The following is a 57671-nucleotide window of genomic DNA, read 5'->3' as shown; positions in this document are numbered from 1 at the left end:
AGATACTGAAATCCAGCAGTTTTGTCAGCTAAATTACGGCGTCAGCTTTCCCGTTCTGGCTAAAGTACAAGTGAATGGCCCCGAAGCCGAGCCATTGTTTGACTACTTGAAAGATCAGGCCAGAGGCCTACTGAAAACTCGTGCGATAAAATGGAACTTTACCAAGTTTTTGATTAATGATCGTGGTCAGGTTGTGAAACGTTATGCGCCACGTACCAAGCCCTCAGCCATCGCACAGAGCGTAGAGGAGTTACTGGATCAGTAATAAACGGCCTCGACTTGATCCAGCGTAAAAGCTAACGCTCTCAGTTTGCTATACTGCCTTGATATCAACTCATTGGACCCGCTCATGAAAGTAACCGTTTACAGTGCAAAAAAATACGACCAGCAAGCTTTTAGTCGCTGGACTTCCAGCCAGCTGGATTTTCACTATCTGGACATGAGACTCAGCAGCGACAGTGTACAGCTGGCCGCTGGAAGCGATGCAATATGCACCTTCGTCAATGATGATCTATCCGCTACGGTGCTGCAGCAGTTATCAGAGAATGGCATCCGTATGATCGCGCTGCGCTGCGCTGGTTTTAATAATGTCGATCTGGAAGCTGCAAAGTCACTCGGTATCCGGGTCGCCCGAGTACCCGCCTACTCCCCTGAAGCAGTCGCAGAGCATACCGTTGGCATGATGTTGACCTTAAATCGCAAACTACACAAAGCTTACAATCGGGTGCGGGATGATAATTTTTCGCTCGATGGTTTATTAGGTTTCAATATGCATGGCAAAACCGTCGGATTAATTGGAACCGGACGGATTGGTAAAGCAACCGCCCGAATTTTAATGGGTTTTGGCTGCACACTGTTCTGCCATGATTTATACCCAGACGACGAACTACAACAACTTGGTGTGCATTATGTCACTTTGGCTGAATTGTATGCAAAGTCCGATATTATTAGTTTGCATTGCCCACTAACTCCGGAAACACACTATTTGATCAACCCTGAAAGCTTGGTGCAAATGAAAAACAATGTCATGTTGATCAACACCAGCCGTGGTGGCTTACTGGATAGCAAAGCAGTCATCAATGCCTTAAAGTCTCGCAAGATTGGTTATTTAGGTTTGGATGTGTACGAGCAAGAAGCTGATTTATTCTTTGAAAATCTATCGGAAATGGTGATTGATGATGATGTCTTTAAGCGCTTATTGACCTTTCCAAATGTATTAATCACCGGTCATCAGGCTTTTTTCACCGAAGAGGCGATGCAACAAATCAGTCAGGTGACCAGTGATAACTTAGTGGCTTTCGCAGCTGGTAAAGCCAGTGGCAATGAACTGTGTTAAAAATTTTTCAATGAGAACAATGCAAAAACCGGGTAGCTGGAGATACTTACTTCACCAGCCACCCGGCTCTCAGATTAAGTGCTCTGTTCTAATTACAAATGATCTTCAAATAACTTAAAGATACGGCGATACTCATCCAGCCAGCTGCTTGGCTGACGAAAGCCATGCGGTTCGACCGGGTAAATCGCTGTTTCAAAGTGGACGATTTCTTGCTCTATTAACCGTTGCACCAAGCGAACCACGTCTTGGAAAAACACATTATCATCCACCATAGGTGCATTGATCAACAGTGGTTTGGTTAAGCCTTGGGTGAAATAAATTGGTGAGCTGCGCTCGTAGGCAATAGGATCGATATCCGGTGTATTCAGAATATTCGAGGTGTAAGGGTGGTTGTAATAAGCCCAATCACTGACCGGACGAAGTGCAGCACCGGCTTGAAACAGATCTGGCTCTTTAAACAATGCCATAAAGGTCATAAAGCCGCCGTAAGAACCACCATAAGTGCCAACCCGCTCACGATCAACATTCACATGCTCTACCATCCAGTTGACACCATCGACCAAGTCTTCAATTTCTGGTGTACCCATTTGGCGGTATATAGCGGTACGCCAATCACGGCCATAACCTTTTGAAGCACGGTAATCCATATCCAATACCACATAGCCGTGCTGAGTCAGCAGGTTGTGAAATAAGAACTCACGGAAATAGCCAGACCAGCCGAGGTCGCTATTTTGCAAATAACCGGCGCCATGGTTAAAAATAACCGCGCGCTTTGGTTCGCCATCCTGATGGTTTTCTGGCAGATACAACTTTGAGAAGATCGGCGCATCGCCATGACTGGAAGGCACGGGTACAATTTTCGGAGCTTGTAGTGGCAGTGCTTTAAACGCTTCGGAAATAGTATCCGTTAATTGAACTACATCCGCGCCCGGAGTTGCGTTAGTTGCATACAACTCAACAGGCTTCAGGTTATTTGAATAACGCAGCAGTAGTTGTTGTTCATTCGGCGACAACACAAAATCAGTTGAGCCAGGTAATGAAGTGACTTGTTGCAGTTGATTATTCGCTAATTCCAGTCGAAACACATCGTACTGACCGGGGTGATTACGATTACCTTTGAAATAGATAAAACGATCATCGGAGGTCAGTACTGGGTTAGCCACTTCAAACGTGCCGCTGGTCAACTGCTGCGGTCGACGCTGGCGCAGTGACTTGCTGTACAGATGGGCATAGCCACTTTCTTCCGATAAAAAGTACAATGTTTCACTCTGGTTCAGCCAGCCAAAATCATTGAAGGCATAATTCACCCAGGCTGAATCGTGCAAGCGATGCTGGGGAACAAGCTTTTTACCATCAAAATCAACCGTTGCTAACCAGCGATCTTTATTATCAAAGGCTTTAAGCATAATAGCCACTTGCTGGCCATTCGGGTGCCAGCGCATCGCGCTCTGCGTCCAGTACCAATCGGTCATCAGGCCAATATCCCGGATCACTTTCTCACTACGATAGCGCTCCCCCCGGGCTCTGGCATTTTCTGCTTTGACGTCTTTGAGTACATCTTCATTGTACCCCGGCAAGCTACTGTAACTGAGCGTATGCTGACTACCATCAGACAAATCTACTAAGATAAGCTGTTGTGGTAACGGTTTAAAATCATGTACCCGACGCCGTACCGATTCTGTCACAATATCTCCTGTTGGGGAGATGTAGTTTGGCATAATGTCTTTATCGCTCGATGCCTGTTGCTCGCGAATGGCAACCAACAAATAATTGGCATTCGGTGCCAAACTGGCATCGACAATGTGTTTATTTTTACCTACATACACGGATTGAGGTGGCATGGCTGGGTTTTGTTGCTTCAACGCTTCCGTTGCTTCATGTCGCTCCAGCTGGTTACGATGCTGCAATGCAACATAATCAATCAATTTATGCTGTTCACGTGCCATGTAACTATCGGGGATGCTGGGTGCTTCTGGCGCATCATCCGTGCGAATACTTAACAACTGCTCGGTCAGGCCAGTATTGACATCAACCGCAAAATAACTCCAGCCTGACCGATACGCTAAGCGACCATCGGCAAGAAATTGCGGATGGCTCTGGCGATCATCAGAGCGTGTCAATTGCGTTAATTCATTGGTTTGCAGATTGCGGGCAAACAAGTTGCCTTGGAACAGGTATGCCATAACAGCACCATCCGCCGAATACACTGCATTTTCTGCACCGATGGTATGCAACTCTGCAAGGGGAACCAAGCGGCCATTGTCCTGAGTATCGGCATCAACAGCTCGCACGAACCAGTCACGGATCTCACTGCCTTCGCGTTTACGCTGATAATAAATATGTTGGTTATCAGCTGACCAGAACGCCGATTCAGGCTGACGGCCTAACCAGTCCGGGTCCGACATGATTTTTTCCATGGTCAGACGAATACTAGGATCACTGGCGTACACTTGTTCCAGTTGAACCGTTTCAATGCTATAAGTTGCAGCTTCTTTCTTAGCCCAGATGGGGAACGAACAAAGGCTCACTCCAACCAGAGCAACAGCGAGGAACGATGGTCTGAATAATTTCATAGTGGCACTTATTATTGGTTGTTAGAAGACAGCCATTTATACAAAGCCTGAGCCAAGCTTGCAAGTAGACTCGATTAATCCAACAACAAACAAGTTCAAATGAGTGAATTGTTCTCAAAATCGCGCCAACTCACACGAGTCAGCACGTTCTGATGGTCATCACATGGTCTGGTATAAGCAGGTGTGGTTACCTGAGGGGTAACTGGCTTATGCAGCCAGTTTCTTGGTTAATTCGTCGATACGGTTCTTTGCTGCAGTGAATGCTTTCTCCGCAGACTCTTCTCCCATATTCAGTCCTTCCGCGTAAATAAAATACTGCTCTGTCAAACCAATGAACTTGAAAAATTGCTCTAGATAAGGAGTTTGGTTATCTGCATTGGTTCCCTGATAGAAGCCACCTCGTGTTGCAAAAATAAACACCGGTTTATTATCCAGTAATCCTACCGAGCCATTTTCAGTGTATTTAAAGGTTAATCCCGCTCTGGCAATACGGTCAAACAAAGCTTTCAACTGAGACGGCACCCCAAAATTATACATAGGCACGCCCAGTACGATAGCATCCGCTTGCTTAACCCGCTCAATCAATTGATCGGAGTGACTTGCTAATGCCTGCTGTTCAGGGGTCCGATCCTCAACTGGTGTCATCCAAGCCGCTATTTCAGGCATATCCAAATGCGGCAATGGTTGCTGCTGCAAGTCAATTCGGTCCAGGCGAACATCAGGAGCCAGGTTTTTAGTAAACTCAGCGATTAACTGACTTGATTGGCCATTTTTGCCACTGATTGAGCTTTCGATAACTAATACATTTTTCATGATCATCTCCTCTTTAATTATTCATTCATAATACAACACAAAAACAGAATGAAAATCAGATTAAATTGCAGAAACCGTTCTAAAAAATAATATAAACCTAAATTCAAATTGGCTACGTATAAAGTGCAGCTCTATCCCGAAGTAAAATTCTTTTTGAAACCAGGACAGACAAATGTTGTTGAACTCACAGCCAATTCAAGGGCATTATGGTAGCTCCAAACTTAAGAGCGATACCATTCAGCCAATGAACGATGAAAGCACCACCAATACCAGAACGGGTCAGTGGGAGGATGCACTGAGCTATGTTGCAGTCAATCAAGATAAAGCGGCTTATGCAGAATTATTTTCTTATTTTGCACCCCGGCTTAAAGCCTTTGGCATGAAAATGTTTGGCAATGAACAGCAAGCTCTTGAGATGGTTCAGGACACCATGTTGAACGTATGGCGTAAAGCACGGTTGTTTGATCCTACTCGTGGTTGTGCTTCAACCTGGATATTTACTATCGCTCGTAATGTTCGTTTTGATATGTTGCGGAAAAAGCAAAGCCGTAAAGATGATATTAGTGCGGATGATTTATGGTACGACGGTAACTATCCTGAACAAGAAGATTCAGGCAGTCACAATTGGGATACCTTGTTGATGGCTGAGAAAGTAGCACCACACTTTGCACGTTTGCCTGAAGCTCAGCGTCAGGTGATGACCAAAGTGTATTTAGAAGAAAAGTCACATCAGGAAGTTTCGGATGAATTGGCCATCCCACTGGGAACCGTTAAATCCCGTATTCGCTTGGCATTGGATCGTTTAAGAGAGGCACTCGATGACACACGCAGTTAAACATCATCCGGGAATTCCATTACTGGAACAATACGTTGAAGGCACCTTAGAAGCTGATGTTGCACTAGCCGTGGCTGCGCACATCGATCTTTGCCCTCACTGTCAGCAACTTTGTCAGGATTTGGCCGTTGAGCAAGGAACTCAACTGCAATTGATGGAGCCGATGGATACCAATACTTCGGAACCAGATTGGCAAGCCATGATGGATAGCATAATTGCTGAATCACCGGACACCGCAGAGCTGCCAAAGCAACACAAGGGCCCAGTAACCGTGCACTGGAAAGACAAAACTTTTCAGGTACCCAGAGCCTTGGCCCGATTGGTTGAACAACAAACCAAATGGACTCAGTTAGGAAGTATTGCTAACAACAAATTACCGGCTGGTGATAAACGTCATGTGTCGCTACTCTACATCGACAAAGACACGGCTATTCCTCAACACACGCACTTAGGTATAGAAATTACTCTTGTACTTAGTGGTGCTATTGTTGATGAGCAAGGTCAGTATGGCGTGGGGGATATTCTGATCAATACACCAGATGACACTCACACTCCACGAACCTTACCCGATCAGGATTGTTTGTGTTTATCAGTATTAAGTGCTCCACTTAAGTTTAATAAGGGGTTCACCCGTTTGTTGAACCCACTGCAGCACTTCTTTTACTAAGTATGTCTACGCGCTACCTGATGCACTCAGGTAGCGCAAACAGCCTATCTACATCGTGCTATAAGGCTAGCTGATGAGTGCCATCCCGCCCTTTAAATTATACAGTTGCTCAAAACCAGCTCTTGCCAATACCTGACACGCCATCAAGCTTCTATTTCCACTGCGGCACACCAACAGCATCGCGTTGTGCTGGGTGATTAAACCATGGCTTAGTGCATGGCAAAGTTTAGATAGAGGAATTTCCAGTACCTGATGGCTGCCTGGTAAATAAGGCGCTAACGCACCTGCACTCTGCTCATGCGGTTCACGCACATCAATCACCTGAGCATCAGGGAAGCGTTGAAAAAATGACGGTAGCCGTGCTGGTTCAATCACTTCTTTGGCATCGGTAGGAGCCACTTCGACCAAGCCACATAAATGCTGCGGTAAGGCTTGTAGCTCAATGGACTCTTTATCGAGCTGTTGTTGCCAATCCTGCTGTACGGCTTGCTCGTCCAGTACTGCCTGCAGTAAAGGTTGCTCCTCTCGAAGCAAGGTGAGCGTGCTAAAAAAGCGTTGGGCATAATCATGGCTGGACAACAGCAGTAGCTCTGGTGCTATGCACTGTTGCAAGGTTTTAATACTACTTATCAGAGCCTGACTGTCACCACCTGCTAAATCTGTGCGGCCTACCCCACCTGGTAAGATAAGATCGCCAACAAAGACAACTAAGGCCTGATCTTGCGGTGATACTTTTGTGGCTGATAATAAGTAGCTGACACCGTCTGAGCTATGACCTGGCGTCGCTATTCGTCTCAAGCGGTAACCACCAAAATCCAGAGTCGATTGCGCTGTCGGCCACCCTAACCGATCGGTCGCGGGTAATGCACTCATATTGAGCAGTGTGCATAGCTCAAGCCGGGCTGACTGGTGATCTTGATGCTGATGCGTGTCGAGTACCGCCACCAATTGCAATTGCTGCCCCTGAATCATGGCATGGAGACGGCTGAGTAACGGCAAAACGGGATCAATCACCACAGCTTGGCTGGTTTCAGGGCAAACAATCACATAACTGCACATCGCTTCGTGTTTTAGCTGGGTGATCCCCTTGGTATGCCACTCCAGTGTCGGTGTCGCATCCGTCAATACCAAACTATGTTTTTGAACGATATCGGCCAATTCCAAAATACGCTGGCAAGCCTGCTGACATTCCTCTGCCATCATCGCAGGGCCAAACGACAAACGAATGGAGCCTTGCGAGCGCCAAGGCTCAAGCCCCATCGCATCAAGCACAAAACTGCTGGGTACTTTTGAGCTGCACGCAGAGCCTGAGCTCACTCGTATACCTGCAGCATCAAACAAGTCCATAATGTCTTTGCTGTAAAAACCGGGTACCGAGAAATTAATGGTTGTAGGCACGCAATAAGGCGCATCACTATTGAGCTCCAGCGCAGGAAAGACCTGCCGAAGAGCAGCCAATAAATCTTCTCGAAACTGCCATAGCTTCGCTATCGGTTGAAATACAGAATCGTCATGCTTTAATAATTCAGCAAGAATGGCATGCAAACCGGCAATACCAGGCAAGTTCTCCGTGCCAGAACGCAAGCCACTTTCCTGCCCACCACCAACAATCATCGGCTGATAAAAAGCATCGGCACGCACGTATAAAAAACCAATCCCTTTTGGCGCATACAGCTTATGGCCACTAAAAGGCGCATAATCAATAGTGGTGCTCGACAGATCCAACTGCATTTTGCCTAGAGCCTGCACACAATCGACCAACCAAGGTACTTCTGTATTTACCTCACGAATAGATGATTCCAGCTGCAATAAATCTTGCTGCACTCCCGTTTCATTATTGGCGGCCATGGTGCAAATGATAGCGGCCTGCGCGCCATGCCGGCGGATAAAATCAACATCCAACAGCCCGTGACGATCAACTGGGATCGCTTGTAGGGTCGCATGCAACTCTAACAATTGATTCCAGTGCTGCAAGCTTTCTGGTACTGCCTTGTGCTCCGTCGCACCATACAGCAGTAACGTAGCAGGACCGCTTTTTCCTTGATGTTTAGCCTGCAATAAAGCAGACAATACAGCAGTCTGGATCCCTTCAGTCGCACCAGAAGTGAAAACAATATCTCCATGACCAGCACCTATGATCTGACGAGCCATCTGTCGGGTCGCTTCCAATTCAACCTTAGCCTTAATACCAGTAGCATGCGCACTGCTTGGATTACCAAAGCAACTGTACATATGATGGATAACAGCCTCCGCAGCACAGGGCAGCACTGGTGTGGTGGCATTGTTATCAAGGTAGACTTCCGGTCGAACTAACACTGGGCTTGGTTTCATAGCAGCTCAACTACATATAACTAAAAAGAATATATTATTCCTTTAGATGATACTTAGCTTTCAGGCTGCCGACAAGAGCTAAGCATTCGCATCTGCATAAAAAAAACCGCCAAGGCGGTTTTTTTAACACATCGATGACTCAATGACGTTTTACTCAATCAAATCTTTGGGAATGCTGTTGCGTAGCCCTGCCCATACTTTGCCACTTTCCCAACCATACTTACGGACCAGAGCAACCACATCATCATGTCGTCCTGCCTCAGCATAACTGCTTAAATCGCTGTAATAACGGCGGGCTAGCTCGCGAGCCTCAGCACTGGAGAAATAAAAGCGAGCAATTTTGGTATAAAGGCCCCGAAAACCATTTAGGATCAGCACATAAATAGCATTGGAGGAATTCAGTGCTAACTCATGATTCAGGTGGTAATCAAAGTCTGCAAAAGCGGCGGCGGTATCTGGCAGAGCATCAGCACCGGCAAAAGCAGCCATTGCTTGCTCGCGATGCGTTTTGATAGCACCACGAATGTATATCGCACTAATATTGGTACGGGCAGATAGCAACTGATCAACCAAATCTGGCATTCTGTCTTGATCCAGTCGCGCCAGCGTTTCCAGTATATTGAGCCCGGAAGTTTCCCAAAAGTTATTCACCTTGGTTGGCTTGCCATGCTGAATGGTCAACCAGCCATCGCGAGCAAGCCGCTGCAGTACTTCGCGTAGCGTCGTTCGGGTGACACCGATCAGTTCGGACAACTCCCGCTCAGCCGGTAAAATGGAACCGGGGGCAAATTTCCCATTCCAAATGGAGTCAACAATGTATTCTTCTGCAAAACCAGCAGGGCTTTGTGCTTTGATTAGATTGGTCATCCAGTGAGGTCCATTTTACAGAGGTTAATAATTAGTGGGGACTGATTGTACCAGAGAAATGTTACTTCACAAGTATTGCAACAAATTTGCCAGCCAATAGCAGCCAGAGTTGTAACTACCTGATCGATCGAATACAGTAACTGCCTCATGTATCAACTTAAACTATACCGGGTGAATGATGTTGGAGTGGCTGAAAAAAAGTTCTAAGCAGCGTTGGTCGTGGCTGGTGCTGTTTCTGACCACCTTTTTGCTAGAGTTGGCTGCACTTTACTTTCAATACGGTCTCGATTTAGAGCCCTGCATTCAATGCGTTTATATTCGTGCCGCCGTCGCTGGTATTATGCTGGCAGCTCTGCTCGCTCTCATCGCCCCAGCAAGTAGTCTAGTGCGCTGGCTTGCTCTGCTTGGCTGGTTAGCGAGTAGTGTTTATGGTTTTATCGCTGCGCAGCGACTGGTGGATATTGAGCAATTGATTGCCGATGGTGGTTTTTATTCTTGCCAACTGTTTGCCGAGTTTCCGAGCTGGCTACCGCTTGATCAATGGCTACCAGCGGTGTTTGACCCTACGGGGCCGTGCGGTGAAATTGATTGGTCCTTTGCCGGCGCATCAATGGCGGCGTGGATGCAATGGATTTTTATTGCTTATGGGCTGGTCGCAATCTTGGTGTTATTGAGTCAATGGGTCCGGATTAATCCGAACCCATACCATGGCTGATTACTCAACAATCGCCAACAACTCTACATCGAACACTAAAGCACTGAATGGGGGAATGGCATGACCTGCTCCCCGCTCGCCATAGGCTAGCTCGTGAGGCACGTATAAGCGGTACTTTGCGCCTACAGGCATCATTTGTAGGGCCTCAGTCCAGCCAGCAATGACGCCTGATACCGGGAACTCAGCAGGTTCACCACGCTGATAAGAGCTATCAAACACAGTGCCATCAATCAAAGTACCGTGATAATGCGTACGAACGGTAGAACTCACGGAAGGTTTAGCTCCTTCACCGGCCGTCAATACTTCAAACTGCAAGCCTGATTCGGTGACCGTAACTTCAGCACGCTTGGCATTTTCTGCCAAAAACTCATCGCCTTTTTGAGCTTCTACTTTGGCATTTTCTGCTTGAGCCTGCTGCATACGCTGGCTAATTTCAGTAAAAGCGGCACGAATTAACTCTTCCGATACGGCAGGTTCTTCGCCTTGATACGCGGCGGTTAACCCTGCAGCAACGGCGGTAATATCCAGCCCGTCAAAAGGATTGTCAGCCAGTTGCTGACCCATTTGTAAACCAATACCATAGCTGGCATGTTGCTCAAGACTTGTATATTCAGACATAAAACTCACTTTGTGATTGGCGCTGCCAGAGCAGCAGTGAGGCACTATAGTACCCTAAAGCAAAGCGACTGTCAGGCCGGTAATTGCTGCAATTGTTGCCATAAGCTTTGAACCAACTGCTGATCCTGCTCGCTTAGCTCACCCTGGTCAATCGCCTGAGATAAGCTGACATTGACCTGCGCCAACAGTTCAGGTTTAGCAAAAGGCTCCGCCGCAACCTGTAAAGTCCCTACCGCTAAATCGAAATGACCGCGTAAATAGCCGGCCGCAAATAATTCATCGTCTGTTGCCGTTGGGATCATCTGATCCAAGTAATCCGACACCTCAGCAACAAACGCTACCGACTGATCCATTTGCACTCCTATTCACCTAATCGATACATCACGTAATCATTGTACCCGGTTAGTACCGGAAGTAAGCCTTGCAGTTCTTGATCCAAACGTGGGTCGCCAGTATCAGCCAGTAATGGCCGTCCGGCTAATTGTTGTAATTTGGTTTTGGTGGCAATCAGCCAGATATGTTCTCGGCCAATAGCTCGGATCACCGCCGGGGACAACTGCTGATTGCCTCGACCAAACACATGGCCCTGACCACCAATCAACGTGATGATCAAACGGCTTGGATAGTCCTGCACCAATTCGAGCAACTGACTAGCTGTCACATCCTTGGCGATCAGCTCGCCATTTTCCACCACATCGACACCAAGAAGCGTATTGTCCAACCCGAGTTCAGCCATTACAGCCGCCACGGTCGAGCCAGAGCCCATTACATATCGAACGTCATCTTCCATTTGGCTGGCAACCCATGCAGCCAGATCATCCAACACCAGCTCTTCGGATTCCTTGCCGCCCATTTTTACGCTTTGCACGTACTGCAATGCGGCGGGGATATGCAGCTCACCAAAACGTCTGGCCTTAACCTCACCAGCACGAAACGCCTGCTCATCGATATCCATGACATCGGCCTGCTTGATGGATACCAAATCGCCAGCCACCAAGCTAGCAACCAGCTTACCCGCAGCAGTTGGGCTAATGGCATAAACACCTGAGTGAATTTTACAGCCAGCAGGAATACCCAAAGCACTTACATGCTCAGGGAGCACTTGGCAAATATTACGGGCGGTGCCATCACCACCGGCAAACAGTAATAAATCAATTCCCGATGCCACCAATGCTTGCACTGCAGCTTCGGTATCTTGCGCACACGTAGGATGCTGCTTCGGTTGATAACAGATTTCAGTCTGAAAACCCATCGTTTCAGCCAATGCTTGCCCCATATCACCAGCAGCTGTTTTAATGATGACTTGCTGTTGCAGTACCAACAATTGCGAAAGTGCCTGTTCGGTTCTATGACCGGCCTGAGGCACAGCTCCCATTGCTAACGCCTGCTCTGCCACACCATCGCTGCCTTTTAACCCGACAGCTCCACCGACTCCTGCTAACGGGTTAATAACCAAACCCAATCGAAAACTTGCTGACATGAGGTGCTATCTCGCCTTAAAAAACAACGGCTGCATTGTACCGTTTTGCCGCATACTTGCCCAGTACCGTAGCTTAGTTTCTGCTGTAGTACTTTCTTGTGCTAGAGTATCAACACCCAACGATGAATAAAGAACACCATGACTGATTTGCAGCATGCTTTTGACCAGCTGAAACAAGCACAACAGGCTCAGCCCTATCCCAACTATCAGCAACGACTGCATCAATTGCAACAGCTTGAGCAAGCAGTCCGCAAGCATCAGCAGCAACTGTGTCAAGCAGTCAGTCAAGACTTTGGCCATCGCTCTGGTGATGAAAGTATCCGTATTGAAATTTTACCCACCGTGCAAGGGCTCGCTTACCATCGAAAGCAGCTGAAATCCTGGATGAAGCCAGAACGTCGTCATGTCAGTGCGTTATTTCAACCCGCAACAAACTGGATTGAGTTTCAGCCTAAAGGGGTTGTTGGTATTATCGTGCCATGGAACTACCCAATTTTTTTGGCATTAGGGCCGCTCATGGCTGCCATTGCCGCGGGTAATCGTGTGATGCTCAAACTATCTGAGGATACGCCCGCAACCAATGAAACTCTGTGCCATTTATTAGCAGAAGTGTTTAGTGTTGATGAAGTAGCCGTCTTTGCTGGTGATGCACAGCAGGCGGCAGAGTTTTCTGCCCTGCCGTTTGATCATCTGTTGTTTACCGGCTCAACGGCCGTTGGACGAAAAGTAATGCAGGCTGCAGCCAACAATTTAACACCGGTGACTCTTGAGCTGGGAGGCAAATCGCCAGCCATTGTTACTAATACCGCGTCTCTGAAGGTAACCGCAGAGCGGCTCGTATTTAGCAAGTGCGTCAATGCCGGCCAAACTTGTGTAGCGCCTGATTATGTCTGGGCTGATCAGCACATCACCCAAGCACTCACCACTGAGCTTACACAAGCGTTTACTCGTTTATATCCCGATTTTGCCAATAACCAGGATTACAGCCACATTTGTACAGAACGACAACGCCTTCGGCTCGTGAAGTTGCTGCAAGATGCAGAACAACAAGGCGCCACCATCATCAGTTGTTCAGAACATGCATGGTCACACTACCTGCTCGAATCTTCAGACGCTAAGCTACCTCTACAGTTGGTGTTTAACCTGCCCGACCACGCTACCCTGCTGCAAGAAGAGATCTTTGGCCCCATCTTACCCATGCGTAGTTATCAGCAGATCAATCAAGCCATACAGGCCATTCAGCAAGGCGAGCGTCCTTTGGCACTGTATTTGTTTAGTCAGGATAAAACATTGCACAAGCAATTATTGCAGCATACACACTCCGGTGGCGTGACGTTAAATGATTGCTTGATGCAAGTCGCGCAGGATGATTTACCCTTTGGTGGTACCGGCTCATCTGGCATGGGAAGTTATCATGGTAAAGAGGGGTTTTTAACCTTTAGTCATGCCAAAGCCGTGCACCGAAAAGGCTGGTGGCACCCCGGCAAGTTAATTTACCCACCCTATAATAAACACTGGTTCAACAAGCTGCTCAATTGGCTGCTACGGGCATAAATTTTCAGACTATGCTTAACTATCCTGACCTGTTAAGGCTTGTACATACGCAAACAAATAACCGCTCTATTCCTTTGCAGTTGAGCGCTACCTTCTTATACCAGCTGGACCTTTGATCTAATCATTAGCAATAACTACCTATTTGATGGAGTGAGCCAAACCGATAAAAAAGCCGCTGTGCTGCCGGGGCTGGTCTGGGAAGCCGGTAATGGACTCTATGCTGGCTTGCGGGTTTCTAATGTGGACTTTGGCGAAGGTACCAAAGTCGAGTTTGATGGCTATATAGGTTACTACCACCAATTCAATCACTTTGGTATGGACATTGGTTTTCCGCAATACACCTATCACGGCAAAAGCTATAGTTCAGACTTAAACTTTCGAGAGCTGTATCTGATCCGTCGATAGGTCGTTCATTCTGAGCGCAACCGATGCACCTGAGCCGGTAAACAAAGTGCCAATAAGGTAGCAAATCCGGCCATTGCGGCGGCAATGAGAAAGGTTTGGCTCGCACCAGCGCCATCTTGCCATAAAATACCAGCCCCGTAGGCACCAACTGCACCACCGCCACCAAAAATTAACCCGGCGTAAAACGCCTGTCCCTTACTGCGTTGTTTGCGTGGAAAATAATGCTGAATAAACTGCATGGCACAGCTGTGTGCTATGGCAAAGCTGGCCGCATGCATCAACATACTGATCATCAGCCAAAGCGGTGAGTGTGCCAGATAGGCCAGCATCAACCAGCGCACCATGGTCAAAGCGTAGCAACAACTGAGTACCAAACGATAACTGCGGTTTTTGAGCAGCCACCCCATCCAGAAAAAAGCAACGATTTCAGCCAGCACGGCCAAGCTAATTAATAGCCCTGTATCAATACCACTATAGCCAAGATCGCGCGCATACAAAGTAAAAAAGGCATAAAAAGGGGCAAAGCTCATTTGCAGAATAAATGCCGCACCCATAAAACATACAAATACCGGCTTTCGCAACAGCGACCAATACCCCGGCACCTGTTCTACAGGTTCAGCCCGAACCTCAGCTGCAGGCAACAAAAATAAGCTGAGGATCAACAGCCCCATCAAAATTGCGGCACCATATGGCAAGCTTTCCGTACCAAATTGCTGCAACAGCAAGCCACCTACCATCACCAATACAATATAACCCAAGCTGCCACTGCTACGGATCCGACTGTAGCGCTCAGTATTATCGTTTAAAAAATGAAACGTAGTCACTTCGAGTTGCGGTAAAATCGCGGTCCAAAAAAAGCTAAACAAGCTGAGCCCGACCACCAGCAATAAAAAGCCTTGATCGAAAAAGCTACTAAACCAACCTATCGTTGCCAGCACAGCTCCCCATTGCATCACCTGAGTTGGCTTGCCTTGACGATCAGCCAGAGCAGCCCAAATGCTGGGACCGACAATTCGGGTTGCAGTGACAATAGCCAGTAACACACCGATATCGTATGAGCTTAACCCACGACCATCAAGAAAGAGACCAAGATAAGGGATGAAGATCCCGAGAACACCAAAATATGCGAAGTATGCCAGCACCAGGGCTGGCACGGTATTTAGCGTAAAACGACCTTTCATTCGTCCTGCTGACGGGCAATATCTGGGGTGGTACAAACGACATCATGGTTCTGTGCACGCTGCCGTAAAAAGTGGTCCATCAGCACAATGGCCAACATCGCTTCAGCAATAGGCACCGCCCGGATGCCCACACAAGGGTCATGGCGGCCTTTGGTTAGCATATCGACCGGCTGACCATGAATATCAATACTTTGCCCTGGAATGCTGATGCTGGAGGTGGGTTTCAGTGCAATACTGACCCGAATGTCTTGACCGCTACTAATACCACCCAATACACCGCCTGCATGATTGGCACTAAACCCTTCCGGACGCAACTCATCTCTGTGAGTTGATCCCTTTTGTTCAACCACCTCGAAACCATCACCAATTTCGACCGCCTTCACTGCATTAATGCTCATCATCGCATGCGCTATATCGGCATCCAGCCGATCAAATACCGGCTCTCCCCAACCAACGGGTACTCGGCTGGCAACCACATTCACTCTGGCTCCAACCGAATCACCTGACTTTTTAAGTTCGCGCATGTAATCATCCAAGGCTGTCAACTGATCAGGGTCAGGACAGAAAAACGGATTGTTGTGCACTTCATCCCAGTTCAGCTGCTGTGCTTTTACCGGGCCCAGCTGAGCCAAATAGCCACGGATTTCCATGCCAAATTTTTCTCTCAGATATTTTTTGGCAATAGCACCAGCGGCCACCCGCACAGCCGTTTCGCGAGCAGATGAACGACCACCACCACGATAATCACGCAGGCCAAATTTATGCCAGTAGGTGTAGTCAGCATGGCCGGGGCGAAACACATCTTTGATTTTTGAATAATCTTGCGAGCGCTGATCGGTGTTCTCAATCAACAGGCCGATAGAGGCTCCCGTACTGGTATCTTCGAACACACCGGATAAAATTTTCACTTCATCCGCTTCACGTCGAGCCGTAGTATAACGAGAGGTACCGGGCTTTCTGCGGTCTAACTCCAATTGGATGTCTTCAGCTGTAATAGTCAGACCCGGTGGGCAGCCATCGACAATGCCCCCAATCGCAGGTCCATGACTTTCACCAAAAGTCGTTACCCGAAACAACTGCCCGATACTATTTCCAGCCATTTAAAACTCCTCAAATAATGGTTGGCAACGCACCAACTCTGCTTTATCAACCACAAAGACACCTATTCCACCCTGATTAAACTCCAGCCAGCGTAGCCCCGCCTCTGGTAACAACTGCTGCAATGCCACCATACTATTACCCACCTCACACACCAAGACACCATGCTCGGTAAGGTGAGCGGCTGCATGGCGCAGGATCTGCCGGGTCAGTGCCAAGCCATCGTGCCCGGAAGCCAAGCCAAGTTCAGGCTCATGCCGGAACTCATCGGGCAAATCAGCCATATCCTCGGCATCAACATAGGGTGGATTGGTAACAATTAAATCGTATTGTTGGCCAGCAAGGCCACTAAAACCGTCGGAAAGAATAGGAAAAACGCGGTGCTGTAACTGATGTTCAGCAATATTAAATTCAGCCACCGCCAATGCATCCGGGCTGATATCAGCAGCATCGACTTCTGCTTCCGGAAACTGATAAGCACAAGCAACGGCGATACAGCCCGAACCGGTACATAAATCAAGAATGCGCTCTGGTACCCGGCCCGCTAATTGCTCGCTGAATCCCTGCTGGATCAATTCAGCAATGGGTGAGCGCGGTACCAACACTCGTTCATCCACATAAAAAGGCAGCCCGGCAAAGTACGCCTGATTGGTTAAATAAGCGGCAGGAACACGTTGTTCAATGCGTTGTTGCAATAAACGCAAAAACTCGCGTCGCTCTTCCAGAGTTAAACGGGCACTAAACAAGGTTTCATCGGTAATAGGCGGTAAGTAAAGTACTGTTGCCAGCAAACTGGCTGCTTCGTCCCAGGGGTTATCCGTACCATGGCCGAGAAACACTCCACTTTGATGCAACCGGCTTACCCCCCAACGCAACCAATCTTGAATGGTATGAAGAGTCTGTAGAGCATCATCAATGAGGTCGGCTTCGAATAACGAAGGGAGTCTGCTTTCATCTGTGTCTGAGGTCATTACTAATCAACTCTATTGCTCCTGACATGCAGCCTGATTTGTATTGCCAGGATAGATTCATTACACTTGCGCCATGCCAAAGAAAAGCCCTATCCCACCAGAAGACAGTCTGTTGTTCCGTGAGTCTATCGCGGGAGCGCAGCCATTGGTGCAAGATAAAAAGTGGCATCATTCTACTCCGGTACGGCCGAAAACGAAAGTAAAAGCCCTGGCCGATCAAGACGAGCGACAGCTTTTTTATTTTTCAGATCAATACGAAGGCTTTATTCTGCAAGATGGGCCACAAAGCTATGTTGCCGAAGGGGATGACCCGTTATTAAGCCGCGCTCTTAAACGAGGGCAAATTCAACCTCAAGTCACGCTTGATCTGCATGGTCTTACGCAACTACAGGCGAAACAAGAGCTAGCAGCTTTACTAAGTTGGTGTCAGCAACAACAACTACACTGTGCATGCATTGTGCATGGTAAAGGACTGGGCATTTTAGCACGCAAGGTGCCTAATTGGTTGGTACAGCACCCCAATGTAAGAGCCTTTCATACCGCCCCCAAAAGCTGGGGACGAGATGGTGCTTTGTTGGTGCTGCTGGCCTTGCAATCTAAATCGAGTCACAGGTCCTGGGATGAGGCCTAATTAAACCGACATCAGCTTTAATTCTTGAGGCGATACCTTTTCTAACAAACGCCCCCCAACCCCGGGTTGATAATCAATAAACGCCATACTGGCGGTAGAAAACACGGGTGCGCTGCGCTGCAAGGTAAAGGTTTCCACTAAAAAGCTGACTAACGGCATGTGCGAAACCACTAAAAAGCGGCTACCAGGCTCAGCTAACCACAAGGCTTCAAGATAGCATTGCACCTGAAGCGCATCGCCGTCAGGAACCAGCTCAGGCAATAACTCCAGCGGGGTTCCCGCCGGTTGCTTATGCAGCATAAAGCTCGCAGTTTGTTGCGTTCGCTGATACGGGCTGCACAGCACACGATCAAATGCGGGATAATGCTTTTGCAACCAGCCGGATACCTGTGTCACTTCAGACACGCCCCGCGCCGTTAGCGTGCGTTGCTGATCGCTCTTGCGTAGTTGATCGATGCTGTGCAACGCTTCAGCTTCACCATGACGCATAATTACTAAGTTGACCATGTACAATGTCACCATACTACAGAAATGTCAGGCCTAGGTTACGCCAGGCTGAAAATTGTGCGCTATGATAAAGAAAGATAAGGCAATGAGTAACTGTTATTAAGGCATAAAATTAAGCTATGCTATTCCTTAAAGCTATGAAAAACTAATATGACCTTGGGAAAACCCATTGCTCAGCAGGCATGACATTGAAAAATACCGTGATAAAGCAAAGCCCTAACGACTCAAATCACTATCACTACCTGATATTGGACAATGGTCTGCCGGTCTTGCTGGTGCAACAAAAAGATGCCGAAAAAAGTGCCGCTGCGCTCTGTATTCGAGCAGGACACTTCGATGACCCTGAGCATCGACAAGGATTAGCTCACTTTACTGAGCATATGCTGTTTCTTGGCAGCCGAAAATACCCTGTTGCTGGTAGTTTTCAACACTTCATCAATCATCATGGTGGTAGCCATAATGCATGGACGGGCACGGAGCACAGTACCTTTTTCCTTGATATAGAACACAGTCATTTTGCTGAAGCAATCGAACGATTTGCAGATATGTTTCAACAGCCATTATTTGCGGACAGCTATATCGATAAAGAACGTCAGTCGATAGAAGCAGAATTCACCCTGAAGTTAAAGGACGATGGCCGACGCATTTATCAAGTCCATAAAGAAACCGTGAACCCTAAACACCCATTTGCCAAGTTCTCGGTCGGTAATCTGCAAACCTTAGCTGACGGCCAGGAAGAAACATTACGACAAAGCTTAATGGACTTTTTTCAACGCTATTACATTGCCAACCAAATGACGCTGGTGCTGGTTTCCCCTCTCGGCGTAAGTGAACAAGAACAAATCGTCCAACAGCACTTCGCATTACTGCCTGCCGGTGAGTGCAACCGAGACTGGCATCATCAACCACTGTACTTGCCCAATCATTTAGCGGTTGAACTCAATGTACAGCCCCATAAAGCCATGCATAAACTGGTTATGACGTTTGCATTGCCTGGTATACAGCATTGGTATCCGTTCAAACTGGTAAGCTTTATCGCACATATGTTGGGAGATGAAGGTCCTGGTTCTTTGCATTTTTATTTGAAAGCTCAAGGCTGGATCAACCAATTAAGTGCCGGTGGCGGTGTCGATGGCAGCAACTTTAAAGACTTTAGTATTTCTTGCGAGCTAACGCAGCAAGGATTAGCTAATCGTCAGCATATTATTCGCACGGTATTCAGTTATTTGGCAATGCTAAAACAACAGCCTTTTCCGGCAAACCTCTATGAAGAGCGACAACAATTATTACAATGGTCTTTTCTTTATCAGGAACCAAGTACTCCAGAACAAACTGCCAGTGAGCTGGCAGTCAATATGCAGCATTACCCAGTTGAAGATATTATTTTTGGCGATTACCGTATGGAAACGCCGCCTGATCATTTATATCGTCAGGTTCTGGCCTACTTTCAGCCAGAAAATATGCGCCTGATGCTGATTAGCCCAGAGGTTGCAACCAACCAAACCGCTCGCTGGTATCATACACCTTATGCTATTAAACCTATCCCTACAGAGCAACTGAAACAATGGGCTGAAGCGCCTTTGCTGGAGGCATTGCATTTGCCACCAGCCAATCCATATCTGGTCAATGAGTTAACACTACTTACCGCTGATGATACCCAGCACAAACCGCATTGTTATGTGGAGACGACCAATCTGAAACTATGGTTTAAAGCCGATGGTGATTTTCATACCCCCAAAGGCCATATTTACTTGCAACTGTCCTTACCAGGCAGCATCAAAGACTGCTGGCATCTTGCGGCCACTCGCTTATGGATTGAACTGGTCAACGATGAGGTTCATCAACGATTTTATCCAGCGACTACGGCTGGCCTCGGTTATAGTCTACATGTGCAAAAACAAGGTGTGAGTATTCACAGCCATGGCTTAACCACCAACCAAATTCAACTGCTGCATGACCTACTTAAGCATCTGCGAGAATTTGCCGCCAGCCCTAGCCGCTTCGACGAACTCAAGTTGCAACTGTTGCAACACTGGCGCAATAGCCATAAGAATAAACCTGTTGCTACATTATTCAGTCAGCTCTCGGCATTACTGCACCCTCTGAATCCAGCGATAGAGCAATTAGCGACTGAACTGGAGTCCATGAAATTTGCTGACTTTACCTTGTTTGCCCGCTCACTTTTACAGCAGGTACATATTGAAGGATTGATGATTGGCAACTGGCAGCCCGATGATGCCGACTCATTGCAACAGCAACTCCAGCACTGGCTCCATGAGCAACCAAAGGTTGAGTTACCGGTGGTAACCGAACGCTCGCTCCAAGGGCGCGGTCCCGTTTGGCTTCACACTCCGGTGGAACACCATGATCACGCCTTGGTGATCTATCTGCCAGCCCAGGAAAAAAGCGCTGAGCATATGGCCCATTTTATGCTGGCTAACCACTTATTGGCACCGCAGTACTTTCATCAACTTCGCACCGAAGAGCAACTCGGTTATCTGGTAGGAACAGGCTATGTGCCGGTAAATACAATGCCCGGACTCGCTTTTTACATTCAATCACCCAAAGCAGATTGCCCGCACCTGTATCAATCGACACTGGCTTTCTATCGCTCCTTTTTGGCTGAGCTGGAAACCTTGAGCGAGCTTGAGTTTTCAGAGTTGAAACAAGGCCTGTTAAGCCAGTTGCAGGAAAAAGATACCAGCTTAAGCTCGCGAGCAAAGCGACTTTGGTTAGCTATTGGTCAGGACGATCACTCGTTTGATTTAACCCTGCGCATCACTCATGCCGTAGAGTTGTTAACGCTAGAGCGTTTTATTCACTTTTTTTATCAATTGCTATCCCCCGATTATGATGCGGTTTTTTTGGCTACCGATGGCAAGCCTACACACAGCCATTTACGCTTCCTCAATCCAGAACAGTTTGAACGCGAATTGTCTGAAAACTTATAATTTGAAATGCGCTTTGACAGCCTTAAGCAATTTCTATATGTTAACGGTACCTTTACTGAATACAAAAATGTTGAATGCGTGCTGGCACTGTTACAATAATAAAAATTAGTTGCCTTTGGTTTCTTTTTCACCCTTCAATCGCCCTGGCCTGGAACTGGGAACTGGTTCAACCTTATGTGTTGACCATTGTGCTCATGTTGTCTTTTGGGGCTTTGTTGTTGGCGCATTTAAGCATTGTCAAAATGCGACGCTATCAAGGTCGACTGGAGCACAGCGAAGAGCGTTTACGCTTATCACTCTGGGGCAGTGGTGATGAGCTCTGGGACTGGAATATTGAGCAAGGGACCCTGTTCCGTTCCAGCTCATGGCAAACGCCGGTTGAGCTGGACCCTTCAACCTCAGACATCCCACCCAACCGCCAGCAAATCCATCCACAAGATCTGGATCGAGTAAGTGAAGCACTTAGTAACCACCTGAATAATCAAAGCCCCTACTTCGAAGCAACCTACCGAATTCTCTCCAGCGATCAACAGTGGGTGTGGGTGTTAGACCGAGGTAAGGTGGTCAGCTTTAATGACCAACAACAGGCTCGTCGTATGACGGGAACCTTAAAAAACATTCATCACATCAAACTAGCTGAAGAGCGATTGCAGCTGTTTGCACAGTGTCTGGATAGCATTTCTGATGCCGTAGTGATTTGTGATACCAACTTTCGAATTCTGGAGGTTAACCCATCATTCAGCCGCATCACGGGTAAAGATCGAACCAAGGTGATCCAGCAACAATTTGAGCTATCGCTGTACCCCACCAGTTTTATGCGCGACATAAAACACACCTTAGCCAAAGAAGGCTCTTGGTTTGGTGAAGTGCAAGAACAGAAAACGGATGGCAAGACTTATCATGCAGAGCTAAATTTCAATATTGTTCGCGATGAGCAAAACAACATTCAACAATACGTTGCTGTATTTTCCGATATTACCGAGCGCAAACACCGCGAAGAACAATTGAGCCGTCTGGCGAACAGCGACACGCTTACTGGCTTGCCGAATAGGGCCCTTTTTCTAAGCCAGCTCAGTGAGCTGGTTGTAGCCCAAAAGCGCCATTCTCTACTGATGTTTGATCTTGATAACTTTAAAAAAATCAATGACTCACTGGGCCATCAGCTGGGTGACAATCTACTTTGCAAATTAACCGAACGACTGAGCCTCTTTCCACAAAATAAAGGCAGCCTATATCGACTCGGTGGCGACGAATTTGCCATTATGCTGGAAAATACCAATGATATTCACACCATCACCAGCTTGGCGAAAGAGCTAATTAAACAAATTAATCTGCCCTTTTTTATCCACCAACACGAATTAGCGATTAGCTGCAGCATCGGCATTGTTCTATTCCCGGAGGATGGTCAAGATCCTCAGACCTTACTTCGTAACGCCGATACTGCCATGTATCATGCAAAAAATGATGGCGGTAATCGTTACTTATTCTTCAATGACAGCATGAACAAACAAGCAGTTAAGCGTTTGCAGATTGAAAACCTGATCCGCCATGGTTTAAAAGAAGATTTCTTTACCGTCTATTATCAACCTAAAATGGATATTCATAGTGGTAAGCTGGTGGGAATGGAAGCATTGGTGCGTTTTATCACACCGAAGCGAGGCATTATTAGCCCGGCTACCTTTATCCCAGTGGCAGAAGAAACTGGCCAGATTGTTGAAATTGGCGAAGTGGTATTGCGTAAAGCTTGTCAAGACGTCAAAGCCTGGATTGATCAAGAGCTATTTCATGGCCGGGTTGCCGTCAATTTATCTGCAAAACAATTTATGTTGCCTTTTTTGTGTGAGCAGATTGATGATGTGCTGCAACAAACAGAGCTGCCCTCCTATCATCTGGAGCTGGAAATCACCGAAGGCACTGTGATGCAATCGCCAACCATGGCGATTGATACCATGAAGAAGCTTCGCGCGCGAGGCATTCATCTGGCAATGGATGATTTTGGTACCGGATACTCATCCTTGGCTTATTTGAAGCAGTTCCCGTTGAACACGCTGAAAATCGACAAAGCATTCGTTGATGATATGGATACCGCCCGTGGCAGAAACATGGTGGATACCATCGTCACTATTGCACACAATTTGAGTTTAACCGTGGTGGCTGAAGGGGTTGAACAAAAGAAGCAATTAAATCTGTTGAAGCAATTACGCTGTGAAATCATTCAGGGGTATTATTACAGTAAACCACTGTCTGCAGACGACTTTACTGCGTTTTTAAAACAGCAACTACCGCAAAAGCCCGGTACTAAGACGGCAACGCAACAGTCAGCACTCAAAGAAATTAAAAGTGTAGTAAGCGGCTTGTAACGAAAAAACCAGAAAAAGAGTGACTTTGACCAAGCGGCTAACCACTCAGCCAAAGCTCAGCCTATCCTAGTCATTATCGGTCTCGACATAGCTAAAGTCATCACTGCTATCAGCAATTCGCTTTTTGCCAAATACGGTATGAAACTTTCGCTTCTCCTGGACACGCTGCTTGTACTTGAACCACGCTTTTTCCAAACTGGTCGATGCTTCCGCCTCGCCCCGACAAACCAGCACGAAATGCTGCTCATCTTCAGTCTGCGGCTCTCTAAGCCCTTGCTCAAGCTCTTGCAATGCAATGCCATGCTTTTCTAGCAAAGTACCCTCTGCCAGAGTAAAGCGACCTGACCGGGTGAACCCTTTTGGGAAGTTCCGATCATCGAAAAAGCGACGTGGAGCGACAAAACTTTGCTGCATCACTTTTTTCCTCTGCTGCGTTTCATTAAACTGATGATTTAGGCTTGTTGTACAGTCCAACGCCAAAGTGCGATCACTTCGAAGTTGCCCTGTTCAACTTTGCGGAGTATGGTGAACAAAATAGCCCTCGTAAAACAAAAATTTTTTATCGTCATGATTAATTTATTTAAGGAAACGACTTGGATACCGAGTTACTAAAAACTTTTCTGGAAGTGCATCGTACCCGTCATTTTGGTAAAGCCGCCGAGAACCTATTTTTGACGCAATCTGCCGTAAGTTTTCGTATTCGCCAGCTGGAACAACACCTTGGTGTGACCTTATTCAGTCGTTATCGCAATAACATTCAATTGACCACCGCAGGTGAGCGTCTGTTACCTCACGCTGAGGCAATGCTGATAACTCTGCAGCGCGCTCGACAGGATGTCGCCATTACCGCTGATCAACAGTTGCAATTAGCCTTAGCCGCTACTGCCACCATCTGGGACTGTTACTTGATGCAGCAGTTCAATCGTCTTGAAGCCGCTTTTCCGACCTTCAGCTGGCGCGCTGAAAGCCTGCATCGGGAGCAGATGATACGCAGCTTGCTTGAGCGCCAATTAGACCTGGCCATTTTATTCGATCCTCCGAAAACAGATGAACTGGCAGTTGAACGCATCGCTGAGTTGCAGTTATTGCCGGTGATCACCAGCAACTACTCCGCCAATAAAGCTGCGATGCAATCAAATTATGTATTGATGGATTGGGGAACCGCATTTCAAATTCAGCATGCCGATATCCTGACGGATAGTGCAAAAGTACGTGTCCGAACCAATAGTGCTGGTATTGCATTATCTGTGCTGTTGCAAGAAGGTGGAGCCGCTTACTTGCCAGAGAGTATGGTGCAAACCTACCTTGGCAACGGCGTGTTGCAGCAAATTGATGATGCTCCGGTGATCAGCCGCAGTTTGTATGGTGCTTACCTGAAATCAGCCGAGCCCAAAGAAACATTGCAAACCGTGTTACAACAGTTAATTATGGTTTAAACAGACTGACACCACGGCCACGAGCCTGAAGTATCACTAAACGTTTGTGACTGGTAAATAAAGGAACTAACAAAGGACCAAATGCTAAAGCGGCTAGTGCCCAACGACTGGCTTTCATGCCCGCTCTTAACGCCGCGATATATAAAGAAAGTGCCGTACACACAAACATGGCAGGTAACAATAACAAGACGACGTCTCCCCAATTGGTTTTAGCTATCCAGGGCATGTTGAACTAGTGCAATTATTCTAACAAACCACAGGAACAATTTTTGTTATCATTTAAATAATAAAGCGCTAAAAATCTTAAGTAACAGCTCAGGCTGGCTTATTCAACAGCGATACGCCGATACACCCATGCATCTAAGCCACTATCGAGCTGCATATGCTCACGTTGGTAACGCACTCCAAGACGCTCATAGCGATCCAACCGTTGCATCTCGGTAGAAGTCACCGCAAAGCGTAAGCCCGTCGTTACCTCCTTAGGCTCTACTTGCAAATCAAGGCCATGACGCTGATAACCACTGAGCGAATCTTCGTGAACATCAACAGAACGGCCAATAATAAAACGACGGATCCATGGCTGCTTTAACGTACCATAAGCAAATACATGATAAGTTTCCGCTGAGTAATCGACAGGTTCTGGTGCGGTATATCCCAATGGGCCTAGCAGATATAACCACAACAGGCACCATGTTGCCAGCAGCAGCCCGGTCGTGGTAATTACAATCATACTGATAAAACGAAAAATAACTGATGTATTCACGCTATGAATAGTCCTTCACCCTCTGATAATTCATGCGACAACCATATGTTGATGGTAAGCCGAACTAAAACAAAAAAAAAGCCCATCATTTTGATGGGCTTTTACAGTAGAAAATTTAGTTACGAAGCTTAGTTCGCAAAAATCTCCAGTAATGTGGTGGTTTGTTCTTCACCACTGTCATCATTGAAGGACATTACACCCATGTATGGGAACGGGCTTGCTGTCAGTCCTCTGGTCGTCAGAGTAATGTTATTGAAACGACCTTTGATAGCACGGGTTGGTGCAACCATACGAGACGTCACAGTGTTATGCTCATCAACGATCCAATACGGCATGGTATAGGTTACTTCCGCAGCACCCTGCAAGTCTCGGGCGTGTACCCACACAATGTAGAAGTTACCGGCACCGCTATTAGCCGCTGGAGCAGGATCGCGCAGCACGATGCTTTCATTACCACTATCGCTAGTCGCTGACGTAATAAATGTACAGCTGCTGGCAATACACCGGTAGACATACATATCCAGGATAGCACCTGGCACTGATGCCAGATCTTCATTCAACATAAAGCGAGCTACACGGGTTCCGGCAGGGATCTCAAGGAAATGAGAACCTAAACCTGGCTCATTAAAGCTGAAAGTACCATCTGGATCTTGTGGGATGGTTCTGGTACCACCAAATGGAGCCGACAAACCAACCATGCTAGTACTGGTATTTCCACTGTATTGCATTAAGACAGGGAAAGACACTCGGCCACCACGAGCAGGTACTTGCGCCGTAATTTCAGCAGGTGCTTCGATCAACTGTGGTGGAACTGCTTGAATCGCAATAGGGCTTCGAACATCATGTTGGCCATTGGATAAGGTCACCGCACCAAAACGCCATTGATTGAATACCGAAGATGCCGTTGTTTCAAAATGGATGGCATAAGCAGCAGAACCGTTAGCGGGCACCTGCAAGCTGTTAGAAGCGCTCCATTCACCTTGTTGATCCAAGGTCAGTACCGTTGCGCTAAAGCCAGCTGGTGCCTGAACATCAATGCCATAGACCGAGGCAGCTCCTGTCACATCCGTTACTTCACGATACACAGTACGGCTTCCATCTAAGGCAGCAATACCAATGGAGGGAAGGTTCAGTTGACTGGCTTCAAAGTCATAGCCTGCTGCTGCAAACGCATCACAGCTAAAGCCACTGGCATTAGCAACGAAGTTAAATGCTTCTAAACCACACAAGAAAGCAAAATAATCAAGACTGTCTACGTCGTAAACTAAGCCAGGATTAGCTGCACTAGCAGGAACCGCATGACCAGCACCAAAATCAAATGGGTCAGCTGGAGTCGTGCCATTTTGCTTCACGATATCCTGACGCGCTGTCGTCATTAATGCAGATTTGACCATAGCAGGCGACCAGTCTGGATTAGCTTCACGCAATAATGCTGCCATACCAGCAATGTGCGGGCTCGACATAGAAGTCCCTTGCAGGTACACAAAGGGCACATCATTCGTGCCTAGCATAGGCTGCTCAGAGCCAGCAGCAAGAATACGCACACCTGGTGCGGTGATATCTGGCTTAATAATATCAAAGGAAGCCAGGTTAGGGCCTCTTGAAGAAAAACCAGCCATGATATTACCAACTTCGGTTTGACCTGCCAGCGCACCAGCACTGAAGCGAACGGAGAGTTCCTCACCATTTCCAAGCGCTCCTAGCAGCCCTTGTCCATCAGCAAGGCTAATCATATAGCCTGGAATAGAAAAACTGCCATCGCCACCCATAACGATCGGAGGAGTACCGTCACTATTGATGACAAGAGCCCCTACCGCACCAGAAGACTGAGCAGCAGCAAGTTTAATATCAAAACCACAGACACCACGCTGCATCAGGGCTATCTTACCCTCCAACTCAGCAGCATTGGCTAGTGGATCACAAGCCAATAAAGGATCCGCTACAACCAACTCAGCTTCCACTTGACCTATTTGTGAAATAGGGGTGGTCGTAGCCGCTTCAATCGCTCGATAGGTTCCACTGACTGAGCCTGACAATACTTCAATACCAGCAACCACACTGGTACCGTCATAGGTAGAAGCACCGACACTGGCCACCCAAGGAGCAGGCGTACCAACGGTACCTGCGCCAGGGCCACTGTTACCGGCCGATACTGAGACAAAAACCCCAGCCTGAGCTGCACGTAATTTAGCGGCGGCAGCAATGGTCGTTATATCGGTTAAACTGCCACTGATTGAATAGTTGATGACATCGACACCGTCAGCAACGGCTGCATCAATCGCTGCCATGGTGTCACCACCGAAACAACCACGCTCATTGACGCCTGTTGGGCTGACATAGCTGCTGTTCCAGCAGGCTTTGTACATGGCCACTCGGGCGCGAGGAGCAATACCAGTAACCGTACCGATATCAGTTCCAGCTATCGTAGCAGTCACATTTTCATTACCTGCAGCCGTTGCTGCGACATGAGTACCGTGGTTATCCGCATCGCGTGGTGAGACAAACTCACCTGGTTGTAGATTAAAGACGGAGGTAAAAGAGCTATTGAAATAACGTGCACCAATGAGTTTGTTGTTACAGCTGAACGTCTCATCTTCACCTGCATCACAAGCACCATTCCAGCCGGCAAGAGGACCGTAAGTACCATCATCGGCAAAGCTTTCGCTTTCAGGCCAAATACCACTATCAACAATACCGATAACGACATCTTCGCCTTTCACACCCAACGTATGCTGGCCGTTGGCGCCATTCAAGCCAAGAAACTCAGGCGTATTAGCCGTATCCAACTGCATGGGCTCATCCAGCCAGACACCCACGACATCAGGATGGCTACGAAGACGTTGTGCTTCTTCAGCACTCATGCGGACAGAAAAACCATTGAAGGTATGGGTATATGAATGCAGCAGATCGCTTACCGCGTTTTGAGCTGCTAATTGCTGATGAAAGCTTTGCAGTTGCTGCGTATAAGCGACCATTTCGGCAGAAGTGGCATTGTATCGATTTTGTCCTGCTACGCGCGCTTGATTGCGTGGCCGTAACTGACCCAATTCTTCAGCTTTTTCAACTCCACTTTTCCCACGGACTTGGACAATATAAGGAGCAACTGCTGCAGCCTCATCGCCTAAACGCAACTGATCCGTATCCACCGAGACCTCATAAGGGCTGGCATGGATAGCGGTTGTACCACATGCAGCAGCGATGGCAATCGCCAACAGTGCTTTAGTGGTTTTTGTTTGGAATGTCATGTAATTCTCCATTTTTTCTATTTATATACAGGATAATTTTTATACAGAATAAAACATATGGTTATGATTGAATGGCCTTGACCAAAGATAAATTTGAATAACTATTCATTTTATCTGTAACTTCGCCCAATCAAACCAATTTGTAAAAATTATTGACACCTAAATTTAATGAGGCATTTTATGATGTTCAGACACAGCGCAGGTATCTTCACCAATCAATCCTCAATCATACTCAACGTCAACAGCAAACCTTGTAAAAAATACTGACAATCAGAGGTACTATTCGTACAGTTAGCTTATCGCGCGCTGACGCAACATCAAACCAAACAATGCCAGCAACATCAGACTAATAGTTGCAGGTGCTGGAACAGCTACACTCACTTCCCCTAAAAACGCATTTTCAAAAAAGGCCACCAGCGTTTCGTTGGGCGCAGAGAATACGTCAATGAAGCCTGAACCAAAGGAAAAAATTCCTTGGAAAGCCCATCCACTATCAAGATCCAACACATCAAACTGTAGAAACTCAAAACCAGCCATCAAATTATCGATATCGAAATCTGCGACAAATAAATCATCCATACCTTGCTCAAACTGAAAGCCAAACAGGTCAAATGACAACCAGCTATCTGCCGAAAAAACAGAGTCAAACAGCTCGAAGGAATCAGCCACGTTGACGCTAACGGAACCGGCTAAAAAAAACATGCCATCGTCTTCAACGATAATATCTTGCGTTAAGATGGGTGCGGCGTGAGCGGAAGGTTGGCTATAAAGCGAAGCAAAGCAAAACAGCATAAGGGTGAATACAATTTTTTTCATTGGTTGGTACTCCTGGATTTATTTTTATGTTGCGACGTGCATAGATAGCGCATATCTATGCTAGTTAACAAAGAGCAGGATGTGTGCCAAATCATGGATTTTTGGATGAAATACAGGGAAATAAGTAAAGTAAATTTAGAGTCAAACGCATTAAAAAGTTTACAGCTGTGATGAATTGTAATTGCGAAAAAAAAACCATCAGATGCAGTCATTGCATTCTGATGGTTTGATAGCCACAAAAAGGTTATTAATGTGTATCAAGGATAAAAGCGTTCATTATCCTCTGCCATACTAAGCAGGAGTTCGCAAGGTGTGAAGCGATTGCCAAACTGCTTTTCATAGCCTTGCAATTGTGCAACCAAAGTCGCGGCCCCCATAGTATCAATATAGAGGAACGGACCCCCTAAGAATGGTGGGAAGCCAATGCCAAAAATAGCGCCGATATCCCCATCACGAGCAGAAGCAATCACGCCTTCCTCCAAACAACGTACCGCTTCGTTGAGCATTTGCGCTGTAGTACGTTGCACTATCTCGCTTTGACTCATTTTAGCGACTGGCTGAATACCCAGCAAGGTGTAAACACTGGGGTCAACCGGCTTCTTACCTTTACTGTTGCCCTTGTACAGATAAAAGCCTTTTTCCGATTTTTTCCCTTTGCGGCCATCGGCCAGCAACTTATCAAAGGCCGCAGGTGCAGCGAAACGTTCGCCTAATTCACCTTGCAGAATTGGCCCTATTTTAGCACCAACATCAATCCCTACTTCATCCAGTAACGTAATAGGGCCGACCGGAAAACCGAATTTGACTAAGGCTTTATCCAGCTTTTCAATCGGCTCGCCTTGCAACAGAATTTGCGCAGCTTCGTTCATGTACAACGCCAAGATCCGGTTGACATAAAAACCAGCGCCATCTTTGACCACGATGGGCGTTTTGCCTTGTTTACGGGCAAAAGCAACGGTTGTGGCAATGGTTTCTGCCGAGGTATCTTTGTGCGCAATCACTTCGACCAGCGGCATTTTATCGACCGGTGAAAAGTAATGCAGACCAATCACATTCTCTGGGCGTTTCGCCTTAGCCGCAATCTGACCAATGGGTAAAGAACTGGTATTGCTGGCAAAAATAGTCTGCTCATGGCAATGCTGTTCAATATCAGCCACCATGGTTTGCTTTAATTCCAGATCTTCAAAGACGGCCTCAACCACCATATCGACATCATGAAAACCAGAGTAATCGGTGGTACCGGTCATTAGCGCCATCTGTTTTTGTAACTCAGATGAACGCATAAAACGACGCTTTACCTTTTTATCAAGCAATTGATAAGCATAGCGTAATGCATTAGCAATGCCCTGATGCTGAATGTCTTTGATCCGCACCGGCAAGCCAGCTTTGGTGGCCGTGACGCTGGCAATACCACCCCCCATGAGCCCCCCGCCGAGTACCGCTACTTTTTTAACAGTATTTGGCTTCGCATTACCGGCACCACTTTCTTTTTTCATTTCGGTGGTTGCAAAGAATAAACTACGCAGCGCTTTGGACTCTGGCGTCATGCAAAGCTCACCAAAAGCCTTGGCTTCAGCATTTAAACCTGCTTGCATGCCCTTATCGATACCGGCTCGAATAACCTCAAGAATTTTCAAAGGCGCGGGATAATTGCCATGGGTTTTCGACAGGGTTTGCTTTTTCGCCTGGTCAAAAACAATACCACGGCCCGGACCGGTTTTTTCCAGCAGCTTGCCAATCAAGTTCAATTTAGGTTCAGCGGCAGCTTTCTTGCCTGCTAACGCCTGCTCAACAGCCGCTTCCAATAAAATACTGTTAGGTACCATCGCTTGTGCTAAACCTGCTTTAACAGCTTGCTTGGCCCGTAACTGCTTGCCGGTTAAAATCATATCCAGTGCTTTTTGCAAACCGACTAAGCGCGGTAAGCGTTGCGTACCACCACTACCAGGTAGTAGACCTAACTGCACTTCAGGTAAACCCAGCACCGTTTTAGCATCATCACTAACAATACGGCTATGACACGCCATCGCGAGCTCCAGGCCACCGCCTAAACAAGGGCCGTGAATAGCAGCAACAACCGGCACCTTTAATTGCTCGATTTCAGCAAATACCTGCTGACCTAACCGGGCGATCTCTTCCGCTTCGGCTGCTGTTTTACAGCCATCGAGCATGCTGATATCGGCACCAGCAATGAACGAATCGGATTTACCACTGATCAAAACCACGCCTTTTACAGAGCTGTTTTGCTTTAGCTCAGCCAGCATAGTACGAATTTCTTCGGCAAACGTAGCTTTCAGCACATTCATGCGCTCACCTGCCACATCCATGGTGATGACTGCAACTTGATCATCACGCAGCTGAAGACTAAAACTCGATGTGGGCGTGCTGTTTTGCTCTGAACTTAATTGCTCTGTAGCCTCTACTGCTGAGCTTTGCTTATTCGCTTTTTGTTCTTTAGTCATTATTCAGTCTCCACAATCATGGCAGCACCAAGGCCACCAGCCGCACAGGCTGTGGTTAGACCCACTCCTCCACCGCGACGTTTTAATTCATTCAGTGTTTGCACCAATAAGCGAGTTCCGGTTGCTGCAAAAGGATGGCCATAAGCCAGTGAACCACCATTCACATTGAACTTGGCCATGTCTATCTCGCCAATGGCTTGATCCATGCCCAGTTTATCCTGAGCAAACTGACGACTGGCAAACATCTTCATATTCGCCAGCGCTTGAGCAGCGAAAGCTTCATGCATTTCAATTAAGGTAAGATCTTTCAGGTTCATGCCTGCTCGCTGTAAGGCAATAGGAGTAGCGTAAGACGGCCCCATCAGCATATCTTCCCAAACATCAATGGCAGCAAAGGCATAACTACGAATATAACCAAGTGGTGTATATCCCAGGGCCTTCGCCCGGCTTTCGGTCATCAGCAACACGGCCGAGGCACCATCGGTTAGCGGCGTACTATTGGCTGCCGTTACCGTGCCATACTTTCGATCAAATACTGGTTTTAGCCGGGCATAGGAGGCAAGCTCAGATTCCATGCGCACATTATTATCTTGCTCAAAAAAGGTCTTGTGCGGCGGAATGTGCGCCGTCATCACTTCATCGGCCATCAGGCCAGATTGCCAAGCCTTAGCAGCTAAGCTGTGCGAGCGATGCGCCATTTCATCCTGCGCTTCCCGACTGATGCCATGCGTTTTTGCCATTTGCTCGGCCGTCTGCCCCATCGACAGTCCAGTACTGTATTCGGCAACAGCGGGCGGTACTGGCATCAAATCTTTTAAGCCCAAACGCTTTAAAATACTGAGCTTCTGCCCTAAGGTTCTGGCTTTGTTCATATCAACCAGCGCCCGGCCTAATGTTTTACTGACTCCAATAGGCAACACTGAGCTGGAATCAGCACCACCGGCGATGCCCACTTCAGCCATCCCCGCCAGCATGGTTTCTGCAACATTGGCCACCGCCTGAAAACTAGTGGCACAAGCACGAGTGACACTGTAAGCATCAGTGTGGACATTCATGCCCGTTCCCAGCACAATCTCCCGGGCAATGTTTGGCGCTTCCGGCATCTGCACCACTTGACCATACACGACTTGCTCTACCAGCTTGGCATCCAGTTCCGAGCGGATCAGCAATTCATTTACCACCATCTTGCCCATATCAAGGGCGGAAATGCCATGAAATGCAGTCGCTTGTTTGGCAAATGGCGTCCGCAGGCCACGGACGATAGCGATGCGGTCACCCTGACGGGTTTTAAGATCAATGGACTTACTCATAGATATCCTCGTTTGTCGCGCAACAGGTCAGACCTGACTAGTGCCTTGATTGTAACCACAGACACTGAAAATTAAAACACTTGTTTTAAATTAGGTGAATTGACATGCTTGACTTGGTATTTGTAAAAATGAACCTTATATAGATGGTTCAGTCATAGCATAGCTATTCGTTTTAAAGATAGTCATCTGGTTCAAGCATAGCTGCTTTTAAGCCTTTGGAAGGGTTCGATAAAAATTATGGTTAAAACATTCTCCGAGCTAAAACGCTATCTCGATAGTCAGGTGCTGGGGCAACCAGCTCTTACTGAAGGGATCCTACTGGCCTTGCTGGCAAACGGCCACCTTTTGGTGGAAGGCCCACCGGGGCTAGCTAAAACCCGAGCTGTCAACGCACTAGCTCAAGGCATTGAAGGCGATTTCCATCGTATTCAATTTACCCCGGATTTGCTACCAGCTGATTTAACTGGTACTGACATCTATCGTCCGGAGACCGGGCAGTTTGAGTTTCAAAGCGGCCCCTTGTTCCATCACCTCATTTTGGCCGATGAAATTAACCGCGCTCCAGCTAAAGTTCAATCGGCCTTGCTGGAAGCGATGGCAGAAAAACAAATAACCGTAGGTCGTACCACCTACCCTTTACCAGAGTTATTTTTAGTGATGGCGACCCAAAACCCGTTAGAGCAAGAAGGCACCTATCCACTGCCTGAAGCTCAACTTGATCGGTTTTTACTTCACCTCAAAGTGGATTACCCCGATGCAGAAACTGAGCTGGAAATCCTTAAGCTAACTCGCGGTGAAGCGCTGTCAGAGCAGCAAGCTGAACCGCCACATATGACTCAGGCCGATATATTTACCGCCCGTAAAGCCATCCTTCAGTTACATCTTGCACCTGCCTTAGAGCGGTATATCGTGGAATTGATCATGGCAACCCGGGATGCCAGCGCCTATAGCGAAACCTTAAGCAAATGGTTGGCCTATGGTGCCAGCCCTCGCGCAACCATTGCACTAGAGCGCTGTGCCCGTGCCAAAGCTTGGCTGGAAGGTCGTGATTTCGTCACCCCTGATGATATTCAAGCCGTGTTTCACAATGTATTGCGCCATCGCATCATTTTAACCTACACAGCTGAAGCGGAAGGGGTTAAAACCGATGACGTATTGAGCAAAATACTGAGTCTGGTCCCAGTTCCTTGATATGAGCGAATTGAACCCGCAGGAATGGATGCAGCAAGCTGGTGCCAATGGTATCGAGCTAAGCTTACAAGAGTTACTCTGGTATCAACGCTATACCCGTCTGTTGGATTTGCGGCCGCAGCAGCACATCCAAAGTAAATTGGCAGGTAGTTATTTAGCGCGTAGTAAAGGCAGGGGTATGGAGTTCGATGAAGTTCGTCATTACCAGGCTGGCGATGACGTTCGCACCATTGATTGGCGTGTGACCGCCCGCACAGGTAAAGCGCACACCAAGTTATTTCGTGAAGAGAAAGAGCGGCCGGTATTTATTCTGACCGATCTGAGCGATAGCATGCACTTTGGCTCGACCCTACTTTACAAGTCGGTACAAGCAAGCCATTTGGCTGCACTGATTGGCTGGCATGCCAAACAAGCCGGTGACAAACTGGGCGGCTTGGTGTTTAGCCAACAGCATCATCTCGAATTAAAACCCCGCAGTCGCTCTACCGGTGTATTGCATTACTTGCATGCACTGCAAGAGGTTTTCGCAGCAGATAACAGCCGGTATGGTTTGCAGTTGCCTCAGGCGTTGGGGCAGATACGCCGCTTAGTTCGTCCGGGAAGCTTATTGTTTGTGCTGTCCGACTTTCACAGCCTGGATGAAGAGTCACTGCGCCACTTAAGTGCTATCCGGCAACACAACGAAGTGGTCTGCTGCCCCTTGTTTGACCCACTGGAACTGCAGTTGCCTTCACTGGCCAGTGGCAGCGCTACGGTCACCGATGGTGAGCAACTCGGCTGGCTGGATTTGAGTAATCAGCAATTGAAACGACGTTATCAACAGCAGCAGCAGTCTTTCCAGCAAGGGATGCAACAAAGCTTGAAACAACTCGGTTGTCGTTGCATGTCCATTAGCTCTGCTGAGCCTTTGATCACACAGCTGTTAAGGAGCTGGCATGACCAACACTCCAGCTGAACAAGCCCAATTGACCCATCAGGCCGAGTTAGCTGATATTGTTGAAGTTAGCGAGCTGCCATTTACTGGCATTGCACCCGGTTGGTGGGTACTAGCCGTCTTGGTACTGTTGCTGTTGGCCGCGCTAGGCTATTGGCTATACCAAAGGCGCCAGCGCAGCAAATACAATCAAGCTTTGCAAGAAGCCCGGCAAGCTCTCAACTCGATCGATATACAACAACCCGATGCGGCGCAGCAGATTAATATTTTATTGAAGCGGCTGGTACGCCATTACAGCCCCAATAGTGCCCTGTTAAGTTGCCCTCTACCTGTCTGGCAAGAGTTTCTGCAACAGCAGCAACCCAGATTACTGTTGCCCAATTTAACCGTTTTGCTTTATCAGGCAGAGGCCGATCCGCAACAAACTGCGACCTTTGCTGACTTTGCCAAAGCCTGGCTGCAACCATACGATGCACGCAAGCTAGCGAACTCGATCAAGGAGTACACCCATGCTTGAGTTTAGCTGGCCATGGTTGTTCATCCTATTACCACTTCCCCTGCTATGGCGAAGCTCACGTGGCACCATAGGCCAGGCATTAAAACTTAAGCCATTGGTTAAACTGGCTCAGGTTTCTGCTGGCAACAGCCAGCAATGGCGCCAGGCTCGCAGCTGGATTGCGGCTATCATTTGGTTGTGTTTAGTGGTCGCTGCGGCAGAACCCCGCTGGGTGGGTGAGCCCGTGCAACTGCCGCAACAGGGACGCGATATTATGTTGGTGATCGATTTATCGGGTTCGATGGAAATTACCGACATGACGTGGCAAAACCGTCCCATTGATCGTGTGGGAGCTGTTCAACGTCTAACCAAGGAATTCCTTGAGCGCCGGCAAGGCGATCGAGTCGGCTTGATTTTGTTTGCTGATGCAGCCTACCAGCTCACTCCCTTGACACTGGATCTGGCAACAGTGCAAAGCATGCTTGATGAAGTTGTGGTTGGCATGGCCGGTCGTCGTACAGCCATCGGTGAAGGTATCGGTCTTGCCGTAAAACGCTTTAACGAACTATCCAGCTCAAATAAAGTCATCGTATTTTTAAGTGATGGAGCCAGCAATACCGGTAATATATCGCCTGAAGAATCGCTGCAATTGGCCAAAGCAGCCAATGTCAGGATCCATACCGTAGGTATTGGTGCAGAGCAAATGACCCAACAGGGCATTTTTGGCCCACGAACCGTCAACCCATCACACGATTTAGACGAACCCTTACTGCAGCGGATGGCTGCAGAGACCGGGGGCGAATACTTTCGGGCCCGCAATATTGAAGAATTCCGCCGCATGTATCAGCTGCTCGATGAGTTAGAGCCTATTGAGCGGGAAAGCCTGAGCTTTCGCCCACAGCGCAGTTTAGTTCACTGGCCTCTTGCTATTGCCTTGCTGCTATCGTTGTGGCTTGCCTGTATCACTATCAATTGGCAGGAGGTACGCCAAGGTGCTCGCTGAATTGCATTGGATCCGTCCCTACTGGTTACTTGCTTTACTACCTGTATTGCTTATTTGGTTGTTATTGCTCAAGTATCGAAAACCACAAAGCCCTTGGCAACGCTTTATTGCCCCTCATTTGCAACTGCACTTGCTGGGCCAACACAGTAAAAATCAACCGCGCTGGCCACTTTGGCTGCTGGCATGGTGTTGGGTGGTTGCAACCATCGCGATGGCAGGTCCAAGCTGGCAGCGAGTTGAACAACCCGCAATTTACGTCGATAAAGCAACCGTATTAATTATCGATATGTCGATGTCAATGTATGCCACAGACATGAACCCAAACCGACTTACTCAGGCTCGGTTTAAAGCACTGGATTACATCGACGCCCTGCAAGAAGGTGAGTTAGCTTTAATTGCTTTTGCTGGCGATTCTTTTGTCGTGTCGCCTCTGACACCAGATCACAACAATGTTCGTCTACAACTGCCAACACTTCGGCCAGACATTATGCCGTCACAAGGATCCAATCTGTATGCTGCGCTGCAGGCAGCGGATCAACTACTGCAACAGGGCGGTTATTCCCGTGGCGATATTGTGGCTCTGGTGGATGGTTTTGAGCGTCACACCGAGCGCCAATTAACGGATCTGGTCAACAAACTACCACATCGGCTCTCCATTATTGCTTTTGGTTCAGAAGAAGGGGCTCCAGCGCAACTCCCTGATGGCAGCTTACTACAGGATAGTCGCGGCAGCATCGTTTTGCCCAGAGTGCCCCTCACCCAGCTTACCCACCTGGCCAGAAGCTCAGGAGGCGTTTTCCAACAAGCCGATTTGTCTGGCCGGGACATTGAAGCCATCATCAATCAATCAGAGCTCAGCGCCAGTGCTAAACTGCAGCAACAGCTGCAAAGTGCAGGAGATGCCTGGCGTGATAAAGCGATTTATTTAGTCTGGCTGTTGCTGCCACTCGCATTATGGCTTGGCAAGCGGGGGCAGTTGTTTGTGATCTGCCTGATATTCCTGCCACACGACAGCTTCGCCAAAGAATTCAACTGGTGGCAAACACCCCAGCAGCAAGCTATTGAAGCCTATCAACAAGGCGATTATCAACGAGCACAACAAAAATTCACCGATTTGCAATGGCAGGCACAAGCCGCCTATCGAGCCGGCGACTATCAGACCGCTGAACAGGCTTGGCGCACCCTTTCGGAACAAACCCCCAGTGCAGAAATCGATTACAACCTTGGTAATGCCTTGGCGCAGCAAGGCCGTTACGACGAAGCTTTAGCGGCTTACCAGCAAGCCTTGCAGCAGCAACCTGATTTTAAGCAAGCTCAACACAATGCTGAGTTGATGCAACACTTGTTAGAGCAGCAATCGCAGGAGCAAGACGATGGTGCTGAACAGGGTGATAGGCAAGATCGGGACGACCCACAAGAGTCGGATCAACAGTCATCGCCACAAGACGAAAGTAGCTCCGGTGATGATGCCAGTGACGGTAACTCCGCTGAAAACGATGCTGACCCGCAACCAGATACAAAAAGTGGCGATGAGCAAGATGACGCTAGCGACGATGCAACGGAAGGCAATGAAGAACCACAAGAAAACGATGCTGATCAAGACTCTCAGCAACAAGAGCCAGCAGTTGCCGAGCAAGGACAACAACAGATCATCGAGTCTCCGTGGCCAGATGCCAGTCCGGAGGAGGAACAAGAGTTGATGAATATTCTTCGCAAAGTTCAAGATGATCCAGCATTACTATTGCGAAATCGCATGCATATTGAACATCAGCGCCGCAGACAGCACCAACTGCCGACAGGAGTAGAAGAGGAATGGTAAAACTCGGTTGTTTTTTCGCCTTACTGCTAGCCAGCTGGCCACTATGGGCCCTGACTCAATTAACCGCTCAGTTGGATAAAAACCCTGCCATGGTCGGTGAAGCTATTGTACTGGAGGTCACGGCAGATGCCCGGTTAAGCGCCGAGCAGCTTAACTTCCGCGTGCTGGAAAATGATTTCCGTATTACCGCTCCATCCGTGAGTCAAAGTACCCGGGTGGTAAATGGTCAAGCTAGCCATAGTACCAGCTGGCGCCTTTCTTTATTTGCTCGCGAGCCAGGCCAATATACTATCCCTGCTTTTACAGTGAACAACGTAAGTTCGTCTCCCATTGAGCTTGAAGTGTTAGCAGCAAACCAAAGCGATGCCGGACAACCAGAATTATTTTTGCAAGCCGAATTGGCTCAAGACACTTGGTATGTCCAGCAAAGTGGCTATTACACCCTGACCATCTACTTTCAAGGCGATCTTCAGCGCGGCAGCCTGACTGAGCCGAGTATGGAAGGTGCCACCATCCAGCAAATTGGCAATGATGAAGAAGGCTCAGAATTAGTCAATGGCACTCGCTACCGCACCATCACACGTCGTTTTGCTGTGATCCCACAACGCAGCGGTGACTTTGTAATCAAGGCACCCGAGTTTACCGGCGAAATGCTCGACCGGGACAGCGCCCGATACAATTACTTTGCCCGAACCAAAACCATTATGCAGCGGGCAGATGATCTGGACGTCTCGGTCCGGGCCGCTCCTCATGATTTTCCTGGCTCCTGGTTAGTCGCTGGCCTCGTCACATTAAATGAAGAGTGGTCACAAGAGCCTGCTGAGTTTACTGTGGGAGAACCCATCACCCGAACCATTACGCTATCTGGCGTCGATTTAGCACCGAATCAATTGCCTGATATACAGATCCCCTACCCAGATGGTTTAAGGCTGTACCCACAAACCCCCAACTCACAGGGCGCTCAGCGTAATGGTCGTCTGGTCGCACAAAAAACCTTTAGCAGCGCCATCATTCCAGCCACTGAAGGCACTTTGGAATTGCCAGAGGTAAAAATTCCCTGGTGGAATAGCCAGCGTGACCAACTGGAGTATGCCACCATCCCAGCCAGACAAATTCAGGTAAAGCCCGGTCAGGTGAGTCAACAACCACTGCCTGCTTCAGTTACAGATAGCCGCTCAGGTGACGAACCAACGCCTATAATTGCCGTATCGCAGTGGGCATGGACGCACAGCAGTACCGCCGTGTTGCTTGGTTGGCTTGCTAGCCTATTGCTTTTCTGGCGTTTACGGCGAGGTGCCAACAAGTCACAGAGCCCTGCAGCGAGCCCGCCTTATAATCACAGTACGCTTAAAAAGGCGTGTCAGCACAATCAACCTGCGGTGGCGCGTGATGCACTGCTGTATTGGGCGCGCCAACAAATCCAGGCGGATATTCTGTCCATCTCTGAGCTGGCGGCATGGGTTGATGAACCGTTATCAATCGAGATCAATAAGCTCAATAAAGCAATATACCATCCAGCAGGTGGGGAATGGCAAGGTCAGGATTTATGGCAAGCCTGGAAAAACTATCAACCGACGATGAACAAAAAAGCATCATCAGAAAGCCTGACCAGCCTTTACCCCCAGTAAAACAATCACTTGTGTGCCATGCCCACAAAGCCAGTGCGAACCGTTTTTAGGAAAGCACTGGCGCTCTGCCATTGCTCTTGTTAGCATGGGATTTCACGACCTACAATCTAAAAATCAATACGTTACTTGGGTCTACAACAACAAAAACAGGAGCTTATTTTGGAAACTGGCACTTTAATTTCCCTTGCCGTGTATTTTCTTGCCATGCTCGGTATCGGGCTCTATGCCTATCGAACCTCCACCAGCGATGTCTCGGGTTATATGCTGGGCGGCCGAAAGCTGGGCCCCGGCGTAACGGCATTATCGGCAGGAGCTTCCGATATGAGTGGTTGGATGCTGATGGGTTTACCGGGCGCGTTCTTTGTGGCTGGTTTTTCTGAAGTCTGGATCGCCATAGGCTTGCTAGCTGGAGCCTACCTGAATTATCTGATTGTGGCACCTCGCCTTCGAACCTACACCCACGTCGCAAAAGACTCCATCACCCTGCCCGACTATTTTGAAAACCGCTTTAATGATACAAGCCGGGCACTTCGTCTGGTGTCGGCTGTTGTGATTATCGTATTTTTCACCCTCTACACCGCTGCAGGCGTCTATGCCGGGGGAACCTTGTTCCAAAATGCTTTTGGCCTCAATTACGAAGTTGGCTTATTTCTGACCGCCGGTGTTGTCGTTGCATACACCTTATTCGGTGGCTTTCTTGCCGTCAGTATCACGGATTTTGTCCAAGGCTGTATCATGTTTATTGCTTTGGTGTTGGTGCCTATCACAGCCTATATGATACTCGGCGGTAGTGGCCCGGTGATGGCAGAAATTCAAGCGATGGAACAACCGATGTTGGATCCATGGCATGGTGCCACCTTCCTGGGTGTTATCTCTTTGCTGGCTTGGGGTCTGGGCTACTTTGGTCAGCCTCATATTATTGTCCGTTTTATGGCCATTCGCTCCATTAAAGATTTTAAAGTGGCTCGCCGGATTGGTATGACCTGGATGACAGTAGCTTTGATTGGCGCCATGCTCACTGGCATCATGGGGTCGGTATATATGGTGACGCAAACAGGCAGTCTCGGCCCAGCGGCTTATCTGGACGATGCAGGCCAACTGGCCGATCCAGAAACCATTTTTATTGTCTTGTCGCAAATTTTATTCAACCCATTAATCGGCGGATTTTTACTGGCCGCGATTTTGGCAGCCATTATGAGCACCATCTCATCACAGCTGCTGGTGACCTCAAGCTCACTGACTAAAGACTTTTATCTGGCTTTCTTTCGTCGCAATGCCTCAGATAAAGAGCAGGTCATGGTCGGACGTATTTCGGTGTTTATTGTCGCGCTTGCAGCCATTGGGTTATCGCTCAATCCAAGCCAAAACTTACTGTCGCAAGTAGGTAATGCCTGGGCTGGTTTTGGTGCAGCTTTCGGACCACTGATTGTATTCAGTTTGTATTGGAAGCGTATGACCTATGCAGGAGCACTCAGTGGCATGGTGGTTGGAGCGGGAACAGTGCTGTTCTGGATTTATGCTCCAATAACCATCGCTGGAGATACCTTAGGCAGCTATGTTTATGAAATTGTTCCCGGGGTTATTTTCAGTGCTCTGGCTATCTACATTGTCAGTAAACTAACGCAACCACCAGCGGCCAGTATTCAGCACGATTTTGAAAAAATGGAGCGACGGTTAGAAACCGATATGGAATAAACCATATTTACCATCATCGAAAAAGCCTCTTCGTTATCACGCAGAGGCTTTTTTTATGTCCATGACTGCCAGGACTTGTCAGCATCGAACAGAAAAGCTATAACCTTAACTCATCAGTATTTTGCACAACGCATATAGCTAACCGCGAGGAAGATGGCTTCTATGTACTTTTATGCAGCACGTCAGCCCATCCTAAACCGAAACAAAGAGCTTTTCGCATACGAGTTGTTATTCAGAGACAGTCTTGAGAATGTATTCCCCGGGATTGATGGGGATGAAGCCACTTCCAAAATGATTGAAGGCAGTCAATTTTCATTTAGTCTCGATGACTTTTTAGGTGATAAGCCCGGCTTTATTAATTTTACGCTTGAAACCCTGCAAAAAAAGTATCCGGCCATGATGCCGAAAGAGCAAATTGTAGTTGAGATCCTCGAAACCATTCAACCCGGTAAACGTCTGCTTGCAGAATGTCAGGAGCTTAAAAAAAATGGTTATCTGCTCGCATTGGATGATTATGAGCACAAATCTGTGTGGCGCCACTTTTACCCTTTTATCGACATTATTAAAATCGACTGGCTCACAACTGACATAGACACTATTCACGAAGTCAAAACAGCCATCGCAGACTTCCCTCATATCAAATTACTGGCTGAAAAAGTAGAGACCAATGAGCAATACCTCACTGCCATGGAGCTAGGTTTTGAGTATTTCCAGGGATTCTTCTTCTCAAAGCCGGAAATGATGCAAACCAAAGCCTTGTCTCCTGCACAAATGACACTGGCAGAACTGTTGTATGAAACCTCTAAGTCTGAAATCGATTTAACCGCCATCACCACAATTTTTGAACGGGATATCAGCTTGTCCTATAAGCTACTGCGTTACAGCAACTCTCCCGTATTTAAACGCCGCGCTGAAATAGCCACCATCAAGCAAGCCTTAGTCGTGTTAGGTCATGCCGAATTGAAGAAGTTTCTCTCTTTACTTTTCACTGCACAAATTAGTAGCGACAAGCCAGCTGAACTGATGCGCCTATCCATGACACGAGCCAAATTTGCCGAAGGTCTGGCTGAGTTGCATGGCAGTGATTGCTCAAAAGCCTATTTGACGGGCATGATGTCACTGATGGACGCCTTGTTGGATGAGCCCATAGAGTCAGTAATGGAAAAGCTTCCCCTCTCGAAAGACATTAAAGAAGCGCTGGTCGACAAACAGGGCATGCTAGCGGATTATCTGCGTTTAATGGAGTTGTATGAACAAGCGCAGTGGCCTGAAGCCTCAGCACTGATTGAACGCTTGCAACTGGCTGTCGATAAAGTACCCGACGCCTATCATGAAGCTGTGCATTGGGCGAACGAACAGATGAAGGTGATGGGAGACAACTAAACACCTTCCCAACACCCTCACCTTCTGGCAAATGCTTTAATCTTCAAAATGAACATACTGCGCGACAGTTGCCGCCAACTTGTCCCCTATACCGCGTACCTGAGTTAATTGCTGCTCACTGCGGATCGCTCCATGTTCAGCAATGTAATTTTGAATAGCTTCTGCTTTCTGGCTACCAATACCAGGAATCAAAGCCAGTTGTTCTGCAGAAGCCTTGTTAATAGCGATTGTGTTGACTGCACCAGCCTCTTGTTGCTGGGTTAACGTCTGTTGTGGTTTAGCTTCCAAGGCCATTAGTTGATTAGAAGCCAGTGCCAGCAAGACAACACCACACGCAAATACGATTGTTTTCATTCCTTTAAACTCCATGTATAGGTCATTATTTGGCTTTATCGATTTTTAAGCCCTGTATTTTTACGACTAGCTCCCTGAAAACAGCCAAAAAACACATTAAATAAACCTTTAATTAACTCAGGTAACTATAAATATATCCAAAAAATAAGAATGGTCAACATTTAACCGTAATATTTTTGTCAATAAGTGTGCTTATGGTTCAGCCACAATTAAGCAAGCCTGTCCTATGCTGATAACGTCGATTAAAGCGAGGTGCTTATCATGAAACTGCTCCCGGTGATTTTTACCCTTTCTGCCATGGTGACAGCCCCGGCTATTGCTTATAACCAACCTATTGAATACGCCCGAGTGACCAAGGTAGAGCCAATCTATCGCACCATTGCCACACATCGGCCACAACAGGTATGTCACACTGAAACAGTGCAGTATCGTGGCCACACATCACAAGATAAAACACCTGTGGTGTTAGGAGCTATTGTCGGTGGTGCCTTAGGTCATGCTATCGGCCATAACAAGAGCAATAAGCGGGTTGGCATGGCAGCCGGAGCCATACTCGGTGGCGCAGTGGTCAATGATGTACAACGTCAAAATCGTCAATCGCACGTGGTGCATCAACAGCATTGCCGTCCTACCAATAGTTCGGTAGAGTATCGCAATGTTCTTGAAGGTTATGAAGTTAGCTATAAACTCAGAGGTCGTCACTACCAAACCGTATTGGATTATGACCCAGGCCCCCGTTTACCAGTACAAGTCCGTGCTCGTCGCGGCTACTAAATTATTATGACCAAGGCACTACAACGCTTTTTTGTGGAGGTAACTATGTTACGACGTACAGCAATTTTGTTATTGGTTGCCTTGCTCCTGGCCGCGCCTGCCGCCGTCCAGGCAAACCGAGCCTCCATTGATAAAGAACAAGCAGCGGAGCTTGCTTTGCAACAATACCCAGGCAGAGTGCTGAATGTAAAAACAGAGTCGCAACACTATCGTGTGCGTGTGCTGCAACGAGATGGTCGTGTTGTCACCCTTTTGGTGGACCGCCGAACCGGACGACTAACAAAGGATGATCGTTAATGCGTATTCTTGTAGTGGAAGATGAACAACTGCTGGCGAACCAAATCCGTAACCATCTCACAGAGCAGCAATGCAGTGTAGATATGGCTTTTGACGGCCGGGATGGTGATTTCAAAATCAGTGAATACCCTTATGACTTAGCCATCATCGATCTTGGTTTACCCCAGATGGATGGTTTAAGCCTGATCCGTAAAGCCAGAAAAAAAGACATTAAAACGCCTATTATCATCCTGACTGCTCGCGGTAGCTGGCAAGAAAAAGTTGAAGGGCTGGATGCAGGTGCAGATGACTATTTGACCAAGCCCTTTCACATGGAAGAACTACTGGCGCGCTGCAATGCACTGATCCGCCGAGCCGCTGGTCAGCCTGATCCCACACTATCTTCTGGTCCTATCGCACTCAATAGCCGGACACAGCAAGTATGGCTGCATGAGCAGGAAATTAGCCTGACAGCCTATGAATACAAGGTGTTGGAGTACTTTATGATGAATCCAAATAAAGTCATTTCCAAAACCGAGCTGACCGAACATATTTATGATCAAGATTTTGATTTAGATAGTAATGTCATTGAGGTGTTTGTTTTGCGGTTGCGCAAAAAGCTTGACCCAGAAGCTGAACTAAAGCCAATCGAAACCCTCAGGGGTCGAGGCTATCGTTTTACCATGGCCGTCAAGTAACCAATGAGCTTATCACTAAAACTGCGACAGGGGCTGATTAGCCTCCTGCTGTTCGCTTTCTTGTTACCCGGTTCTTTTATTGCCATTGAACGTGCATTTTACATGCAGCTTGTCAGCAATACCGAGCAAAAGCTCGAAGTTCACTTGTACGCTATTTTGTCAGAAATTTCTGTCAGTGCCGATAAAGTACAGCTCAGTAATGTCGCCTTAGCACCTGACTTTTCCAGGCCAAACTCTGGTTTAAGCGCCTTTATTACCGATGAGCAAAGTATTCTTTGGCAATCTGACTCATCCATTACCCAAGATTTTGTACCAGAACTATCGCAGCTGCTGCCTGGCAAAAGCGATTTTCGCGACGAAATACAACAACAAGAAAAGTACTGGGTGCTATCCATCGCTTTGCTGTTCGATCAAGGTGATCACACCATTCCACTAACCGTGCATGTGGTGCAGGCCGATCGTTTACTAAATACCCCCCATCAAAGCTTTTTGCGCACACTGATACGCTGGTATCTTGGTATCGCACTGGTGTTATTGCTCGTCATGTTATTGGCGTATCGTTGGACGACCCGACCACTCTCGGTATTGGATAATGAAATTCGCCGGGTTGAAAGCGGCAAACAAGAGCAATTAACCGGCAGTTACCCGGCAGAACTGATGGCACTTAAAGAAGATTTAAACCTGTTGCTCGCCAGCCAGAACCGTCAGAAACAACGTTATCGCCATCACCTCAGTGATTTAGCCCATGCCCTAAAGACTCCGCTAGCAGTATTGAATACTTCAGCGCTCAGTGAGCAACCTGAGCTTCGGGAGCAGTTGGATCGGATCAGTGCAATGATCGATCACCAGCTCAAACGTGCCAGTAGTTCAGGACAAGATGTATGGAAAAAACAAATTCCACTGCCGCCATTACTGGATAAAATGGTCAATGCTTTACGAAAGATCTACGTCCACAAAGGCTGTCAGATTGAAGTAAACTGCCCAGAAGATGCTACCTTTAAAGGGGACCAGACCGATATGATGGAGATCCTCGGTAATTTGCTGGATAACGCCTGTAAAGCGTGCAAAAATCAGGTACGGCTCACCATCCAGAGCAGCCCATTACTGATCCAGGTAGAGGATGATGGTCCAGGTATTCCAGTAGAAAAGCGGCGCCAGTTATTTGAACGAGGGATCCGACTCGATACCTACCACGAAGGACACGGTGTCGGCTTATCCATTGTATCTGAATTAGTTAGTTCTTATAATGGCCAACTGGACGTTGACCACAGTGAGCTCGGTGGTGCCAGTTTTACACTCAGATTTCCGGATGTTTGATCCAAAGTCCGAAAGAGGATACTTCACCATGCATCGACTTATTTCAGCCGGCATTGCCGTCCTTGCTTTGCAAGTCGCTGCAGCTGAACCTGTTTGCCCATGGCCCGAGGCTGGTAGCCAGCAACAACGGTATCATCAACAGCTTAGCTGCTACGATCAAGAACTGGTTAAAGCACGTCGCTCACTAGAACAGTGGGAAAAGCATCATGAGTTTGCCCTGCAGCAACACCGACAGCGCACAGGCCGCCCTGCGGCGCTAAATAGTTACCTCAGCGCCAGAGAAAGCTTTAAACAGCTTAAAGAGCAACATTGCCGCTGGCAATATCAGTTGCAGTTACCTGATGTACAAGCAGGCGCTGCCCTATACAAACACTGCCAACTGCAGTTGATCAATCAACGTAAAGTCGATCTGGAATCATTGGCAGCACAATAACTATTTTTAATTCATGTCGGCGTCATTGCTTTCTGCCAACGCCGCTTTTCTTGCCTGTGTTTGCTCTTCAGAATCAAGCAGAATGGCTATCCAACGCCCACTTTCAGAGCTCTCTAAGCCTATTTTAACAATCATGGTTAAAGGAATACTGAGTAACATCCCGACAGCGCCCAGCATCCAGCCCCAAAAAATTAACGATAAAAACACCACCAAAGTCGACAAGCCCAAGCCTCGTCCCATATAGCGTGGCTCAAGCATATTGCCCACCAGCAAGTTCACGGCAATAAAGACCACAGAAGTCCCTAAAGCCAAGCTCAAACCTCCATCAACAAAAGCCATCAACACGGCAGGAACGGCTGCAATGATGGAACCAATATTCGGAATGTAATTGAGTAAAAAAGCAAAAATGCCCCACAACAAGGCATAACTGACCCCTAGCATCCATAACAAGAAACCCACCACGATCCCAGTCAATAAGCTCATCATGGTTTTGATGGCAATGTAGCGATTGACTGAGTGCAAAAAATGACTCATTTGCTGTAAACGTTCAGTTGGGTTTTTCATCGCTAATTGTACTTTAGCCGGAATGCTGTGCGCTTCCAGCAACATAAACACCACGATCAGCACAATCAACAAGGTGTTGGTCAGCATGGTTCCCAAACCGGCTAATGTATTAGTGGCCAGTGTTATGGCAGAACCAGGGTTGATATAACTTAGCAGCTGTCTGGGCTCAATCACCAGATGATAATCAGCCAACCGATTTAGAATAAGCAACAAAGCGTTATTCAACTGGGCCTGATACTCTGGTAAGGAACGCGATAATTCAATCAGAGATTGCACCACGATACCGGTCAACGCCGTGCCAAACAGCACAATGAGCGCTATGACGAGTAAAATTGAAACGAGTTTGGGTACATGCCAACGGTGCAGTAACTGAATTAAAGGACTGCAAATAATGGCAATAAAAATGGCCAATAAGAACGGAACCACTATCGCGGCAGCAGCCTTGATACCCGCCAGTGTAATCACTAAAGCTGCGCAAGCTACCAAAATCCTTGTCGCGCTATGTTGTATAGCTGTTGTCATAAACATCCTTGCATTCTTTGATCGGTAAAGGCCTAATAAACGTAATTACAAAAAATAAACTACAGGATAAGAACTCAATGGAACTTAACCCCGCTATCATCCGTATCAAAAATCTTCGATTACGAACTTATATTGGCATCAATGACGATGAGATTAAGAATAAACAGGATGTCGTAATCAATGCCAAAATTCAATACCTTGCCCATGATGCTGCTGACAGTGATGACATGAGTAAAGCATTAAATTATCGCACCATCACCAAAAGGATTATACCCTTTGTTGAAGATAATCGTTTCTATTTGCTGGAGAAGTTAACCGCTGATGTACTCGCCATTGCTGCAGAACATCCATCAGTGCTTTACGCCGAGGTCGAAATCGATAAACCGCATGCACTTCGATTCGCAGATTCCGTCTCGATGGAACTATCCGTCAGCAAAACACCAGAGTAGCACTATACTTAAACCGAACCTTTGGGTTCAAAACGCATCTACCAAGTCATCCAACATCAAGGCGTTGACATGAATATATTGATTACCGGAGGGACAGGCCTGATTGGTCAAGCACTGGTGAAGCGCTTACGTTCTGAACATGAGTTCACCGTATTAAGCCGTTCCGCTGAGAAGGTAAAATCACTATTTGGTCATGATATTGTCTGCTGTGAATCGCTCGACAAGATAGATATTAGTCGCTACGACGCTGTAATCAACCTGGCCGGTGAGCCCATTGCCGATAAACGTTGGACCGATAAGCAAAAAAAGCGCATTTGTCACAGCCGATGGGATCTGACTGAGCAGCTGAGTGCTAAAATTCAACAAGCGAATCCAGCACCCAAAGTACTGATCAGCGGTTCAGCTATTGGTTTCTATGGCCGGCAAGATGCCAATCGGATTGACGAAAGCCATACCGACTTTTATCCAGAGTTCAGCCATGATATTTGCGCCCGCTGGGAAAACTTAGCCCAACGCGCCGCCAGCCAAACGACACGAGTGTGCTTACTACGCACCGGCATTGTGTTGGCAAAAAATGGTGGGGCATTAAAAAAGATGTTGCCACCATTTAAACTAGGGTTAGGGGGTAAAATAGGCGATGGCCAACAGTACATGTCATGGATACATATTGACGACATGGTCACGCTTATCGACTTTTTGCTTTGTCATAGTGAGCTAAGCGGCCCCATCAACGCCACCGCTCCCAGAGCTGTGAATAATAGCGCTTTTACCGAAGCTTTAGCGGCCCGACTTAAAAAGCCGGCTCGACTGCCTATGCCTGCATTTATGGCACGTGTATTGTTTGGTGAAATGGCAGACTTACTGCTGTATGGTCAGAATGTGTACCCACAAAAACTGTTGCAGGCTGGTTTCGAGTTTCAGTTCAGCGATATCAAATCTGCTTTGCAAGCATTGGATTTGTAGGGGCGCATGATTGCGCCCATATGAATCCCACAAATAACAGGGCGCAATCATGCGCCCATACGGATTTTAGGAATAAATCGCCCGGCGCATTAGCACGGCGCTTTCTGTAGCCAACAGCTGGCGCAGTTGCCACCAACCCAACAACGTGACCACAATGAGCCCGGCTCCGGGTCCTATCCACCATAGAGTCCAGTTTAGTTGAAACGGCATTTCAAACAAACGGTACTGCAACAGCCCCAGCACCGCTTCGGCCAACACCGTCGCGAGCACCCCCGCTAAGGTACCGAGTGCGGCGAACTCGAACAGCATCGCATTACGCAAAAATACATAGCGCGCGCCTAAGGTACGTAATATCGCCAACTCCTGCTCACGTTGCTCCATGGTTGCCTGTACCTGAGCAACCAGAACCAGTACCGCGGCTGCAAACACCAGTAGTAAAATCCCACTTAGCGCCACAGTGACCTGCGCAATAATCTCTTTCACCTGCTGAATAATGGCATCGACATTCAATACAATGATGGTGGGAAAATCACGGTTCAGCTGATTCAGAATGTCTCCCTGCTCCCCTTCCAGATAAAATGCAGACAAATAACTGGCAGGAAAATCACTCAGCACATCCGGGCTTAAGATCATAAAGAAATTGGGTTGCAAAGAATTCCAGTCCACTTCACGGATACTAGTCACCGTTGCGGATGCGACTTGCCCACCAATGGAGAAGACCAATTCATCCTGTAACTGCAAACCAAGGCGTTCTGCCAGTTCAGACTCCACTGACACTTCCTGCCCGCCATTTTCATCAAACCAGCGCCCTGCAGTCACTCTGTTATTTTTGGGTAACTGTTCGGTCCACGTCAGATTAAGCTCACGGCCAACTCCGACGCGTTGATCATCCTCTTCCTTACTTGCACGTTGCCGAAGTTGTTCATCATTGATGTACGTCAAACGACCACGAACCATCGGGTAGAAGGTGTCTAATTCCAAGTTATGCTGATCGGCAAAGGCTTTAATGGCCGGTAGCTCTTCTGGCGAAATATTCACCAGAAACTGGTTAGGTGCCCCCTCAGGGATCTGGCTCTGCCATTGCTCCAGCAGTTCAGCCCGCAAAAAGTAAAGCAATAGTGTTAAAAACAACGCCATACTAAAGGTCAGAAGCTGAAAGCTGTTTTGCCACAAACGACGGCGTAAATTTGCCAAAGCCAGCTTCAGAGCAGAGCTTTGCCCAGCCGCCATAGGCTTGGCAATTTTCACCAACAATGCTGCCATCCCCATCAGCAACAAAGCAAAAATAGCGCAGGCGGCAAACAGCAACAAACTCAGTACGAACTGACGACTGAACAGCCACATGAGCAGCCAGACCGCGATGGCACCGGTCACCAAATGCCATACATCAAAGCGCCAACCAGGTAGCTGACGCAGTACTGAAATAGCAGGCACTGCAGCCAACTGCCAGACCGGACGAGCAGCAAACAAGCCAGCACATATCACGGAGGTCATCACCCCCATAAACAAAGGACGACTGCTAAATACCGGCTCAAAATCATTCAACCACAGCGTAATGCCTTGTTGCAGAAAAACAACCAAGACCAAACCAACCAGCATCGCCAGCACCGAGCTAAACAAAGTCACCAACAACAAATGACTGCAATAAATTTTCCTGGCCACCGTAGTAGTAGCGCCCAAGGCCTTAATCACCGCGACGGATTCTGCATGACGCTGCCGATAGCGATTTGCCGCCACTGCAGAGGCACTTGCAGCGAGTACAATACCCAATAAGCCAGCCAGAAGCAGAAAGCTTTCTGCGCGTTCCATGGCCGCACCCACGGCGGTTTCACGATCCAGCCGTTGCCAATTCTCATGCACGGATAAGCTTGCATCCAGTTGTTGCTGCAAGCTAGCAAGTTGTGATTCAGCGCCGGCAAATAGATAGCGGTAATCAATCCGGCTGCCGGGCTGCACTACCTCGGTAGCCGCTACATCATCCAGATACATGATCACCCGCGGATTACCACCAAATACATTTAAAGGGGCATCAGGTTCGGTTTCAATAATTCCAGCAACCATCAAGTTGGAAGCGCCAAGCTCGACGTAGTCGCCAATTGCAACCTCGAGCAAACTTAGTAATCGTGGTTCCACCCATAAAGAACCGGTCTGTAGAGCCCCCCGCTCCCCTTCAGCAATACGTGGGCTTTGTCGCAGTACCAAGTCACCCCGCAATGGATAACTGGCCGTCACGGCCTTTACCGTGACGAGCTGCATGCCTTCTGTTGAGAACAACATGGAGTCAAACAGCATTTGTTGCGCTTGCGCCACTTCCTGCTCAGAGGCCGCATCAAGGATTTCCTGCTGAAATGGTCGGCTGGACCGCAAAATTAAGTCAGCGGCAATAAAGCTGGCACTGCGCTGCGACAGTGCTGAGCGTACGCTTTCCGTAATACCGGTTAAAGTAACCACGGAAAACACCGCTAAAAAAAGCGCAAAAGCAATCACCCACAACTCACCACGCTTTAATTCGCGCCAGAACAGGCGCAAGGCGATACTAGCCCACATGGCGCTGCTCCTGTGCCATGGATTCCAATTGACCATGATGCATTAAATACTGCTGCTGGCAACGCTCGGCCAGTTCAGTTTTGTGGGTCACCAATACCAGCGTCGTGCCTTGTTGTTCATTCAAATTGAACAACAAATCTTCGACCTTCTGCCCTGTTTGCTCATCAAGGTTAGCGGATGGCTCATCAGCGAACAATATCTGTGGTTGAGTGATAAAGGCTCGGGCAATCGCCACTCGCTGCTGCTCGCCACCAGAGAGCTGTGTTGGGTAGAAGTCACGTCGTTCTGCCAACCCCACCTGATCCAGTAATTCTAAGCCTCGCTTACGTGCATCACGAATACCGGCTAATTCAGCAGGTAAGGTAATATTCTCCAAAGCGGTCAGTCCCGGTAGCAGTAAAAACGATTGAAACACAAAACCAACATGACTAGCTCGCAGCTCTGCCCGTTGATCTTCCGTCAGTTGATGCAAAGCATGGCCAGCCAAAAAGACTTCGCCTTCCGTTGCCGTATCCAGCCCGGCTAAAATGCCAAGTAATGTAGACTTGCCCGAACCGGACGCACCAACGATGGCGACAGACTCACCTCGCTTGATTGTTAAATTCAAATCCGTCAGGATAGTCAGTGATCCTTCAGTCAATTGCACCCGTTTAGTCAGGTGTCTTGCCGTAATATCAAATTCAGGTGGTTGCATGCGCATAATCTTTATTTTGTTAGTCTTCATTTACAGTACCACGACCTATGCCGACACGAAAAGACTGTTGTTGTTGGGCGACAGCCTGAGTGCGGCGTACAACATGGAAGAACGTGACGGTTGGGTGTTCCTGCTCCAGGAATGGTTGAGTACGACCCAAGCTCCACTTGAGATCATCAATGCCAGCATGAGCGGCGAAACCACAGCCGGAGGCTTAGCTAGATTACCTGCTTTGCTGCAGAACTATCAACCGGATTATGTGTTGATAGAACTAGGCGGTAACGATGGCCTGCGTGGCTTTCAAATCCCACAAATTGAACGTAACTTAACGCAAATGATTGAGCTAAGCCAAGCGAGTAACGCCCAACCTATTTTGATGCAAATTCGCATTCCACCAAATCTGGGCCCACGTTATACCCGCCAGTTTGAAGCGCTCTACCCCAGCCTAAGCCAACAGCATCAACTGCCACTATGGCCATTTTTTATGGAAGAGATCGCTTTAAACAATGATTTGATGATGCCAGATGGTATTCACCCGAACCGTCAGGCACAGCCGTTGATTAAACAGCAGATGAAATCATGGTTCGAAGGATTGGTTACAAGTGGATAGTTATGATTTTTTACAAAACCACATGTAGGGGCGCATGATTGCGCCCGCATGAACCTCGCTATAACAAGGGCGCAATCATGCGCCCCTACGGTGGGTTGGATGTATATCCATCGGCCGGATTAAATGCATACGCCATCACGGCGATAAATGATTTCTGAAATACATTGAATTAGATATAAGAAAAGAAGTGGCGTCCCCTAGGGGATTCGAACCCCTGTTACCGCCGTGAAAGGGCGGTGTCCTAGGCCTCTAGACGAAGGGGACTAAGTACTGATGCTGGTTTGGAAGTGGCGTCCCCTAGGGGATTCGAACCCCTGTTACCGCCGTGAAAGGGCGGTGTCCTAGGCCTCTAGACGAAGGGGACGCATTACCAAACAGTAGCACATTGTGACAGATTAATTGGCGTCCCCTAGGGGATTCGAACCCCTGTTACCGCCGTGAAAGGGCGGTGTCCTAGGCCTCTAGACGAAGGGGACGCACGAAAAAATCTTTGGTGGAGCTAAGCGGGATCGAACCGCTGACCTCTTGCATGCCATGCAAGCGCTCTCCCAGCTGAGCTATAGCCCCACACCCGCATTCAGTATAACTGGATTATTGCTGAACACGGGGCGCATTCTAGGGTGCCACCTCCCAGCTGTCAACAATTTTTTCAGCACCTTGTTTTGTTCGAATATTTTTTAAACGTGACGTTGAATTTACCAACAATTATCCACTCAATATAGCCAGGTAACGAAGTTTCCGCCGTCGGTAAAAAGTGATAAGATACAAACTTGGTATCGACCACTTTCGTATGCTTAGCATTTCAAAAGGACAGGATTATGTACGAAAAGTATTACGGGTTTAAGGAACGCCCTTTTCAGCTCACACCAAACCCAAACTGGTTTTTTGCCAGCAAATTACATAAACGAGCTCTCGCCTATTTGCAGTATGGTTTAAGCCAGGGAGAAGGTTTCATCGTCATCACTGGCGATGTAGGTACCGGCAAAACCACCATTGCCAATCAGCTGCTAAGCCAACTAAATCAAGATGAAATCATTGCCAAACAAATCGTCACATCCAAGCTTTCTCCTGACGATCTGATCCGCATGATTGCCTCAGCATTTAATTTAGTGGTTGCCGAACAAAACAAAGCAGCCTACTTAGACGCGATAGGCAGCTTCCTGAAGCGCCTGAACTCCCAGCATCGTCGTGCCCTGCTATTGGTCGATGAAGCGCAGAACTTGCCGCTGGAGTCGATTGAAGAGCTTCGTATGCTGTCGAACTTTATGGCTGATGGCAAACCGTTACTGCAAAGTTTTCTACTTGGCCAGAATGAGCTTAATGCGGTGATTCAAGCACCGGATATGGAGCAGTTCCGCCAGCGTATTATTGCCTCAAGCAATTTAACACCTTTGCAAGCTGAAGATACCCAAGCCTATGTTGAGTACCGTATTCGTCAGGCTGGTGCGCCAGAAGCATTACTGGCAGACGATTGCTACCAACGCATCCATGCCTTCAGCCGTGGTATCCCACGGAAAATAAATACTTTGATGGATCGGGTGTTTTTGTACGGCTATCTGGAAGAAAAGCCCTTTCTGCAAGCAGAAGACGTTCAGGCTGTAATTGATGAAATCATGGATGAAGTAGCTAACCTGCAGCCGATACAAAGCAAGTCAGAGCCATTAGCACAAAATCAGGCTGACAATACATCCGACAGAGCAGCTTCGGAACAAGGCTCATCAAGCAGCTTATTGTCCGACCTTAGCCAATTACTCGACAACTCGCTGGAAACCAAACTTCGCCTGGCTAAAGAGCTAGACCAATTGATCCAGAAGCAACAAAACTCTTTGCAAAAGAACAACAAAGAAGATTAGATGTGATAAGTGCAGGCTGGTGATAGCTGACAGGTCAGTGAAGTCGGCATGAGCAACGAATGGCTCAGGCCGACAATACACGACGCACTAAAAACGATATTGATAACCGATCGACAACCGATTTTCCCGATATTCAAAGTCTGCATTACTCGAATTACGTCGGCTATGGCGCGCAGTAATGCTTAACTCTGAAAACGAAGACAGCTCACGGCTCCAGCCAAGCTCGTACAGCCAACTGCGATCCTCACGACCAGTATTACCAAAAGTGTAATCAAAGGCACGGATATTCATGCGTACCCGGCTCACAGGCGTTAAGCGCACTGAGTTCTCTAAGCTAGCCGTATGACGACGATCGACCCGATCCGTTTCTACATAGCGCAGCTCACTGCTGGACAATTGCAAACTGCTGGTCAGACGGTTGCGCTGATAACCTAACGCAAAGCTCCCCTGACGATTCAGGATCACATCTTCACGAATACCAGTTTCAATATCGAAAAATTGTTGTACTTGTTCACCAGGTGACAATTGATAATCACTACCGGGCAAGGTCACACAATCACCAATATCCGAAGAGCCATCCGGGCAGACGAACAAGCCCAAATCGACCAATTCAGCTTCCAGGAAACTGCGCGTATTAATTTGATCAACATACGAAAGCCGCATACTCAGGAAGCGCAAGTTATACTGGCCTGACAATTGTGCCGTGCGTCCAAAATAACGCTTATCCCAAGAGCCAGAAAGAGAGGTGCGGCGAGAAGGCGCCAGCAAAAAATCAGCAGCCACAAAGTTGGATTGCTCGCTGTCACTCAGTACCGTGTTGTAAGTGACATTAAAACGCGACGCCTGACCAAAATGCCATTCGACACCAGCACCAGCCGAGCTAAACTCATTGGTAAAACTAGAGTTTTGAATGCTATTGTTTTCGTAGTTGCCTTTGGTAATCAAAGCAAGCCGGGCAAACAAAGGAAAGCCAATTTGCAATTGGGCATTATCGCGGATCAGCTTATCACGCCCCTCGCGCTCTGTTCGGGCAGAGTTAGCTGCTCCTCGCCAATAGACGCCACCATACTGATGGGCACGGCTGGTATTAAATGAAGCCCTAAGTTCCTCGTTATCAATATCACCCAATAAATCATCCTGTTCGGGCCGCTTCGACTCAATTTTTCGGGCAGATAGATTAAGCGAGTACTGGGCTTCTCGATGGCGGGCATTGCTAAGCAACAAATTGGTGCCATAGCGCTCGGTTCGGCTTAAACCTTCAATATTGGTAATTTTATCGCGGAACACGGCACTGCCTTGACCACCGCCTCGGACAATATGGCTACGAGATGCATCCATTGTCCAAATGACCCGGCGATCAAAGCCTGTCAGTTGATTGTTAAACGTATATTCGTTTAACGAAAAAGGACTGCGCTGTGAATCTTTATACCAAACGCGTTGATGGTTGACATCAAAACGAGTGTTAAGTCGCGGCCCCTGATAACGCCAAGCCAAAGAGGGTACCACATCCAATGCGGCACCTTTATCGGTCCCATCAAACTGT

At 47.8% G+C, this 57671-nt stretch carries 51 protein-coding genes and 4 tRNA genes (2 of these 55 cut by a window edge); 28 read left to right on the top strand and 27 right to left on the bottom strand.

The window, feature by feature from the left end; translation table 11 throughout:
• Positions 1 to 265, top strand: the 3' portion of a protein-coding gene (locus Q3O60_RS09585; protein ID WP_305893700.1) for a glutathione peroxidase. It extends 221 nt beyond the left edge of the window; the window shows 265 of its 486 coding nt (coding positions 222–486); its start codon lies beyond the left edge, outside the window; it ends in the stop codon at positions 263 to 265.
• Between the two features lie 84 nt (positions 266 to 349).
• On the top strand, positions 350 to 1336 hold the full coding sequence (locus Q3O60_RS09580; RefSeq protein WP_305893699.1) for a 2-hydroxyacid dehydrogenase: 987 nt from the start codon (positions 350 to 352) through the stop codon (positions 1334 to 1336).
• 92 nt (positions 1337 to 1428) lie between these two features.
• Here the strand turns inward: Q3O60_RS09580 and Q3O60_RS09575 are convergent, their stop codons facing one another.
• Together Q3O60_RS09575 and Q3O60_RS09570 are read right to left on the bottom strand one after the other, a co-directional pair.
• Positions 1429 to 3909, bottom strand: coding sequence for a S9 family peptidase (locus Q3O60_RS09575; protein ID WP_305893698.1), 2481 nt, complete (start codon positions 3907 to 3909; stop codon positions 1429 to 1431).
• Positions 3910 to 4116: 207 nt separating this feature from the next.
• Positions 4117 to 4722: an FMN-dependent NADH-azoreductase gene (locus Q3O60_RS09570; RefSeq protein WP_305893697.1), complete on the bottom strand. Its 606-nt coding sequence runs from the start codon at positions 4720 to 4722 to the stop codon at positions 4117 to 4119.
• Between the two features lie 244 nt (positions 4723 to 4966).
• Here Q3O60_RS09570 and Q3O60_RS09565 point away from each other — a divergent pair, with 244 nt between their 5' ends.
• Both Q3O60_RS09565 and Q3O60_RS09560 read left to right on the top strand, forming a co-directional pair.
• The gene (locus Q3O60_RS09565) at positions 4967 to 5557 is read left to right on the top strand and encodes a sigma-70 family RNA polymerase sigma factor (protein ID WP_305893722.1); all 591 of its coding nucleotides are present in this window, start codon (positions 4967 to 4969) and stop codon (positions 5555 to 5557) included.
• Positions 5541 to 6224: a ChrR family anti-sigma-E factor gene (locus tag Q3O60_RS09560; protein ID WP_305893696.1), complete on the top strand. Its 684-nt coding sequence runs from the start codon at positions 5541 to 5543 to the stop codon at positions 6222 to 6224. The genes Q3O60_RS09565 and Q3O60_RS09560 overlap by 17 nt, the downstream gene beginning before the upstream one ends.
• A gap of 66 nt (positions 6225 to 6290) precedes the next feature.
• On the opposite strand, the gene Q3O60_RS09555 is transcribed toward Q3O60_RS09560, so the two are convergent.
• Together Q3O60_RS09555 and fadR are read right to left on the bottom strand one after the other, a co-directional pair.
• Positions 6291 to 8555 carry an aminotransferase class V-fold PLP-dependent enzyme gene (locus tag Q3O60_RS09555; protein WP_305893695.1) on the bottom strand — a complete coding sequence of 755 codons (2265 nt, stop codon included), beginning with the start codon at positions 8553 to 8555 and terminating at the stop codon, positions 6291 to 6293.
• Between the two features lie 150 nt (positions 8556 to 8705).
• A complete protein-coding gene (gene fadR / locus Q3O60_RS09550) occupies positions 8706 to 9422 on the bottom strand; it encodes a fatty acid metabolism transcriptional regulator FadR (RefSeq protein WP_305893694.1) in 717 nt (238 codons plus the stop codon).
• 178 nt (positions 9423 to 9600) lie between these two features.
• Here fadR and dsbB point away from each other — a divergent pair, with 178 nt between their 5' ends.
• Complete coding sequence (dsbB, locus tag Q3O60_RS09545; RefSeq protein ID WP_305893693.1) at positions 9601 to 10137, top strand: disulfide bond formation protein DsbB; 537 nt, start codon at positions 9601 to 9603, stop codon at positions 10135 to 10137.
• Here dsbB and bamJ read toward each other — a convergent pair whose 3' ends face one another.
• The 3 genes from bamJ to Q3O60_RS09530 all read right to left on the bottom strand — a co-directional run bounded on the left by bamJ (position 10138) and on the right by Q3O60_RS09530 (position 12235).
• Positions 10138 to 10755 carry a BamJ family beta-barrel-assembly machinery protein gene (bamJ, locus tag Q3O60_RS09540; RefSeq protein ID WP_305893692.1) on the bottom strand — a complete coding sequence of 206 codons (618 nt, stop codon included), beginning with the start codon at positions 10753 to 10755 and terminating at the stop codon, positions 10138 to 10140.
• A 71-nt stretch (positions 10756 to 10826) separates the two neighbouring features.
• A complete protein-coding gene (locus tag Q3O60_RS09535) occupies positions 10827 to 11108 on the bottom strand; it encodes a YfcL family protein (protein WP_305893691.1) in 282 nt (93 codons plus the stop codon).
• 8 nt (positions 11109 to 11116) lie between these two features.
• A complete protein-coding gene (locus Q3O60_RS09530) occupies positions 11117 to 12235 on the bottom strand; it encodes an ATP-NAD kinase family protein (RefSeq protein ID WP_305893690.1) in 1119 nt (372 codons plus the stop codon).
• A 138-nt stretch (positions 12236 to 12373) separates the two neighbouring features.
• Here Q3O60_RS09530 and Q3O60_RS09525 point away from each other — a divergent pair, with 138 nt between their 5' ends.
• On the top strand, positions 12374 to 13789 hold the full coding sequence (locus tag Q3O60_RS09525; protein ID WP_305893689.1) for a coniferyl aldehyde dehydrogenase: 1416 nt from the start codon (positions 12374 to 12376) through the stop codon (positions 13787 to 13789).
• 120 nt (positions 13790 to 13909) lie between these two features.
• On the top strand, positions 13910 to 14194 hold the full coding sequence (locus Q3O60_RS09520) for a TorF family putative porin (RefSeq protein WP_369812656.1): 285 nt from the start codon (positions 13910 to 13912) through the stop codon (positions 14192 to 14194).
• A gap of 5 nt (positions 14195 to 14199) precedes the next feature.
• Here the strand turns inward: Q3O60_RS09520 and Q3O60_RS09515 are convergent, their stop codons facing one another.
• From Q3O60_RS09515 to prmB, 3 genes are read right to left on the bottom strand one after another with little or no spacing between them, the layout of a single operon-like run.
• Positions 14200 to 15375, bottom strand: coding sequence for an MFS transporter (locus Q3O60_RS09515; RefSeq protein WP_305893688.1), 1176 nt, complete (start codon positions 15373 to 15375; stop codon positions 14200 to 14202).
• Positions 15372 to 16475, bottom strand: a complete 1104-nt coding sequence (gene aroC, locus Q3O60_RS09510) for a chorismate synthase (RefSeq protein WP_305893687.1) — start codon at positions 16473 to 16475, stop codon at positions 15372 to 15374. The genes Q3O60_RS09515 and aroC overlap by 4 nt, the downstream gene beginning before the upstream one ends.
• On the bottom strand, positions 16476 to 17444 hold the full coding sequence (gene prmB, locus Q3O60_RS09505) for a 50S ribosomal protein L3 N(5)-glutamine methyltransferase (RefSeq protein ID WP_305893686.1): 969 nt from the start codon (positions 17442 to 17444) through the stop codon (positions 16476 to 16478).
• A 73-nt stretch (positions 17445 to 17517) separates the two neighbouring features.
• On the opposite strand from prmB, the gene smrB reads away from it, so the two are divergent.
• Complete coding sequence (smrB, locus tag Q3O60_RS09500; protein WP_305893685.1) at positions 17518 to 18075, top strand: endonuclease SmrB; 558 nt, start codon at positions 17518 to 17520, stop codon at positions 18073 to 18075.
• Here smrB and sixA read toward each other — a convergent pair whose 3' ends face one another.
• Positions 18076 to 18582 (bottom strand): phosphohistidine phosphatase SixA, encoded by a 507-nt coding sequence (gene sixA / locus Q3O60_RS09495; RefSeq protein ID WP_305893684.1) that lies wholly within the window; start codon positions 18580 to 18582, stop codon positions 18076 to 18078. It abuts the gene before it with no gap.
• Between the two features lie 182 nt (positions 18583 to 18764).
• Between sixA and Q3O60_RS09490 the strand changes: the two genes are divergently transcribed.
• Both Q3O60_RS09490 and Q3O60_RS09485 read left to right on the top strand, forming a co-directional pair.
• Positions 18765 to 21533 (top strand): insulinase family protein, encoded by a 2769-nt coding sequence (locus Q3O60_RS09490; protein WP_305893683.1) that lies wholly within the window; start codon positions 18765 to 18767, stop codon positions 21531 to 21533.
• Positions 21534 to 21607: 74 nt separating this feature from the next.
• The gene (locus Q3O60_RS09485; protein ID WP_369812655.1) at positions 21608 to 23893 is read left to right on the top strand and encodes a putative bifunctional diguanylate cyclase/phosphodiesterase; all 2286 of its coding nucleotides are present in this window, start codon (positions 21608 to 21610) and stop codon (positions 23891 to 23893) included.
• A gap of 66 nt (positions 23894 to 23959) precedes the next feature.
• On the opposite strand, the gene Q3O60_RS09480 is transcribed toward Q3O60_RS09485, so the two are convergent.
• Positions 23960 to 24307, bottom strand: a complete 348-nt coding sequence (locus Q3O60_RS09480; RefSeq protein WP_305893682.1) for a MaoP family protein — start codon at positions 24305 to 24307, stop codon at positions 23960 to 23962.
• 179 nt (positions 24308 to 24486) lie between these two features.
• On the opposite strand from Q3O60_RS09480, the gene hdfR reads away from it, so the two are divergent.
• Positions 24487 to 25329 (top strand): HTH-type transcriptional regulator HdfR, encoded by an 843-nt coding sequence (gene hdfR / locus Q3O60_RS09475; RefSeq protein ID WP_305893681.1) that lies wholly within the window; start codon positions 24487 to 24489, stop codon positions 25327 to 25329.
• On the opposite strand, the gene Q3O60_RS09470 is transcribed toward hdfR, so the two are convergent.
• The 6 genes from Q3O60_RS09470 to fadI form a co-directional block, all read right to left on the bottom strand.
• Positions 25319 to 25555, bottom strand: coding sequence for a hypothetical protein (locus Q3O60_RS09470; protein WP_305893680.1), 237 nt, complete (start codon positions 25553 to 25555; stop codon positions 25319 to 25321). The genes hdfR and Q3O60_RS09470 overlap by 11 nt on opposite strands.
• A 99-nt stretch (positions 25556 to 25654) precedes the next feature.
• A complete protein-coding gene (locus tag Q3O60_RS09465; protein WP_305893679.1) occupies positions 25655 to 26092 on the bottom strand; it encodes a gamma-glutamylcyclotransferase family protein in 438 nt (145 codons plus the stop codon).
• A gap of 128 nt (positions 26093 to 26220) precedes the next feature.
• Entirely contained in the window at positions 26221 to 29337 is a 3117-nt protein-coding gene (locus tag Q3O60_RS09460) for a S8 family serine peptidase (protein WP_305893678.1), read from the bottom strand.
• A 291-nt stretch (positions 29338 to 29628) separates the two neighbouring features.
• A complete protein-coding gene (locus Q3O60_RS09455) occupies positions 29629 to 30153 on the bottom strand; it encodes a PEP-CTERM sorting domain-containing protein (RefSeq protein ID WP_305893677.1) in 525 nt (174 codons plus the stop codon).
• A 257-nt stretch (positions 30154 to 30410) separates the two neighbouring features.
• Complete coding sequence (gene fadJ / locus Q3O60_RS09450; RefSeq protein ID WP_305893676.1) at positions 30411 to 32615, bottom strand: fatty acid oxidation complex subunit alpha FadJ; 2205 nt, start codon at positions 32613 to 32615, stop codon at positions 30411 to 30413.
• Entirely contained in the window at positions 32615 to 33925 is a 1311-nt protein-coding gene (fadI, locus tag Q3O60_RS09445) for an acetyl-CoA C-acyltransferase FadI (protein ID WP_305893675.1), read from the bottom strand. The genes fadJ and fadI overlap by 1 nt, the downstream gene beginning before the upstream one ends.
• Before the next feature lie 237 nt (positions 33926 to 34162).
• Here fadI and Q3O60_RS09440 point away from each other — a divergent pair, with 237 nt between their 5' ends.
• From Q3O60_RS09440 to Q3O60_RS09405, 8 genes are all read left to right on the top strand, one after another.
• Positions 34163 to 35116: an AAA family ATPase gene (locus tag Q3O60_RS09440; protein ID WP_305893674.1), complete on the top strand. Its 954-nt coding sequence runs from the start codon at positions 34163 to 34165 to the stop codon at positions 35114 to 35116.
• A 1-nt stretch (position 35117) separates the two neighbouring features.
• Positions 35118 to 36071, top strand: coding sequence for a DUF58 domain-containing protein (locus Q3O60_RS09435; protein ID WP_305893673.1), 954 nt, complete (start codon positions 35118 to 35120; stop codon positions 36069 to 36071).
• A complete protein-coding gene (locus tag Q3O60_RS09430; protein WP_305893672.1) occupies positions 36052 to 36567 on the top strand; it encodes a DUF4381 family protein in 516 nt (171 codons plus the stop codon). The genes Q3O60_RS09435 and Q3O60_RS09430 overlap by 20 nt, the downstream gene beginning before the upstream one ends.
• A complete protein-coding gene (locus Q3O60_RS09425; protein WP_305893671.1) occupies positions 36560 to 37549 on the top strand; it encodes a vWA domain-containing protein in 990 nt (329 codons plus the stop codon). Before Q3O60_RS09430 ends, Q3O60_RS09425 begins: the two co-directional genes overlap by 8 nt.
• On the top strand, positions 37539 to 39368 hold the full coding sequence (locus tag Q3O60_RS09420) for a VWA domain-containing protein (protein ID WP_305893670.1): 1830 nt from the start codon (positions 37539 to 37541) through the stop codon (positions 39366 to 39368). Before Q3O60_RS09425 ends, Q3O60_RS09420 begins: the two co-directional genes overlap by 11 nt.
• Complete coding sequence (locus Q3O60_RS09415; RefSeq protein ID WP_305893669.1) at positions 39362 to 40996, top strand: BatD family protein; 1635 nt, start codon at positions 39362 to 39364, stop codon at positions 40994 to 40996. Before Q3O60_RS09420 ends, Q3O60_RS09415 begins: the two co-directional genes overlap by 7 nt.
• Before the next feature lie 159 nt (positions 40997 to 41155).
• The gene (gene putP, locus Q3O60_RS09410; protein WP_305893668.1) at positions 41156 to 42691 is read left to right on the top strand and encodes a sodium/proline symporter PutP; all 1536 of its coding nucleotides are present in this window, start codon (positions 41156 to 41158) and stop codon (positions 42689 to 42691) included.
• A gap of 162 nt (positions 42692 to 42853) precedes the next feature.
• Positions 42854 to 44074 (top strand): EAL and HDOD domain-containing protein, encoded by a 1221-nt coding sequence (locus Q3O60_RS09405; protein WP_305893667.1) that lies wholly within the window; start codon positions 42854 to 42856, stop codon positions 44072 to 44074.
• 36 nt (positions 44075 to 44110) lie between these two features.
• On the opposite strand, the gene Q3O60_RS09400 is transcribed toward Q3O60_RS09405, so the two are convergent.
• On the bottom strand, positions 44111 to 44428 hold the full coding sequence (locus Q3O60_RS09400) for a ComEA family DNA-binding protein (protein WP_305893666.1): 318 nt from the start codon (positions 44426 to 44428) through the stop codon (positions 44111 to 44113).
• A gap of 261 nt (positions 44429 to 44689) precedes the next feature.
• On the opposite strand from Q3O60_RS09400, the gene Q3O60_RS09395 reads away from it, so the two are divergent.
• The 5 genes from Q3O60_RS09395 to Q3O60_RS09375 are packed head-to-tail and all read left to right on the top strand — an operon-like array spanning position 44690 to position 47926.
• On the top strand, positions 44690 to 45202 hold the full coding sequence (locus Q3O60_RS09395; RefSeq protein ID WP_305893665.1) for a glycine zipper 2TM domain-containing protein: 513 nt from the start codon (positions 44690 to 44692) through the stop codon (positions 45200 to 45202).
• Between the two features lie 45 nt (positions 45203 to 45247).
• A complete protein-coding gene (locus tag Q3O60_RS09390; protein ID WP_305893664.1) occupies positions 45248 to 45499 on the top strand; it encodes a PepSY domain-containing protein in 252 nt (83 codons plus the stop codon).
• Complete coding sequence (locus Q3O60_RS09385) at positions 45499 to 46176, top strand: response regulator transcription factor (protein WP_305893663.1); 678 nt, start codon at positions 45499 to 45501, stop codon at positions 46174 to 46176. The genes Q3O60_RS09390 and Q3O60_RS09385 overlap by 1 nt, the downstream gene beginning before the upstream one ends.
• 3 nt (positions 46177 to 46179) lie before the next feature.
• Positions 46180 to 47493, top strand: coding sequence for an ATP-binding protein (locus Q3O60_RS09380; protein WP_305893662.1), 1314 nt, complete (start codon positions 46180 to 46182; stop codon positions 47491 to 47493).
• 28 nt (positions 47494 to 47521) lie between these two features.
• On the top strand, positions 47522 to 47926 hold the full coding sequence (locus Q3O60_RS09375; RefSeq protein WP_305893661.1) for a hypothetical protein: 405 nt from the start codon (positions 47522 to 47524) through the stop codon (positions 47924 to 47926).
• Positions 47927 to 47932: 6 nt separating this feature from the next.
• On the opposite strand, the gene Q3O60_RS09370 is transcribed toward Q3O60_RS09375, so the two are convergent.
• Complete coding sequence (locus Q3O60_RS09370) at positions 47933 to 49012, bottom strand: AI-2E family transporter (RefSeq protein ID WP_305893660.1); 1080 nt, start codon at positions 49010 to 49012, stop codon at positions 47933 to 47935.
• A 77-nt stretch (positions 49013 to 49089) separates the two neighbouring features.
• Between Q3O60_RS09370 and folX the strand changes: the two genes are divergently transcribed.
• Positions 49090 to 49461 (top strand): dihydroneopterin triphosphate 2'-epimerase, encoded by a 372-nt coding sequence (gene folX / locus Q3O60_RS09365; RefSeq protein WP_305893659.1) that lies wholly within the window; start codon positions 49090 to 49092, stop codon positions 49459 to 49461.
• 69 nt (positions 49462 to 49530) lie between these two features.
• Positions 49531 to 50424 carry a TIGR01777 family oxidoreductase gene (locus Q3O60_RS09360; protein ID WP_305893658.1) on the top strand — a complete coding sequence of 298 codons (894 nt, stop codon included), beginning with the start codon at positions 49531 to 49533 and terminating at the stop codon, positions 50422 to 50424.
• Between the two features lie 66 nt (positions 50425 to 50490).
• Here the strand turns inward: Q3O60_RS09360 and Q3O60_RS09355 are convergent, their stop codons facing one another.
• Both Q3O60_RS09355 and Q3O60_RS09350 read right to left on the bottom strand, forming a co-directional pair.
• A complete protein-coding gene (locus Q3O60_RS09355) occupies positions 50491 to 52971 on the bottom strand; it encodes an ABC transporter permease (RefSeq protein WP_305893657.1) in 2481 nt (826 codons plus the stop codon).
• Positions 52961 to 53671: an ABC transporter ATP-binding protein gene (locus tag Q3O60_RS09350; RefSeq protein ID WP_305893656.1), complete on the bottom strand. Its 711-nt coding sequence runs from the start codon at positions 53669 to 53671 to the stop codon at positions 52961 to 52963. The genes Q3O60_RS09355 and Q3O60_RS09350 overlap by 11 nt, the downstream gene beginning before the upstream one ends.
• On the opposite strand from Q3O60_RS09350, the gene Q3O60_RS09345 reads away from it, so the two are divergent.
• The gene (locus Q3O60_RS09345; protein WP_305893655.1) at positions 53664 to 54275 is read left to right on the top strand and encodes an arylesterase; all 612 of its coding nucleotides are present in this window, start codon (positions 53664 to 53666) and stop codon (positions 54273 to 54275) included. The genes Q3O60_RS09350 and Q3O60_RS09345 overlap by 8 nt on opposite strands.
• Before the next feature lie 188 nt (positions 54276 to 54463).
• On the opposite strand, the gene Q3O60_RS09340 is transcribed toward Q3O60_RS09345, so the two are convergent.
• The 4 genes from Q3O60_RS09340 to Q3O60_RS09325 all read right to left on the bottom strand — a co-directional run bounded on the left by Q3O60_RS09340 (position 54464) and on the right by Q3O60_RS09325 (position 54842).
• Positions 54464 to 54539, bottom strand: a tRNA-Glu gene (locus tag Q3O60_RS09340).
• A gap of 24 nt (positions 54540 to 54563) precedes the next feature.
• A tRNA-Glu gene (locus Q3O60_RS09335) sits at positions 54564 to 54639 on the bottom strand.
• A gap of 36 nt (positions 54640 to 54675) precedes the next feature.
• Positions 54676 to 54751, bottom strand: a tRNA-Glu gene (locus tag Q3O60_RS09330).
• A 15-nt stretch (positions 54752 to 54766) separates the two neighbouring features.
• Positions 54767 to 54842, bottom strand: a tRNA-Ala gene (locus Q3O60_RS09325).
• A 251-nt stretch (positions 54843 to 55093) separates the two neighbouring features.
• Here Q3O60_RS09325 and Q3O60_RS09320 point away from each other — a divergent pair.
• Positions 55094 to 56128: an XrtA/PEP-CTERM system-associated ATPase gene (locus Q3O60_RS09320; RefSeq protein ID WP_305893654.1), complete on the top strand. Its 1035-nt coding sequence runs from the start codon at positions 55094 to 55096 to the stop codon at positions 56126 to 56128.
• 87 nt (positions 56129 to 56215) lie between these two features.
• On the opposite strand, the gene Q3O60_RS09315 is transcribed toward Q3O60_RS09320, so the two are convergent.
• Positions 56216 to 57671: the 3' portion of a TIGR03016 family PEP-CTERM system-associated outer membrane protein gene (locus Q3O60_RS09315; protein ID WP_305893653.1), read on the bottom strand. 173 nt of this gene lie beyond the right edge of the window; 1456 of the gene's 1629 nt are visible here — the last part of the coding sequence; the start codon falls outside the window, past its right edge; it ends in the stop codon at positions 56216 to 56218.

Source organism: Alkalimonas collagenimarina, from assembly GCF_030717845.1.
Lineage (GTDB): Bacteria > Pseudomonadota > Gammaproteobacteria > Enterobacterales > Alteromonadaceae > Alkalimonas > Alkalimonas collagenimarina.
Note: the sequence above shows the minus strand (reverse complement) of the source record. Positions and strands in the feature narration are given on the sequence as shown.

Bases quoted from the DNA above. Each gene is read 5' to 3' on its own strand.
- Q3O60_RS09580 (WP_305893699.1), top strand. From the start codon at position 350: ATGAAAGTAACCGTTTACAGTGCAAAAAAATACGACCAGCAAGCTTTT.
- Q3O60_RS09575 (WP_305893698.1), bottom strand. From the start codon at position 3,909: ATGAAATTATTCAGACCATCGTTCCTCGCTGTTGCTCTGGTTGGAGTG.
- Q3O60_RS09570 (WP_305893697.1), bottom strand. From the start codon at position 4,722: ATGAAAAATGTATTAGTTATCGAAAGCTCAATCAGTGGCAAAAATGGC.
- Q3O60_RS09565 (WP_305893722.1), top strand. From the start codon at position 4,967: ATGAACGATGAAAGCACCACCAATACCAGAACGGGTCAGTGGGAGGAT.
- Q3O60_RS09560 (WP_305893696.1), top strand. From the start codon at position 5,541: ATGACACACGCAGTTAAACATCATCCGGGAATTCCATTACTGGAACAA.
- Q3O60_RS09555 (WP_305893695.1), bottom strand. From the start codon at position 8,555: ATGAAACCAAGCCCAGTGTTAGTTCGACCGGAAGTCTACCTTGATAAC.
- fadR (WP_305893694.1), bottom strand. From the start codon at position 9,422: ATGACCAATCTAATCAAAGCACAAAGCCCTGCTGGTTTTGCAGAAGAA.
- dsbB (WP_305893693.1), top strand. From the start codon at position 9,601: ATGTTGGAGTGGCTGAAAAAAAGTTCTAAGCAGCGTTGGTCGTGGCTG.
- bamJ (WP_305893692.1), bottom strand. From the start codon at position 10,755: ATGTCTGAATATACAAGTCTTGAGCAACATGCCAGCTATGGTATTGGT.
- Q3O60_RS09535 (WP_305893691.1), bottom strand. From the start codon at position 11,108: ATGGATCAGTCGGTAGCGTTTGTTGCTGAGGTGTCGGATTACTTGGAT.
- Q3O60_RS09530 (WP_305893690.1), bottom strand. From the start codon at position 12,235: ATGTCAGCAAGTTTTCGATTGGGTTTGGTTATTAACCCGTTAGCAGGA.
- Q3O60_RS09525 (WP_305893689.1), top strand. From the start codon at position 12,374: ATGACTGATTTGCAGCATGCTTTTGACCAGCTGAAACAAGCACAACAG.
- Q3O60_RS09515 (WP_305893688.1), bottom strand. From the start codon at position 15,375: ATGAAAGGTCGTTTTACGCTAAATACCGTGCCAGCCCTGGTGCTGGCA.
- aroC (WP_305893687.1), bottom strand. From the start codon at position 16,475: ATGGCTGGAAATAGTATCGGGCAGTTGTTTCGGGTAACGACTTTTGGT.
- prmB (WP_305893686.1), bottom strand. From the start codon at position 17,444: ATGACCTCAGACACAGATGAAAGCAGACTCCCTTCGTTATTCGAAGCC.
- smrB (WP_305893685.1), top strand. From the start codon at position 17,518: ATGCCAAAGAAAAGCCCTATCCCACCAGAAGACAGTCTGTTGTTCCGT.
- sixA (WP_305893684.1), bottom strand. From the start codon at position 18,582: ATGGTCAACTTAGTAATTATGCGTCATGGTGAAGCTGAAGCGTTGCAC.
- Q3O60_RS09490 (WP_305893683.1), top strand. From the start codon at position 18,765: ATGACATTGAAAAATACCGTGATAAAGCAAAGCCCTAACGACTCAAAT.
- Q3O60_RS09485 (WP_369812655.1), top strand. From the start codon at position 21,608: ATGCGTGCTGGCACTGTTACAATAATAAAAATTAGTTGCCTTTGGTTT.
- Q3O60_RS09480 (WP_305893682.1), bottom strand. From the start codon at position 24,307: ATGCAGCAAAGTTTTGTCGCTCCACGTCGCTTTTTCGATGATCGGAAC.
- Q3O60_RS09470 (WP_305893680.1), bottom strand. From the start codon at position 25,555: ATGCCCTGGATAGCTAAAACCAATTGGGGAGACGTCGTCTTGTTATTG.
- Q3O60_RS09460 (WP_305893678.1), bottom strand. From the start codon at position 29,337: ATGACATTCCAAACAAAAACCACTAAAGCACTGTTGGCGATTGCCATC.
- Q3O60_RS09455 (WP_305893677.1), bottom strand. From the start codon at position 30,153: ATGAAAAAAATTGTATTCACCCTTATGCTGTTTTGCTTTGCTTCGCTT.
- fadJ (WP_305893676.1), bottom strand. From the start codon at position 32,615: ATGACTAAAGAACAAAAAGCGAATAAGCAAAGCTCAGCAGTAGAGGCT.
- fadI (WP_305893675.1), bottom strand. From the start codon at position 33,925: ATGAGTAAGTCCATTGATCTTAAAACCCGTCAGGGTGACCGCATCGCT.
- Q3O60_RS09440 (WP_305893674.1), top strand. From the start codon at position 34,163: ATGGTTAAAACATTCTCCGAGCTAAAACGCTATCTCGATAGTCAGGTG.
- Q3O60_RS09435 (WP_305893673.1), top strand. From the start codon at position 35,118: ATGAGCGAATTGAACCCGCAGGAATGGATGCAGCAAGCTGGTGCCAAT.
- Q3O60_RS09430 (WP_305893672.1), top strand. From the start codon at position 36,052: ATGACCAACACTCCAGCTGAACAAGCCCAATTGACCCATCAGGCCGAG.
- Q3O60_RS09425 (WP_305893671.1), top strand. From the start codon at position 36,560: ATGCTTGAGTTTAGCTGGCCATGGTTGTTCATCCTATTACCACTTCCC.
- Q3O60_RS09415 (WP_305893669.1), top strand. From the start codon at position 39,362: ATGGTAAAACTCGGTTGTTTTTTCGCCTTACTGCTAGCCAGCTGGCCA.
- Q3O60_RS09405 (WP_305893667.1), top strand. From the start codon at position 42,854: ATGTACTTTTATGCAGCACGTCAGCCCATCCTAAACCGAAACAAAGAG.
- Q3O60_RS09400 (WP_305893666.1), bottom strand. From the start codon at position 44,428: ATGAAAACAATCGTATTTGCGTGTGGTGTTGTCTTGCTGGCACTGGCT.
- Q3O60_RS09395 (WP_305893665.1), top strand. From the start codon at position 44,690: ATGAAACTGCTCCCGGTGATTTTTACCCTTTCTGCCATGGTGACAGCC.
- Q3O60_RS09390 (WP_305893664.1), top strand. From the start codon at position 45,248: ATGTTACGACGTACAGCAATTTTGTTATTGGTTGCCTTGCTCCTGGCC.
- Q3O60_RS09385 (WP_305893663.1), top strand. From the start codon at position 45,499: ATGCGTATTCTTGTAGTGGAAGATGAACAACTGCTGGCGAACCAAATC.
- Q3O60_RS09380 (WP_305893662.1), top strand. From the start codon at position 46,180: ATGAGCTTATCACTAAAACTGCGACAGGGGCTGATTAGCCTCCTGCTG.
- Q3O60_RS09375 (WP_305893661.1), top strand. From the start codon at position 47,522: ATGCATCGACTTATTTCAGCCGGCATTGCCGTCCTTGCTTTGCAAGTC.
- Q3O60_RS09370 (WP_305893660.1), bottom strand. From the start codon at position 49,012: ATGACAACAGCTATACAACATAGCGCGACAAGGATTTTGGTAGCTTGC.
- folX (WP_305893659.1), top strand. From the start codon at position 49,090: ATGGAACTTAACCCCGCTATCATCCGTATCAAAAATCTTCGATTACGA.
- Q3O60_RS09360 (WP_305893658.1), top strand. From the start codon at position 49,531: ATGAATATATTGATTACCGGAGGGACAGGCCTGATTGGTCAAGCACTG.
- Q3O60_RS09355 (WP_305893657.1), bottom strand. From the start codon at position 52,971: ATGTGGGCTAGTATCGCCTTGCGCCTGTTCTGGCGCGAATTAAAGCGT.
- Q3O60_RS09345 (WP_305893655.1), top strand. From the start codon at position 53,664: ATGCGCATAATCTTTATTTTGTTAGTCTTCATTTACAGTACCACGACC.
- Q3O60_RS09350 (WP_305893656.1), bottom strand. From the start codon at position 53,671: ATGCGCATGCAACCACCTGAATTTGATATTACGGCAAGACACCTGACT.
- Q3O60_RS09320 (WP_305893654.1), top strand. From the start codon at position 55,094: ATGTACGAAAAGTATTACGGGTTTAAGGAACGCCCTTTTCAGCTCACA.